The following is a 57,671-nucleotide window of genomic DNA, read 5'->3' as shown; positions in this document are numbered from 1 at the left end:
CTCCTCGACCGGGAGGTCGGCGATGTTCCCCGTCGTGGCGGCCGGCTCCGCGGCATCCGCCTCGACGATGTCGACGTCGGTCGGCTCGACCGGGTCGGCCCACATGACGAGCGGTGCGGGCGTCCAGCTCAGGGCCAGCGACGCATCCTCGGCGGGGACGACGACGGCGACCTGCTCGCGCTCCTCGAGGATGGCGCGGGTGACCTCGGCGGCGATCTGGTGGGTCAGCATCGCCTGGAAGATCCGGTCCGAGTCGTCGGCCGACCGGCGAACGAGGGACCACTGGCCGTCCGGGCCGATGAAGCGGGAGAGGCGCGCGTTCACGAGCTCGAAGATGTGCTCGCCGCGGAGGTCCGCGGCCGTGGCTCGGGGCGACGGTGCGGGGGCGGTGTGGGCTGCGGCCTGTGCGGCGAGCCGCGCGCGGCGCCAGCGGCGGAACATCGGCGTCCTCTCGGTCGGAACTGGTGGCGGACTACGTCGGACGGCGTTTCGTCCAGTGTCCGTCACGCGGCGACCCCCCGGGCCCGGACACGCCGCGGGGGTGCCGAGCCGTCTGACGCGGACGGTGCGGGTCGGTCGGGCTACTCGACCAGTTCGCGACGCTTCTGCTCGTCGGCCACCGTCCCGATCGCGATGGCGAGCGTGGCGGCCCACGAGACCCACATGAGCACGAGTCTCCAGTCGCGCGGCCCCGCCTGCGTCGCCCGGATGACTCCGACCGCGCCGAACAGCGAACTCAGGACCGCTCCACTGAAGAGGTACTTGCGCATTCCGCAACGCTATCGCGTCCACCGCGAACCGCGCGACCGGGTTGACGGAGCGTCGAGGCTGTGAGGACACCCCGAATCTGACCGATCGTGCAGGGTCTGACCGATCGGTCAACTAGCGTCGTTCGCATGCCCATCGATGCGAGGACGACGTCACGTGTGCGCGCCGCCGACGAACTCCGGCACGCCGCGCTCGAGCAGTTCGCGACGGTCGGCTTCGCCGGCACGTCGCTGCAGCACATCGCCGACGAGGCCGGTTATGCGAAGTCGAGCGTGCTCTACCACTTCGCCTCGAAGGAGGCGCTGCTCGAGGCGGCGATCGAGCCCGCCATCGCGGGCTTCGAGGACGTGCTCGAGGAGTACCTCGCGGCCCGCGGCACCGGCCGCAGGCGCGCGCTCGTCGACCGCGTGGTCGACCTGCTCCTCGTCCATCGGGAGGCCGTGCACGTGTTCCTCACGCAGGGGCAGAGCCTCTCCGAGCTCCCGATCATCGCGCGCGCGAACGTCGCCGTCCGGCGCCTCGCCGCCGCCGTCTGCGAGGAGCGCGAGAGCGTCGACGACCAGGTCCGGTTCGGCATCGCCCTCGGGGGCGCGGCCTTCCTGCTCACCGCCGGCCGCAACTTCGCCGACGAGTCCACCCAGCCGTCCGACGACGAGCTCCGCGACGCGCTGCGCCGGATCATCGTCGACATCCTCACCCCCGCCCGCACCACCAGCAACTGAGAGAGAACCGTGGCACTCCTCCTCCACCGCATCGGACGCTTCGCCTATCGCCGCGCCTGGGTCGTCATCGCCGCCTGGGTGCTCGCCCTCGGCGGCCTCGTCGGCGCCGGGATCGGCCTCGGCGGACAGCTCCAGGAGTCGTACTCCATCCCGGGGACCGAGTCGCAGGACGCGATCGACCAGCTCGCGGCCGTCTTCCCGCAGACGGCCGGCGCATCGGCGAAGGCCGTGGTCGAGGCGCCCGACGGCGACTCGGTCGAGAACGCCCCGTACCGCGACGCCATCGAGGACATGGAGTCCGAGCTCGAGGACGTCGACGGCGTCGCGAGCGTGCTCGGCCCGTTCGACGAGTACGCCGGCGACCAGGTCTCCGGCGACGCCCGCACCGCCTACATCCAGGTGCAGTTCGACGGCCAGGTGACGGATGTCACGGACGCGCAGATCGACGAGGTGCTGGCCACGGGCGAGATCGGCCGCGATGCCGGCCTCGAGGTCGCCTTCGGCGGCGAGGTGTTCCAGGAGACCACCTTCGGCCTCACCATCACCGAGGCGTTCGGCGTGATCTTCGCCGGCGTCGTCCTCCTCATCACCTTCGGCTCCCTGCTCTCCGCCGGGATGCCCCTGCTCACCGCCCTCGTGGGCGTGGGCACCGCATTCGGCGGCATCTCCGTCGTGGCCGCGTTCGCGACGGTCTCGAGCACGGCCCCCATGCTCGCCGTCATGATCGGCCTGGCGGTGGGCATCGACTACGCGCTGTTCATCCTGTCGCGTCACCGCACCCAGCTCGCACGGGGCATGGACCCGGAGGAGAGCGCGGCCGAGGCGGTCGCGACGGCCGGCGGCGCGGTCGTCTTCGCGGGCCTCACCGTCATCATCGCCCTCCTCGGCCTGCTCGTCGTCGGCATCCCGTTCCTCAGCGTCATGGGCGTGGGCGCGGCATTCGCGGTGCTCGTCGCCGTCTTCGGCGCCACCACGCTGCTGCCGGCCCTGCTGGGCCTCGCGAAGGGACGGCTCGCCCCGAAGCCCGGCAGTCGCGCCCACCGGCGCGCCGTCGCCTCCGACGACTCCGGCAAGCGCACCATGGGTCGCCGGTGGGTCGACACCGTGCTCAAGGCGCCGGTCGTGTTCGTGCTGCTCGTCGTCGGACTCCTCGGTGCGGCCGCCATCCCCGCCGCGAGCCTCGACCTCAACCTGCCCGGCGGGCAGGGCGAGGAGGGCACGAGCCAGCGCGAGGCGTACGACATGATCGCCGAGGGCTTCGGCCCGGGCTACAACGGGCCGCTCATCGTCACGGTCGACATCACGCAGACGACCGACATCTTCGACGACCTCGACGCGATCGGCGATCGCCTCGCCGAGGTCGACGGCGTCGCCTACGTCGGCGAGGGCCTGCCGAACGAGACCGTCGACACCGCGATCATCCAGGTCATCCCCGAGTCGGCGCCGACCGACCCCGAGACCAAGCAGGTCGTGCAGGACATCCGCGACCTCGAGGACGACATCGTCGACGAGTTCGGCACCCCGATCGCGGTCACCGGGTACACGGCGGTCTCGATCGACATCTCGCAGCGACTGAACGACGCACTCGTGCCGTTCGCGCTCATCGTCGTCGGACTCTCGATCATCCTGCTGCTCATCGTGTTCCGGTCGGTCTTCGTGCCGATCAAGGCCGCCCTCGGGTTCCTGCTCTCGGCGTTCGGTGCCATCGGCCTGACGGTCGCCGTCTTCCAGTGGGGGTGGCTCGCCGACCTCATGCACATCGAGCCGGGGCCGATCCTGAGCTTCCTGCCGATCCTGCTCATGGCGGTGCTCTTCGGCCTCGCCATGGACTACGAGGTGTTCCTCGTCTCGGGCATGCGCGAGGAGTTCGTCAAGACCCGCGATCCGCGCAGCTCGATCGTCCACGGCTTCCAGCATGCCGCCCGTGTGGTGACCGCCGCCGCGCTGATCATGTTCTTCGTCTTCTTCGCGTTCGTCCCGGAGGGCTCCGGCGTGATCAAGGGCATCGCCTTCGCCCTCGCCGTGGGCGTCGCGTTCGATGCGTTCCTCGTGCGGATGACGCTGGTCCCGGCCGCGATGGCGCTGGCCGGTCGCGGCGCGTGGTGGCTGCCGAAGTGGCTCGCCCGCATCCTGCCCGACGTCGACATCGAGGGGGAGGGGCTCCGTGCCCACCTCGCGGAGTCGGAGTGGGCGGCCGCCCGCGACGCCGACCTGCTCGCCGCCGACCTCCTCGTCGGCGACCCCGAACGCCCGCTCGGCCCGTTCTCGCTCGCGGTGCCCCGCGGCGGCGTGCTCGTGGTGCGCGGCCGCCCGGCCGATCGCCGGCTCCTCGGCGCGACCCTCGCCGGTCGCGTCCTTCCGGCCGACGGACGCCTCGCCGTGCTCGGCCTCCCGCTGCCCACCGATGCGGGTGCGGTCATGCGGCGCGTGGCGATCGCCGACACGGTGACGGATGCCGCGGCCGGCGCCACTGCGGGCGAACTGGTCGCCTCGCGGGTCGACGCGACCCGCGCGTGGTACCGACTCGACTCGACGCGCGCCGCGGTCGCCGCGGCGCTCCGCCGGGTCGCCGAGGCCCGCGCCGCCGCGCCCGACCCGCTCGCGTGGCGCACGCGGGCGCTCGACCCCGACACGCCGTACGCGTCGCTCGACACCCTCGACCGCGTGCTCGTCGCCGTCGCCGCGGCACTCGCCGAGCGACCGCGGGCCGTCGTCGTCGACCTCGACGGCGCGTCCAGCATCCCCGAGCGGTTGTGGCCGGCGCTCGCCTCGCTCGTGCCCGCCGACGTCCTGCTCATCGCGACCACGGCGCCCGACGCCGACCTCGAGCACGCCCCGGCGGCGTTCGGGGGTCGCGACATCCGCACGCTCGACCTCATCGCCCGCCCCCAGGAGGCCCTCCGATGACCCGCTCCGACTCCACCGCGCGCCCCGGCTCGACCGCCGGACGCCGCACACGTCGCGCCGCGCTCCTCGCGGCCGTGATCGCCGTTCCGCTCGCCGTCGCCGGCCTCGTCGCCGGCGCCATCGGCGGCGCCGACGAGCGCATGGACACGATCCCCGCGATCGTCGTGAACAACGACGAGATGGTCACGACGACCACGCCCGACGGCGAGGAGCAGCCCGTGCTCGCCGGTCGCCTGCTGGTGACCGAGCTCACGGGCGACGGCGAGACCGGCTTCGACTGGACGATCTCGAACGACGAGGAGGCTGCGGCCGCCCTCGCCGACGGCGAGGCCTACGCGGTGCTGACCATCCCCGCCGACTTCTCGGCGTCGGTCACCTCGCTCGCAGGCGACGCGCCGACGACGGCGGCGCTCGACATCCGCACCGACGACGCGCACAGCTACCTCGCGGGCACGATCGGCGCGACCGTCGGCGACGCGATCGCGACGACGTTCGGCCAGGAGCTCACCACGCAGTACCTGGAGGGCCTCTACGGCAACCTCGTGCAGGTCGGCGGCTCGCTCGGCGACGCGGCGGACGGCGCGGGGCAGCTCGCGGACGGTGCCGACGAGCTCGCGGGCGGGTTGGACCAGCTCGCGGGCGGCATCGGCTCCGCCGCCGACGGCACCGCGCAGGCGGCGGACGGCGCCGCGGCGTACGCCTCGGGCGTCGACCGGTACACGTCGGGCGTCGAGCAGATCGCAGGCGGACTCGGCACGCTCGACGCCGAGGCCGGCGGGCTCGACGGCATCACGTCGGGCGTCTCCCAGTACGTCGGCGGGGTCGCGCAGGCCGGGGCCGGGATCGACGACGGCATCGCGCAGTACGTCGGCGGGGTCGCGACCGCCGGGTCCGGAGTGGACGCGGGCATCGTCCAGGCCGTCGGCCTCACCCGGGCCGGCGTCGTCGGGGGCATCGAGGACTACGCGGTCGGCGCGCACCAGCTGGCCGACGGCGGCGATGCGCTCGTCGCGTCGCTCCCGCAGCTGCTCGCCGCCGACCCGACCGGGGCACTGGCCACGCAGGCGGTGTCGGAGTACGTGGCGAACGTGCACGGGCTCGCGCAGGGCGCCGACGCGCTGGCGGACGGGACGGACGGCGCGTTCTCGACCCTGCTCGCCGATGACGGCGAGTTGCGCACCGGCATCGCGGGCGCGTTCGACCAGCTCGTTGCCGGCGGCGATGCGCTCCGCGCGGGCACCGCGACCGGGTTCGATGAGCTCGCCGGCGGTGGCGCGGCGCTCGTGGCCGGCACGGGCTCGGGCATCGACGGTCTCCAGTCCGGCATCTCGCAGCTCTCGGGCGGTGCGTCGCAGGCCGCGGCGGGCTCGCCCGCGCTCCGCGACGGCGCCGACGGGCTGGCTTCCGGCGTGAGCGGCATCGCGAGCGGCCTCACCCAGCTGGGCGACGGCGCCGCGGCATCCGCCGACGGCGCCGCACAGCTGGCCGACGGCACCGGGGACCTCGCCGACGGGCTCGCGCAGGGCGCCGAGGGCACCTCCTCGCTCGAGGGGCTCGACCCCGAGGAGACGGCGGGCGTGGTCGCGGAGCCGGTCGTCTCGGAGGCGACGCGCGACAACGAGATCTCGACGTTCGGCGAGGTCGTCGCGATGCTCATCGGCCCCATCGGCCTCTGGCTGGGTGCGATGACGCTGTTCCTGGTGTTCCGTCCGCTCCGACGCGAGGCGCTCGAGTCGACCGCGCCGACCGGCCGGCTCGTCGCGCGCACGCTGTTCCGGGGCTCGCTCATCGGCCTCGCGCAGGCGGCCGCCGTCGTGCTCCTCATGCACACCGTGCTCGGCGTCGACTGGGCGCTGCTTCCGCAGACGCTGTCGTTCTCCGCGCTGCTCGCGGTCGTGTTCACCGCGATCCACGCGTTCCTCAGCGCCTGGCTCGGCCGCATCGGCACCGTGGTGTCGCTCGTGCTCGTGGTGCTCCAGCTCGCGGCATCCGGCGGCATCTACCCGCTCGAGGTCGTGAGCGGCCCCTACCAGGCGATCAGCCCGTTCCTGCCGCTCACCTGGGCGGTGCAGGGCATGCAGCTCATCGTCTCGGGTGCCGGCGGTTCAGGGGTCTGGGCCGCGGCCGGCGCGCTCATGCTGTTCGGCGTGCTCGGCGTCGCGGGCACGGCGATCGTGGTGTCGCGCCGTCGCGGCATCCGCTCGGCACCGCGGCTCGCACCCGCGACCGCCTGACGGGGCGCGTCGCACCCCGAAGCGGCGGCGTCGGGCCTCGGGCCCGGCGTCGCCGCGTCCGTTCGCTCGGGCCGGGCGGACCGATCGGCCGCCCCGACGAAGAGCGCGCGGTCGCCGCGTCTAGGAGTGCCGGCCCGGGATGATCGCGTCGATGACGCGGCGGAGCGGCGACTCGGGAGTCGGCTCCGCGGCATCCGCCACCGGGGCGACCGCGGTGTGCTCGCGTGCGAACGCCACGGTCTCGCGCAACATCGCCAGCCGCTCGGCCTCGGTCTTCGCCTTCCGGGTGTTGACCTCGGCGACGATCGAGCCGTCCCAGCCCTGGTCGGCGAGCATGCGCAGCACCTCGGCCACCGGCTCACGGCCCTTGCCCGGCAGCAGGTGCTCGTCGAAGATCTGGCCCTCGCCGATCGCCCCCGAGCCGTCGCAGAGGTGCACGTGCCGCAGCCGCTCGCCGAGGTCGACGGCGAGCTGCATGCTGTCAGTGCCTGAGAGCGCCGCGTGCGAGAAGTCGAGCGTGACCGCGTCGCAGTCCATCTGGCGCGGGTCCCAGCCGGGCGCGTACGCCTTCATGTTCCGGCCGGCCGCACGCCACGGGAACATGTTCTCCACCGCGATGGCGACCCCGTGCTCCTCGGAGAGGGTGCGCACGATGGGGAGGAACTCGAGCGCGTAGCTCGCCTGCCAGCGGAACGGCGGGTGCACCACGACGCTGTCGGCGCCGACGGCCCTCGCGAGCTCGGCCGTCCGGGCGAGCTTGACCCGCGGATCGCGACCCCACACGAAGTGGGTGAGCAGGAGCACCGGCGCATGGATCGAGAGGATCGGCAGCTCGTAGCGCTCCGACATCTCGAGGAGGGCATCGGGATCCTGCGTGGTCACCTCCTGGGTGACCATGATCTCAACGCCATCGAACCCGGCTTCCTTCGCGATGCGGAAGGCCTGCTCGGGTTCGAGGGGATACACGCAGGTGGTGCTCATACCGATAGGGATCATGAGGCTCGAAGTCTAGCCCCGACTGCTGGGGATCGGGTGGGGACCTTCGACTGTTAGCCTGATCCCCGAGCCGCCAGGAGGATCCGACGACGTGAAGCCCGCCATCGACTCCGAGACCGAACCCGAGGTCCAGCCGATCTACGACATGGTCGTGGTCAGCAACCGTCTGCCCGTCGACTACGTCGGCGGCGAGGGTGCCGACACGAAGTGGAAGGCGTCGCCGGGAGGCCTCGTCACGGCCCTGGAGCCGGTCATGCGGGCGAACGACGGCGCCTGGGTCGGATGGGCCGGCGTCGCCGATCGCGAGTTCGCGCCGTTCGAGCACGACGGCATCTCGATCGTGCCCGTGCCGCTCTCGGCCGGCGAGATCGAGGAGTACTACGAGGGCTTCTCGAACGACACGCTGTGGCCGCTGTACCACGACGTCATCGCGCCGCCCAGCTTCCACCGGGAGTGGTGGGAGGCGTACGTCGCCGTCAACCGACGCTTCGCCGAGGCTGCGGCCGCGGCCGCAGCCGAGGGCGCCGTCGTCTGGGTGCAGGACTACCAGCTGCAGCTCGTGCCGCGCATGCTGCGGGAGGCCCGGCCCGACCTCGTCATCGGCTTCTTCAACCACATCCCGTTCCCCGCGTACGGCATCTACTCCCAGCTGCCCTGGCGGCGCCAGGTCATCGAGGGGCTGCTCGGCGCCGACGTGATCGGCTTCCAGCGGGCGGCGGATGCCGGCAACTTCACCCGGGCGGTCCGGCGGCTGTTCGGCTACAAGACCCGCGGCACCGTGGTCGACGTGCCCGCTGTCGACGGCACGGTCCGCCACGTCGTGGCGCGCCACTTCCCGATCTCGATCGACGCGGCGGCCTTCGAGGAGCTCGCCCGCGATCCGGCGGTGCAGGAGCGCGCCCGCGCCATCCGCCGCAGCCTCGGCGACCCCGACATCGTGATGCTCGGCGTCGACCGGCTCGACTACACCAAGGGCATCCGCCACCGCATCAAGGCGTTCGGCGAGCTGCTCCGCGACGGTCGGCTCACGGTCGAGCAGGCGACGCTCGTGCAGGTCGCGAGCCCCTCGCGCGAGCGCGTCGAGACGTATCGCCAGCTGCGCGACGAGATCGAGCTCGCCGTGGGCCGGCTGAACGGCGACCACTCCACCCTGGGGCACCCCGCGATCACGTACCTCCACCACGGGTACCCGCGGCAGGAGATGGCCGCCCTCTACCTCGCCGCCGACGTCATGCTGGTCACCGCGCTCCGCGACGGCATGAACCTGGTCGCGAAGGAGTACGTCGCGAGCCGCTACGACGACGACGGCGTACTGCTGCTCAGCGAGTTCACCGGCGCCTCCGACGAACTCCGCCAGGCGATCCTCGTGAACCCGCACGACATCGAGGGCCTGAAGGACGCGATGGTCGAGGCCACGCAGATGCCCAAGCGCGAGCGCGCCCGGCGCATGCGCGTGCTCCGCAAGCGCGTCAAGGAGAACGACGTCGCGAACTGGTCCGCGACCTTCCTCGAGACCCTGACCGGGGTCGGCACGATCGAGCCGGGAGTCCCCGACGCGCTGCGCGCGGCGGTCGCCCGACTCGCCGAGGTGCCGCGCCTGCTCGTCGCACTCGACTTCGACGGCACCCTCGCGCCGATCGTCGATCGTCCCGAGGACGCCCGCTCGACCGAGCGTGCGCGCACCGCGATCGAGCGGATGTCGGAGCACGAGGACACGCGCGTCGCGCTGGTCTCCGGGCGCGCGCTCGACAGCCTCAAGGAGGTCGCGTCGCCGCCGGTGGCCGCCCTGCTCAGCGGGTCGCACGGGGTCGAGCTGCAGCTCGACAGCGCGGGCGAGGTGACGATCGACCTGCGCGAGGGCGAGCTCACGCGGCTCGAGCAGCTCATCGAGATCGTCGAGCAGGCGGCGTCCGCCGCCGACGGCGCATGGGTCGAGCGCAAGCCCGCGGGCATCGCGCTGCACACCCGCAAGCTCGGCGCCGGTGCCGGAGCGGCCCTGCAGCGCAGCGCACGTGAACGGGTCGAGGAGGCGCTTCCGGGACTCGCGACCCGCAGCGGGAAGAACGTCCTCGAGTTCGCGGTGCGCGCCAGCGACAAGGGCGAGGCGCTGCTGCGGCTGCGCCAGCACGCCGGCGCCGACGCGGTGCTCTACGTCGGCGACGACGTGACCGACGAGGACGCCTTCGCCGTGCTGGAGGGCGAGGACGTCGGCGTGAAGGTGGGCCAGGGCAAGTCCCTCGCCGCGCACCGGCTCAAGGGCCCCGACGACGTCGCCCAGCTCCTCGAGCTCATCGCCGACGCTCGCGACGCCGCGCGCTGAAGGTCGCGTCGCGACATCCGCCCCGCCCTCGAGCGGCGGTGAGGGATGCCGCGGTGAGCGCCGGACGCGCGACGAAAACGGTCTCCGTCGGCCCGTAGACTCGACCCATGTCGGAGATCGATCCCAAGCCCCGCAGTCGCGTCGTCACGGATGGCATCGAGGCCACCACCAGCCGGGGGATGCTCCGCGCGGTCGGGATGGGCGACGCCGACTGGGACAAGCCGCAGATCGGCATCGCGTCGTCGTGGAACGAGATCACGCCCTGCAACCTGTCGCTCGGGCGCCTCGCGCAGGCCGCGAAGGAGGGCGTGCACGGCGGCGGCGGCTACCCCCTGCAGTTCGGCACCGTCTCGGTCTCCGACGGCATCTCGATGGGTCACGAGGGCATGCACTTCTCGCTCGTCTCACGCGAGGTCATCGCCGACTCGGTCGAGGTCGTCATGCAGGCCGAGCGGCTCGACGGCTCGGTGCTCCTCGCGGGCTGCGACAAGTCGATCCCGGGCATGCTGATGGCGGCAGCCCGGCTCGACCTCGCGTCGGTGTTCCTCTACGCGGGCTCGATCGCGCCCGGCTGGGTGCGCCTGTCCGACGGCACCGAGAAGGACATCACGATCATCGACTCGTTCGAGGCCGTCGGCGCGGTCAAGGCGGGCAAGATGAGCGAGGCCGACGCCAAGCGCATCGAGTGCGCGTTCGCACCCGGCGAGGGTGCCTGCGGCGGCATGTACACCGCGAACACCATGGCCTCCGTCGCGGAGGCGCTCGGCCTCTCGCTGCCGGGCTCGGCATCGCCCGCCTCGGCGGACCGTCGTCGCGACTACTACGCGCACCGCTCGGGCGAGGCCGTGGTGAACCTGCTGAAGCAGGGCATCACGGCGCGTCAGATCCTCACCAAGGAGGCCTTCGAGAACGCCATCGCCGTCGGCATGGCGCTCGGCGGGTCGACGAACATCGTGCTGCACCTGCTCGCCATCGCGCGCGAGGCCGAGGTCGAGCTCACGCTCGACGACTTCAACCGCATCGGCTCGAAGGTGCCGCACATCGGCGACCTCAAGCCCTTCGGCAAGTACGTCATGAACGACGTCGACCGCCGCGGCGGCCTGCCCGTGCTCATGAAGGCGCTGCTCGACGCCGGACTCATGCACGGCGATGCGCTCACGGTCACCGGCAGGACGCTCGCCGAGAACCTCGCCGAGATGGACATCGCGCCGCTCGACGGCGAGGTGCTCCGCACGCTCGACAACCCGATCCACGAGACGGGCGGCCTCACGATCCTGCACGGCTCGCTCGCGCCCGAGGGCGCGGTCGTCAAGACCGCGGGCTTCGACGCGGCGACGTTCGAGGGCCCCGCGCGGGTGTTCGAGCGCGAGCGCGCCGCGATGGACGCGCTGACCGCCGGCGAGATCAGGCACGGCGACGTGGTCGTGATCCGCTACGAGGGCCCCAAGGGTGGTCCCGGCATGCGCGAGATGCTCGCGATCACCGCGGCCATCAAGGGCGCTGGCCTCGGAAAAGATGTACTACTCTTGACGGACGGTCGATTCTCAGGCGGCACAACCGGCCTGTGCATCGGCCATCTGGCACCCGAGGCGGTGGACGCAGGTCCGATCGCCTTCGTGCGCGATGGTGATCTGATTCGGGTCGATATCGCGGCTCGTTCCATCGACCTACTGGTCGACGAATCCGAGCTGGCAGCCCGCCGCGACGGCTGGGCTCCGCTTCCCCCGCGCTACACCCGAGGCGTCCTCGCGAAGTACTCCAAGCTCGTGCGCTCCGCAGCCGAAGGCGCGACCACGGGCTGAGGCTCTCGCCTGTCCCGAACCCACCAGCACCATGAACAGGAATCGAATGTCCACGGAAGCCAATCCCGTGCCATCGCCCGCCACCCTGTCGCAGTCCCAGAACGGGCCCGAGATGCTCACCGGAGCCGAGGCGGTCGTGCGATCGCTCGAGCTCATCGGCATCACCGACGTGTTCGGCCTGCCCGGCGGTGCGATCCTGCCCGTCTACGACCCGCTGCTCGACAGCCGCCGCCTGCGGCACATCCTGGTCCGTCACGAGCAGGGCGCCGGCCACGCCGCCGAGGGGTACGCGTCGTCGACCGGCAAGCTCGGCGTCGCCATCGCGACCTCGGGGCCGGGCGCGACGAACCTCGTCACCGCCATCGCCGACGCGCACATGGACTCGGTGCCGCTGCTCGCGATCACCGGCCAGGTGTTCTCGAACCTCATGGGCACCGACGCGTTCCAGGAGGCCGACATCGTCGGCATCACGATGCCGATCACGAAGCACTCCTTCCTGGTCAAGCGCCCCGAGGAGATCCCCGCGACGATCGCCGCCGCGGCGCACATCGCCTCGACGGGCCGCCCCGGCCCGGTGCTCGTCGACATCACGAAGGACGCGCAGCAGGCGACCTTCGCGTTCTCGTGGCCGCCGAAGATGGACCTGCCCGGCTACCGGCCGATCACGAAGGCGCACGGCAAGCAGGTGCTCGCCGCCGCCCAGCTCATCGCCGAGGCCAAGCGACCCGTGCTCTACGTCGGCGGCGGCATCATCCGCGCCGGCGCATCCGACGAGCTGAAGGCCCTCGCCGAGGCGACCAGGGCACCCGTCGTGACGACGCTCATGGCGCGCGGCGCGTTCCCCGACTCGCATCCGCAGCACCTCGGCATGCCCGGCATGCACGGCACCGTGCCCGCGGTGCTCGCGCTGCAGGAGTCCGACCTGCTCATCGCGCTCGGCGCCCGCTTCGACGATCGCGTGACCGGCAAGGCCGCGCTGTTCGCGCCCGACGCCAAGGTCGTGCACGTCGACATCGACCCGGCCGAGATCGGCAAGATCCGTGCGGCCGACGTGCCGATCGTGGGCGACGCGAAGGAGGTCCTCGTCGACCTGCTCTCCGCGTACCGCGAGGTCACGAAGGCCGGTGCGCCCGACATCGAGGAGTGGTGGGCGACGCTGGACGGCCTGCGGTCGGAGTTCCCGCTCGGGTTCTCGCCGACCTCAGACGGGTTGCTCGCGCCGCAGTACGTGATCCAGCGCATCGGCGAGCTGACCGGGCCCGAAGGCGTCTACGCCGCAGGTGTCGGCCAGCACCAGATGTGGGCGGCGCAGTTCATCAAGTACGAGCGTCCGAACTCGTGGCTGAACTCCGGCGGCGCCGGCACCATGGGCTACGCGGTCCCCGCGGCCATGGGCGCCAAGGTCGCCGAGCCGAACCGCACCGTGTGGGCGATCGACGGCGACGGCTGCTTCCAGATGACGAACCAGGAGCTCGCGACATGCACCCTGAACGACATCCCGATCAAGGTCGCCGTGATCAACAACTCCTCGCTCGGCATGGTCCGCCAGTGGCAGACCCTGTTCTACGACGGCCGGTACTCCAACACCGACCTGAACACGGGCCACGACACCGTGCGGGTGCCCGACTTCGTGAAGATGGCCGAGGCCTACGGCGCGCTCGGCATCCGCGTGACGAAGGAGGAGGAGGTCGACGCGGCGATCAAGCTCGCGCTCGAGACCAACGACCGCCCGGTCGTGATCGACTTCGTCGTCTCCGCCGACGCCATGGTGTGGCCGATGGTCCCGCAGGGCGTCTCCAACTCCTACATCCAGTACGCCCGCGACCACTCGCCGGCCTTCAGCCAGGAGGACTGAACATGTCGACCCACGTGCTCTCCCTCCTCGTCGAGGACAAGCCCGGCCTGCTGACCCGCGTCGCGGGCCTGTTCGCCCGGCGCGGCTTCAACATCGAGTCGCTCGCGGTGGGCCATTCCGAGATCGACGGCCTCTCGCGCATCACGGTCGTCGTCGACGTGGAGGACCTTCCGCTCGAGCAGGTCACGAAGCAGCTCAACAAGCTCGTGAACGTGATCAAGATCGTCGAGCTCGACCCGGCGCAGTCGGTGCAGCGCGAGCACCTGCTCATCAAGGTGCGCGTCGACAACACGACGCGCTCGCAGGTGCTCGAGGCGGTCAACCTCTTCCGCGCCCGCGTGGTCGACGTGTCGACCGACGCGCTCGTGATCGAGGTCACCGGCGATTCAGGCAAGACCACCGCACTGCTGAAGGTCCTCGAGCCCTACGGCATCAAGGAGATCGCCCAGTCCGGGCTCCTCGCCATCGGTCGCGGCGGCAAGTCGATCACCGAACGCGTCTTCAAGAACTGACCAGCGGATGCCGCGGCGTCGCGCCGAGGCATCCGTCACCTGAACCCCACCCAAGGAGAAAGAACAGCAATGGCTGAGATCTACTACGACAAGGACGCCGACCTCTCGCTCATCCAGGGCAAGAAGGTCGCCGTCATCGGCTACGGCTCGCAGGGCCACGCGCACGCGCAGAACCTCCGCGACTCGGGCGTCGAGGTCGTCATCGGCCTCAAGGAGGGGTCGAAGTCGACCCAGAAGGCCGAGGAGGCCGGCTTCGAGGTCAAGAGCGTCGCGGACGCCTCGGCGTGGGCCGACGTCGTCGTCATCCTCGCTCCCGACCAGTTCCAGCGCCACATCTACGCCGACTCGGTGAAGGACAACCTGAAGGAAGGCGACACCCTCGTCTTCGGCCACGGCTTCAACGTGCGCTTCGGCTACATCCAGGCGCCCGAGGGTGTCGACGTGATCCTCGTCGCGCCGAAGGCGCCCGGCCACACGGTGCGCCGCGAGTTCGTCGCCGGCCGCGGCATCCCCGACATCATCGCGGTCGAGCAGGACGCCTCGGGCACCGCGTGGGACCTCGCGAAGTCGTACGCCAAGGCCATCGGCGGCACCCGCGCCGGCGTCATCAAGACGACCTTCACGGAAGAGACCGAGACCGACCTGTTCGGCGAGCAGGCCGTGCTCTGCGGCGGCGTCTCGCAGCTCGTCCAGTACGGCTTCGAGACCCTCACCGAAGCCGGCTACCAGCCCGAGATCGCCTACTTCGAGGTGCTCCACGAGCTCAAGCTCATCGTCGACCTCATGTGGGAGGGCGGCATCTCCAAGCAGCGCTGGTCGGTCTCCGACACCGCCGAGTACGGCGACTACGTCTCGGGCCCCCGCGTCATCGACCCGCACGTCAAGGAGAACATGCAGGCCGTGCTCGCCGACATCCAGTCGGGCGCGTTCGCCAAGCGCTTCATCGACGACCAGGACAACGGCGCCAAGGAGTTCCTCGAGCTCCGCGCCAAGGGCGAGGGGCACCCGATCGAGACCACCGGCCGCGAGCTGCGCAAGCTCTTCGCCTGGACCCAGGTCAGCGAGGACGACTACGTCGACGGCGAGGTCGCTCGCTGACGCTCGCGTCCGCGCGCGTCGTCGTAGTCGGCGACGCTGTGCCGGTGGCGCCTTCGGCGCAGGGTGACGGCGAGGTCGCCCGCTGACGCTCGCGTCCTCGCGCGTCGTCGTGGTCGGCGACGCTGTGCCGATGGCGCCTTCGGCGCAGGGCGACGGCGAGGTCGCTCGCTGAGACCTACCTCCGCTGGTCGAGTAGGCGCGCCAGCGCCGTATCGAGACCTGGAACGGCCTGCTCGGGATGCCCGAGCAGGCCGTTCCTCGTCTGCGCTGTGCGCACATGAGCAAATCGGTCCACGCCCCTTGTCACGGCGGATCACGCTGTGATCCCATCTGATCCCATGACCCGACACACGGACCCTCACCCTCACCCCGAACCCGCCCCGCGCTGGTGCTCCTGCGCCGTCCCCGACGAGGAGGTCGCGCCCGCGGCATCCGGTCTCAGCCGACGCCACGTGCTGATCGGCGCGTCCGCCGCGAGCGTGCTGGCCGCTGCCGGCTGGCCCGCCGCCGCACAGGCCGCACCTCGCGACGGCAACGTGAAGATCACGATCATGGGCACGTCCGACCTGCACAGCAACGCCGTCAACTGGGACTACTACAAGGACGCGACCTACAGCGACAGCGCCGGCAACGCCATCGGCCTCGCGCGGGTCTCGAGCGTGGTGAACCAGGTCCGCGCCGATCGCGGTCGCGAGCACACGCTCCTCTTCGATGCGGGCGACACCATCCAGGGCTCGCCGCTCGGCTTCTACTACGCGCTCGTCGACCCGGTGACCGAGTCGGGCGCCGTGCACCCGATCGCCGCCCAGATGAACGCGATCGGGTACGACGCCGTCGCGCTCGGCAACCACGAGTTCAACTACGGCCTCGAGTTCCTCGACCACTGGATCGGCCAGATGGACGCCGACGTGCTCGCCGCGAACGCGGTGCACGCAGGAACCAGGGTGCCCGCCTTCACGCCGTACACGATCAAGACCATGAAGGTGAAGGGCCGCCCGCCGGTCCGCGTCGGGGTCCTCGGCCTCACCAACCCCGGCGTCGTCATCTGGGACAAGGCGAACGTGAGCGGCAGGATCGAGGTCCAGGGCCTCGTCGAGGTGGCCGCGCGCTGGGTGCCGGTGATGAAGCAGGCGGGCGCCGACATCGTGGTCGTCAGCGCCCACTCGGGCGACAGCGGCACCTCGTCGTACGGCGACGACCTGCCCGTCGAGAACGCCGCCGCACTCGTCGCCGAGCAGGTGCCCGACGTCGACGTCATCCTGTTCGGGCACGCGCATCGCGACGTCCCGGAGCGGTTCGTCACGAACGCCGCGACCGGCCGTCGCGTGATCATGAGCGAGCCGAAGAACTGGGGCCAGCGGGTCAGCGTCTTCGACCTCGAGCTCGAGTTCGCGCGCGGCAGGTGGAGCGTCGCCGACGCCGCGGCGCTCACGGTGAACACGAACACCGTCGTCGACGACCCGGCGCTCGTCTCGGTCATCCGGGCCCAGCACGACGCGGTCGTGACGTACGTCAACACGCCGGTCGCGACGTCCACCGAGGCGCTCTCGGCGGCCGAGGCCTGCTGGAAGGACACCCCGATCCTCGACTACGTGAACGCGGTGCAGACCGCGACCGTGGCCGCGGCCGTGGCGGGCTCGCCCGAGGCGTCCCTGCCGATCGTGTCGATCGCGGCGCCGTTCAACCGGGGGGCGACCTTCCCGGCGGGCCAGGTGACGATCAAGGATGTCGCGGGGCTGTACATCTACGACAACACCCTGCTTGCCTCCGTGCTCACCGGCTCGCAGATCATCGACTACCTCGAGTACTCGGCGAAGTACTTCGCCGAGGTCGACCCGGCCGCGCCGGTCGCCCCCGCATCGTGGACGAACAATCTCGGCACGCCCGACTACAACTACGACCAGTTCTCGGGGATCGACTACGACGTCGACATCTCGCAGCCGGTGGGTTCGCGGATCACGAACGTCACGTACGCGGGTGCGCCGGTGACGCCCGACCAGCAGTTCCTCGTCGCGGTGAACAACTACCGCCAGTCGGGCGGCGGCGGCTTCCCGCACATCGCGACGGCGCCGGTGGTCTACAACGCGCAGGTCGCCATCCGCGAGGCCATCGTCTCGTACGCCTCGGACTCGGGGGTCATCGACCCGGCCGACTTCCACGTCGAGAACTGGCGCCTCGTCAGGAACGGGACGCCCGTGTTCTGATCGACTTCCGGCGCGCATCCGCGCGGCGGAGTCGGCTTCGGCCGGCCCCGACGTCGTCGCGATTCTGCCCGCTTCACCGTGTCGGCGTCGCCGACGTGCAGGTCAGCGCTCGCCGAATCCACAGGTCGAGCGGTACGGCCCGAGATCGGCGAGGTAGGTGAGCCATTCATCCTCGGTGAGGTCGCGACCAGCCATCCTGCACGCGGCATCCGCGTGTGATGACGGGCGCAGGTCCCACAGTGCGATCCCGGCCGGGACGTTCACCGCGAGTTCCGTCCCATCGGCGCGAATCACTCCCGAGTACACGCCGCCGAGGGGGTAGTTCCATTCTCCGGACACGGGGATGGGACCGCCGAGCTGAACGCCGCCCACGAGGTCGTAGAGGGTGACGGTGTTGTCCAGGGAGTACGCGCTCAGGAGGCGGCCATCAGCGCTGACGTTCACGGCGTCGAGGCCGCCCGTCGAGCCCGGGAGAGCGCCGATCTTGGCGAACGTGCCGGCATCGTGGCGGACGATGGATTGGTAGCGGATCGTGCCGACGATCTCGTCCCGCGCGGTCATCGCCGTCAATCCGATTCTCACCAGACCGGCCCGAATCCGCTCGCCCGTCTCCGCATCGAGAAGGACCGAGCTGGGTATGTACTCGTCGTTCCAGCTCGTCACGAGTACGCGGGTGCCATCGGGATTCGTCGTGATCAGGACCGGATACTCGCCGCCGGTCTGCATCGTCGGTTCGGTGCGGCGGCCCGTTGCGGAATCGATCGTCCAGATCTCCCCTCCTGGCCTGCCGACGTACAGCCGGTCGCCCGGGGCGTTCATCCAGACGCTCTCGAGGTCCTCGGGGAGTGGATCACCCGAGTAGCGCTCCCCGGTCCGGATGTCGAGGTAGCCGGTTCGGTGCGGGCCCTCGCCGCCGAAGTCGCCGAGTAGGATCGATTCGCCCGCCCACATGACGCCGAACGAAGGCGTGGGAACGCGGAAGAGCAGCTCCTCCGTGCGTGTGTCGAGCACGGCGAACTCGCGATAGTCCCCCCACCACTCCAGGCCGTCGGTTCGGCGTGCGACGAGCAGGCTCGAGCCGGTGCGTGAGTACCGATCGCGGATCGCCCAACCGGGCGCGATGACCCGCGTGACGGCCCCGGAACCGTCAAGCTTCCACCGCGTGATCGCCGCGGTCCGGCCGATGACCACGAGCTCGCGACGATCCTCCACGACCGACATCGTGCCGACGAACCCGAGCTGTGGGTCGAACGAACGCTCGGTCGGCGCTCCGGTGTCGAGGCTTCGCTCCTCGATGTGACCGAACAGGTCACCGCAGTACACGGTCCGGAGTCCGACGGATGCAGTCACCCACGGGCACGGATCGTCGGTCGTCGTCACCAACTGCTGCGACCAGTCGATCCGAGCCGCGGTGAGGTCGACGGAGGAGATCCACCGGTCTCCGGTGGTGATGATGCGGGTGTCGGACACGACGGCCATGGCGACGTTCGTCGAGTCCGGTGGCATGGGCACTGTGGCGACGACGGCGGCTGCGTCCGGGTCCACCAGATACAGCGGGCCCTCGACGGTGCCGTACACCAGCGATCCGCTGGGTGTGAATCGCACCGCGCCGGCTCGATCGGTGCTTTCCTGCGCGTCATGGACGGGTGTCCCGGCGACCTCTCGGATCGAGCCGGTGTTCGCATCGATGACCCGCAGGCTGCCGTTCTCGTCGATCGCTGCGATCAGGTCGCCCTCATGGTTTATGGCGATGGAACTGAGTGGGAAGTCCAGTGCGATCGTCGGCCGGATCAGCGAGCCGGTCGAGAGGTCGGCGGTGGACAGATGTATCGCCACCTGCGTGTCGTCCTCATCGAAGATCCGCTCCGCGTAGGCGGCCCGGGCCCCGTTTCCGCTGACCGTCGGACCGAATCGGGTGTCGAAGTCCCGCGCCACGTTGGGCAGGTCGACGTCGTACAACCGCCTGCCGGAGTCGATGTCGTACACCGCCGCCCAGTCCGGGGTCATCGCGACGGCGCGCCGCGTGCCCGGAATGTGCGCGCCCGACATGCGGTCGAGGTCGTCGAGATGCGTCGTCGCGAGCAGACCGTGGGAACTCGTCATCGCGCCCATGAGGGCGGAGTTCGCACGAGCGTCGTCGGGCCACCGTCGATGGGCTTCCACGGCCAGGAGCGCCGCGACATCTCGGTCGGTCGCCTGGAGAGATCGTGCCGTGCTCGTGAGGGCCTCGACCTGCGCGGTGCGCCGCTGCTCGGCAGTCTCCGCCGACCCGGCTGCCACGAACCCGCCGGCGGTCACCGCGACGGCGAACAGCGCCACGGAGCCCCCGAGCGCCACGCGGAGACGACGATTCTGACGCCGGTCGTGCTCTGCGCGGTGCTCGATCTCCTCCACCGCAGCCCGCTCCCGAACTGCGGAGGCATCGAGGAACGCGGATTCGGCGGGCGTGAGTTCGGGGGAGGCCGAGTCCCGCCACATGAGGGCGTTGCCGAGCCGGGCTCCGCGGTACAGGTCTTCGTCGGGGCGTCCGTCCGCCTCCCACGATTCGGCGGCCGTCGCGAGTGCCTGCATCGTGCGCACGCCTTCTGCGTCGTCCTCCAACCAGCCGCGGAGTCGCGGCCACGCCGTGGCGAGCGACTCGTGCGCGACGACGAGCGAATCCTCCTCGGTGCTCACCAGTCGCGCGCGGGCGAGGCTGGTGAGGACCCGATCATGCGCGAGGTCCGAGCGCATCGGTCGGATCGGGATCCGCCGACGCATCGGAGCACCATCCGCACCGATCACGACGAGGCGGAGGAACGTGGATCGACAGGTGGCCCGGGCCTCAGGATCGAGTGACAGGTAGAGGTGATCGGCGGACTTGGCGATCGCGCCCGAGATCCCACCCGAATCCTCGTACCCCGAGACCGTGAGCGTCGATCCCTCCCGACGCGCCCACGTCTCGACGAGCGCATGCGAGACGTGCGGCAGCACGCCAGGCGCCCCGGCCGCGTCTCGGAGGATGAGTTCCACCAAGCCGGGTTCCAGGCGAAGACCCGCGAGCGCGGCCGGTTCCTCGATGGCGCTGCGCAGACCTTCCGGCGTCAACGGCCCCACGAGGTACACCCCCTCCGCGAAGAGCGGCCCGATGCCGTGCGCAGCGGCGCAGGCGCTGAGGAAGTCGGCTCGGACGGCGACGATGACCCGTCGGCCGGCGGCGACGGCCGCGGCGATCGCCGAGCCCACCGCCTCGACGTGCGATTCCGGCAGCCCGGAATGGAAGAGCTCCTCGAACTGGTCGATGGCGACGACGGTTCCCTCGCGCTCCACGAGCGCCTCACGGATCCGGTCGATCGGGGCGGCCCCCGTGCCGAGGACCACGACCTGATCCCCGCGCGCACGAAGCGCGGGCACGATCCCGGCGAGCAGCAGCGAGGACTTGCCGCTGCCGGAAGCCCCTGAGATCGCCAGGAACGCGGAACCGGCGAGGCGCACGAGGACGGCCCTCACGTCGGCGTCTCGGCCGAAGAACTCGTCGGCATCCTTGGTGCCGAACGCCTGGAGCCCGCGGTACGGACAGGCGGCGTCGGCGGTCGGAGCGGCCGACGGTACGTCCAGCGCGGCATCCTGATTGAGGATCGCGTTCTCCAAGGAGGTGAGTTCCACGCCGGGGGAGATCCCCAGTTCGTCGGCCAGTCGTGCGCGCGCGGCGCGCAGGGCCGCGAGGGCGTCCGCCTGCCGACCGGACCTGTACAGTGCGGTCGCGAGGATCGCCCAGCCGCGCTCGCGGAGCGGATCGGTCCGCACGCGACGCTCGGCATCCGGGACGACGGCCCGGTGCTCGCCGCTCTCGAGGCGCGCCATCAGCAGGTCCTCTTCGGCGATCACCCGGATCTCCTCGAGTCGATCCGCCTCGATGACTGCCGGCGGCCATTCGCCGAGGTCCGAGTAGGGCCTGCCGTTCCAGAGGGCGAGCGCGCGCTCGATCAGGTCGACGGCACGCGAGGGATCGCCGTTCGTGCGATGCCCCGCCGCCGCGTCGAGGAGCCCTTCGAATCGGACGGCGTCGATGGCGTCGCCGGCGACATGGAGGCGGTAGCCTGCTCGCGTCGTGCCGATCGCCGCGGAGCCGAGCGCCCGACGGACGTGCCCCACGAACGCCTGCAACTGCTTGCGCCAGGTGCTGGGCAGGTCATCGCCCCACACCGCATCCGCGAGTTCGGACGGCGAGACGACATTCCCGGCTCGGAGGACGAGGACGGCGAGCAGCGAACGCTCCTTGGGGCTGAGCCGATCGCCGTCGATCGTGAGGTCACCGAGTACTCGGATCTCCACACCTGCAGTGTGTTCCCCCGGCGTTCGGTGTGTCAACGAACGTCGAGCGCGAGCCATACCCGTTCCATACCGACGCGTCACTGGTCCATACCGGTGTGGCGGAACCTGCGGTCATGAACACCATGAAGCGCACACGGAAGACCGCCATCGGCGTCGCCCTGGCCGCGATGCTGACCACCGGACTCGGCGCCTGCGCCGGGACCGCCCACACCTTCACGTCCGCCGAGCGGCGGGCGAGCGACCTCAGCCACGAGGTGGAGCGCGCCCAGAACCGCGTCGACGCCTTCGCGCCGCGGCAGGAATACCGCGACCAGGCCGAGCGCCGGCTCGGGGCGGGACATTCAAAGGAGGTCGTGTCGCACTACCTCGACCTGGCTGAACGCCGACTCGGGCTGGCCGGCCGTTGACCCCCGGTGAGCCGCTCGGCGGGGCCGGTTCGGGTCGGCCCCGCAGAGCGGGTTCCCAGGCGGCGGGGTCAGCCCTTGCCGCCCTTGCCCTTCCCGGTGCCGCCCTTGACCACGATGGTCGTGGCGTTCACGTTGTTGCCCTGGTCCGGGTCGGGCGTGGCGCTCGTCACGTCGGCGTCGTTCTGGATCGTGCCGACACTGCCGTTCGCCTGCGCCTCGATGACGAACTGTACCGTGGCGCCTGCCGGCACGGTGTCGGCGGTGCAGGTCACCTCGTGGGCCGCCGAGTCATAGGTGCACTGCGGCGACACGTACTGCACCACCAGCTTCTTCGCGGTCAGCGGCAGGTCGTCGAACACCACCACGTCCTGCGCATCCGACGGACCGCCGGTGCCGCAGTTCGGCGACGGCGTCGACTGCGCGTCCTGCTCGCAGCCGGTGTCGTTGTGCACCGTGAGCGTGAAGACGATCACGGGCGCCGGGTTGCCCGACCGCATCTCGGCGGTCTTGTCGAGCCACAGGTCCGCCGCGGTGTCGACTTCGGTCGTCTCCGTCACCTCGTTGTCCGAGGCGTCCGGGTCCGGCGTGTCGGAGGACACCGTGGCGGTGTTGGACAGGACCGCGTCCGGCGGCAGCGACGGATCGACCGTGACCGTCACGTAGACCGTCATGCTCTCACCGGGTTCGAGGTCGCCCAGGTCGCAGACGACCGTGCCGACCTGCACGAGCGCGCACACCGTGGTGCCGTTGCCGTCGACACCCTCGACGAACGTGGTGCCGTCGGGGAGCTCGTCGGTGAGGAGCACCGAGGTCGCGGTGGACGGACCGTCATTCGTCACGGTGATCGTGTAGGTGAGGTCGTCACCTGCGAGCACCGGGTCGGGCGAATCGGTCTTCGTGACCGACAGGTCCGCGGACGCGTCGACGTCGGTGACGACCGTGTCGAGGTTGTCCGAGAGGTCGCTGTCGAAGGTGTCGCTGCCGACGCGCGCATCATCGTGCAGTTCGCCCGTGAAGTCGGGCAGGATCCGCACGACGACCGTCATGGTGCGCGTCGCTCCCGGCGCGAGGTTGCCGAACGAGCATTCGCTCGGTCGTGCGGCATCGCCGGGGACACCGGCGTTGCACGACGCGCCGCCCGATGCCGACACCGAGACGATCTCCACGCCGATCGAGACGGAATCCGTCAGCACGACGCCCGAGGCGGTGGACGGCCCGTGGTTCTCGATCGAGAGCGTGTAGGTGATCTCGGTCCCGGCGACCGCGGTCGGGGGTCCGGTCTTGTCGACCGAGAGGTCGGCGACGGCCATCACGCTGATCGACTCCTGCGCCTCGTTGTTCGACTGATCCGGATCCGGCGTCGGCGACGTCACCCGGACGACGTCGTTGATATCGACGTCCTCGGTAGCGGAGACCTCGACGACGATGGTCGCCCTGCCGCCCGCGGACGGCGAGGCCGCCGCAAGGTCGCCGATCTGGCACGTCACCACACCGCCGCTCACGGCGCACGAGCCCTGGCTCGGGGTGATCGCCCCGAACGTGAAGGCGCCGTCGCTGAGGTTGGTGTCGGTCACGACGATGTCGCGCGCCGACGAGGGCCCGAGGTTGTCGACGAAGATCGTGCACGTGCCCGTCTCGCCCGCGGGGAGCTCGTCGTCGGGCTTGCAGACCTTCGTGACGGCGAGGTCGCTGCGCTCCTGGACGAACGTGTACTCCGTCGAGGAGTTGTTCGTCAGGTCGTCGTCGACGCTCGCACCGGAGACGGTCACGACGTTCTCGATGCGGAGCGTCCCGTCGTCCTCGTCCACGACCGCGTCGGCGTGCACGCGGGTCTTCACGACGATCTCGCGCGACTCCCCGACGGGGATGTCTCCGACGGAGCACGTGAGCCGATGCTCGACGGCGTCGTACGTGCAGTCGCCGTCGTCGGACAGGTAGTCGAGGTCGTCGGGTAGTTCGTCGACGACGACGACCCCGGCCGAGGCATCCGGCCCGTCGTTCGTCACGGTGATCGTGTAGAACAGCTCCTCCCCGGCGATCACGGGGTCGGGGGAGTCCGACTTCTCCACGCGCAGATCGGCGATCGGGATGAGGTCGGAGATACCCTCGACCAGCCAGCTGCCGCGACCCATCGTGCCGACGAGCAGCACGTCGTCGCCCGCGTCGAACGTCAGGTCGAACGAGACCACGTTCGGCAGGCCCGCGCCGAGTTCGGCCCAGACGCCGAGGTTCTGCGTCTGGCTCATGAAGACACCGGTGTCGGTGCCGGCGAACAGCGCGAGCACCTCCGTGCCGGGCACCGGGACGATCTCGAGCGAGCGGATCGTGGCGCCGGGTGCGACCGTTCCGAGGTTGCCCGTGGCATCGGTGAAGGACCCACCGGCATCGGTGGTGCGCATCACCTGCGTGGCCGTCGAGACGAACGCGTCGGCCCAGTTCTCGGGGTTGAGCACGATGTCGGTGGTCACGCCGCTCGTCCACCCCGGCAGCGCCGCGGGCGTGCCGGCGCCGCTGCTCCGGAGGAACAGTGCGCCGTTCGAGTCGCCGTACCAGAGGACGCCCGCGTTGTCGGCTCCACCGGCGCGGCCGCCGTATGCGATGGCACGCGTGGTGCCGACGCCGGCGCCGAGGCTGTTGACGATGATCGAGAGGTTGTCGAGCGAGTCGGTCGACTCGTACACGCGGTTCGACGTCACGATGAACCGCGTCTGATCGACGTCGTTCATCACGAGGGGCGTGTACAGGGGCAGCGTGGAGTTGCCTGCGGCGTTCGTCTCGAACTGCTGCAGCGTCTGCCCCTGCCCGGCCACGTTGAATCCCGGCGCGGAGTTCACGCAGAGGTTCGCCGCGGTGCAAGCGCGGCGCAGGAAGGATCCGGCGCCGAGGTTGTTCGAGCTGCTGAAGCGAACGGATGCCGCTCCGCTGTCGTTCACCGCGACGAATCCGCCGTCGCCGGCGCTCAGCGTCTCCCAGCTGGTCGAGCCGGACGAGGACTGCTCCGGAGCGCCGGTGTCCTGGTCGCCGCACAGGATGAGGTCGCCCACGTTGTCGTAGTCGCACGAGTGGTGCTCGCTGATCTGCAGGTCGCCGTTGAGCGACTGCCATTCGCCGTTGCCGGTCGACGGGTCGGTCTGCCGGTAGATGCCTCCGTCGTCACCCTCGAGGATGTCGCCGTTGGCGTCGAAGACCATCTCGCGCGAATCGGCGTGCGGTGAGCTGTCGTCGCTCGTCCCGCTGTGGGTCAGGGGCACGCACTGACTCCCGGCTGCGAGCCCGGCGTCGCATCGGAAGAGCCGGCCGCTGAAGTCGTCGGCACCGATGGAGTTCGGGAAGGATCCGGCGTTCGGTCCGGCGTCGAGCGGTTGCCGGTCCCCGCCGAGGTAGACGACGTCCGGATCGGAAGCGTCCGCCAGGATCGAGAAGTGGACGCCGCCCTGCCCGCCGGGCTTCTCCCGCGGCTGCAGGCCGACGATCACGCCGCCCTCGTTGGTCGTCGGGGTGTCGAGCTGGGTCCAGTTCGCACCCTGGTCGGGCGAGCGCCACAGGCCGTTCAGCTGGCCGCCGTTCACGACGCCCGCGTAGACGATGTTGTCGGTGCCGTCGGCGTGCACCGCGAGTTCGAGGTTGTTCGTGGTCGCGTTGTTGATGCCGGTCACCTGATTCGTGACATTCGTCCACGTCGAGCCCGTGTTCGTGCTGCGGAAGATGCCCTGCTGCGAGCCCGCGTACAGCACTGTCGGATCCGACGGGTCGCCGACGAGGTCGAAGACGCCGATGTTCGGCAGTCCGCTGGTGCCGTCGCCCGAGAGGCGGGTGAAGTTGGCGCCGCCGTCGGTGCTGCGGAAGATGCCGCCCTGGCCCGCACCGAACACGTTGCTGTTGGCATTGGACGCCACGACGATCGTCGCGCCGCGGGGCGCGACGCCCGAGATGCTCTCGCCGGCGAGTTGGGCCGCGCCGAGCGGCGTCCAGGTCGTTCCGGCGTCCGCGGTGCGGAGCAGCCCGTTCAGCGGCCCGGAGGTCCGGCCGAAGGAGCTGACCCGGGCGATGCCGGCGAGGAGGACGGTGTCGCTCGCGACCGTCGGGTCGAGTTCGAGCGCACCGATCGAGAGGCTGGACTGCTGGTCGGTCAGCGGCGTCCAGTGGGGCGAGGTCGACGTGGCGTCGTTGGTGCGCCACACGCCGCCGTTGACCGTTCCGATCCACGCGATGTCGGGATCGTCGGGGTGTGCGACGACCGTGTGCACCGCGCCGGCGACCTCGTCGTCCGGCGACACCGATTCGACCTGGCCTCCGGTGATCGGGCTCGGACCCTGCGCGACGTAGTCGGCCTCGATCGTCGCCGCACCCGCCCCCGCGCCCGGCGCGAGGATCTGGGTACTGAGGAAGACGGCCGCTGCGAGTGCAGCCAGGAACCCCTTCTTCGATGAATCTGCGGTCTGTTCGGCGACGCGCTCGGTCATCACAACCCCCTCGGTGCGTCCCGGGGCACCCCCATGTCCCAGGTGGGACGCACTCGACGGCGCCGAGTATGGCCCTGCCCGACGGCGGCGTCCAGTCTCGGTCGGACGATCGGCGACCCCCAGTTCGAGGGTGGATTCACGCGACCGGGTCGCTGCGTCCGATGACGGCGAACCAGACCTTGCCCCGCCGCTCCTGTCCGTCGAGCATCTGCCGTTCGAGCGTTCCGTCGACGTCGTAGGTCGCCTCGCGCACCCAGTCGCCGCAGGCGCCTGCACCGTTGCCGGGTTCCGTGCACGTCACGAGCGCGCCGTCCTCGGCGAGCGGGAGCGCCTCGTCGACGTCCGCGGCGATGAGCGTGCCGCGCTCGGGATCGGCGAGGTACCCGACGAGCACGCATGGCGTGGCCTCGGCGCCAGGCGGCGGGCACTGCGCGAGGAAGAACACCTTCCCCTCGACCTCCACCCGTCGGTCGAGCCAGGCCTCGGGATCGGCGACGAGGTCGGCGACGGATGCCTCGGTCGTTTCGGGCTCCGTGGGTGACGCGGATGCCTCGGGGCTCGGGGACCCCGTCGGCGAACCGGCCCCGCTCGAAGTGGCGCACGCGGAGAGTGCGAGGATGACGGCGAGGCCGAGACCGACGGCGGTTCGTCTCCGGGCCGCACCCATCCGTACCGGGGTCGCAGCGCCGCCCCCGGCTGATCGGGAGCCGTGCCCTGCGACGCCCATACGTCCATGGTGCGCGCGTCGGGCGGACCAGGTCAACGTCGGCCGCTCGATAGGGTGATTCCATGGGCCGTAACGGCGACGATGAGGAGGCCCTCCGCTGGGAGGGCGATGACGATGCGACGCTCGCACCCGGGTGGAAGAAGGTCGGCGAACCGACGACCGCGGGGCAGGGGGCGAGCGAAGGCGGCGACGAGCAGACGGATGCCGCGGCATCCGCTCGCATCGATCACGACGCCGCCGGCACCGAAGCCGACGCCGGCCCGCAGGTCGGCTCGGCCGAGCTCGTGCTGCTCGGCGTCTTCGGCGGCGCGTTCCTGCTCTACACGCTCGGCTGGATCCTCACCGTGCTGCGCGTCACGAACACCGCGACCGATCCGGTCGGGCAGTTCATGTTCGCGCTGGGACTGTGGCTCGCGGTGCTCGCGCCCGCGCTGTGGTTCGGCGTGACGTTCGCGCTCACGCGCGGGCGGGTGCCGCTCCGGTTCACGTGGCTCGCGATCGGCGCGGTCGTGCTGCTGCCCATCCCCTTCGTGGCGGGAGTGACCGCATGAGCGCCGATGACACGACCCACTCCGACGACGTGACGGATGCCGCGACCCCTGAGCCCGCACCGGCCCGACGCACGCCCTTCTGGCTCGAGCTCGTGCTCGCCATCGCGTTCGGCCTCTTCTTCGCGTACGACGCGTGGGAGGCGGTCGGCAACCTCGTCGGCATGGCGGGCGTCGCGTCGGCGCTCGGCACGACGATCAGCCCGACCGGCTGGGTCGTGCTCATCGTCGCGATCCTCCTGCCCGTGGTGCTGTTCGCCGTGGCGTTCCTCATCGGGCGACGCCGCAGCGCGGTGATCCAGGCGGCGCTCTACCTGGCAGGGCTCGCGGTCTCGGCGGCGCTCTACCTCGACATCCTGCTCATGTTCGGGCCGGGAGCGCTGCTCGGCTGAGCGTGAGCGCACTGCTCGCCTGAGCAGTCCGATGTCGCGTGCACGCTCGTCTGCGCGCGTCACACGATTCGGGCGGGGCGATACGCCTGAAGTAGGCTGGCCGCGTCATCCGCGCCCCGACGACGCCGGCGCGACGTTCAGCGGCGCATTCGCACCGCATCTCCAACCGCAGTGAGGAACCGTCCGTGACCAAGCCGGTCGTGCTGATCGCCGAAGAACTCTCGCCCGCCACCGTCGACGCCCTCGGGCCCGACTTCGAGGTCCGCAACGTCGACGGCACCGATCGCCCGGCGCTGCTGGCCGCGCTCGCCGACGCGAACGCGATCCTCGTCCGCTCGGCCACCAAGGTCGACGCCGAGGCGATCGCCGCGGCACCGAAGCTCCAGGTCATCGCCCGTGCGGGCGTCGGCCTCGACAACGTCGACATCAAGGCGGCGACGACCGCGGGCGTCATGGTCGTGAACGCGCCGACGTCGAACATCATCTCGGCCGCGGAGCTCACGGTCGGCCACATCCTGAGCCTCGCACGCCACATCCCCGCCGCGCACTCGGCACTCGCCGACGGCCAGTGGAAGCGATCGGCCTACACCGGCACCGAGCTCTACGAGAAGACCGTCGGCATCATCGGCCTCGGCCGCATCGGAGCGCTCATCACGGCCCGCCTCCAGGCGTTCGGCGTCGAGGTCATCGCCTACGATCCGTACATCACGGCCGCGCGCGCCCAGCAGCTCGGCGTGCAGACCGTCTCGCTCGACGAGCTGCTCGAGCAGAGCGACTTCATCACGATCCACATGCCGAAGACGCCCGAGACCACGGGCATGATCGGCGCCGAGCAGCTCGCGAAGATGAAGCCGACCGCCTACGTCGTGAACGTCGCCCGCGGCGGGCTCATCGACGAGGACGCGCTGCACGATGCGCTCGTCGCGAAGACGATCGCCGGCGCGGGCCTCGACGTCTTCGTGCAGGAGCCGCCGAAGGAGTCGCCGCTCCTCGCCCTGCCGAACGTCGTCGTCACGCCGCACCTCGGCGCCTCGACCGACGAGGCCCAGGAGAAGGCGGGCATCTCGGTCGCGAAGTCGGTGCGCCTCGCGCTCGCCGGCGAGCTCGTGCCCGACGCGGTGAACGTCGCCGGCGGCGTCATCGACCCGTACGTGCGCCCCGGCATCCCGCTCGTCGAGAAGCTCGGCCAGCTGTTCGCGGGCCTCGCGCAGGGGCCGCTGGAGAGCCTCGACGTCGAGGTGCACGGCGAGCTCGTCGACTACGACGTGAGCGTGCTGAAGCTCGCGGCGCTGAAGGGCGTCTTCACGAACGTCGTCAGCGAGTCGGTGTCCTACGTCAACGCCCCGCTCCTCGCCGAGCAGCGCGGGGTGGCCGTGCGCCTGATCGCGGATGCCGAGAGCCCCGAGTACCGCAACGTGATCACGCTGCGCGGTGCGCTCGCCGACGGCACGCAGGTGTCGGTGTCCGGTACGCTCACGGGCACCAAGCAGACCGAGAAGCTCGTCGGCATCAACGGCTACGACGTCGAGGTGCCGATCGCCGATCACCACATCGTGATGCTGTACACCGACCGACCCGGCATCGTCGCGGTCTACGGCAGCGAGTTCGGCGACGCGGGCATCAACATCGCGGGCATGCAGATCGCGCGCCGCGAGGCGGGCGGCCAGGCGCTGTCGGTGCTCACGGTCGACTCGCCGGTCCCCACCGACGTGCTCGAGCGCGTCCGCGAGGCGATCGCCGCCGACGTGCTCGTCGAGGTCGACATCACCGAGTCCTAGTCCGAGACGGACGCCGCGGGGCGGCGGATGGCGCGTTCGCCCCGCCGCCGCGCGTCATCCGTTCTGCGCTTCGCCGTGCGCGAGGCGCTCGAGGAGCGCAACGAGCGCGTCCATGTCGGCGCCGTGCGGTGCGTCGACGCCGATCTCGGGGTCGACGCCGTGCAGTGCCGAGTCGTAGTAGAGCCCGTCGCCGATCAGGGTGACCGCGAGTGCGATCGTGGGGTCGGGCACGTGCCGGCGGATGGCGTGGAGCCACCGGTCGCGAACGTCGCGGATCATCCGCACGGCGGGGTCGCTTCCGGCCTGCGCGAGTCGCGCCGCGGCGACGCCGGCGGTCTCGAGGGGCGTGTCCTGCGAGACGGACGAGCGCACGTAGTAGGCGATGGCACCCTCGGGGGCGCGCTCGAGCACGGCGATGTCGTCGTCGACGAGCCGTGAGAACCGGTCGAGCACGCCGTCGACGAGTGCGTCGCGGCTGGCGAAGTGGTAGAGCAGGCCGCCCTTGGATACCCCCGCGGCGCGGGCGGTCGCGTCGAGCGTCGCGGCGCGCACACCGCCGTCGATCAGCAGTCGCTCGAAGGCGTCGAGGACGGCGTCGCGGGCGGCGGGGGGTCGGCTCATGGCTCCGATGGTAGCGAGGTGAACGGTCGGCGGCATCTGATACTCTACCGTCCAGCCGGTACAGTAATAGGACCACGACATGATCAACGAACGCAGCACCACGATCGACACGACCGCGAACGGGCGCGCCGCCGAGGCGGCGACGCCGGCGACGGCGGATGCCGCGGCATCCGCCCGGCACACCGACCCCGGCCGGATCGCATCGGGCGAGCACCTTCGATCGGGCGCTCGCGCGGCGACCCGCCGCTGGGTCGCCCTCGCCGTGCTCATGTTGCCGGTCATCCTCATCGCGGTCGACAACACCGTCCTGAGCTTCGCGCTGCCCGAGATCGCCCGCGACCTCGGGCCGACCGCCGCGCAGCAGCTCTGGATCATCGACGCCTACCCGCTCGTGCTCGCTGCGCTCCTCGTGGCCATGGGGAGCGCGGGCGACCGGTTCGGTCGTCGCCGGATGCTGCTCATCGGCTCCGTCGGCTTCGCGATCGTGTCGATCGCCGCGGCCTTCGCGCCGACCTCCGAGGCGCTCATCGGCGCGCGCGCCGCGCTCGGCTTCTTCGGCGCGATGCTCATGCCCTCGACGCTCTCGCTGCTCCGCTCGGTGTTCACCGAGCGCGAGGAGCGCCGGCTCGCGATCGCGATCTGGGCGTCCGGCTTCGCCGCCGGCGCCGCGCTCGGCCCGATCGTCGGCGGCGTGCTCCTCGAGCACTTCGCCTGGGGCTCGGTGTTCCTCCTCGCGGTGCCCGTGCTCGTCCCGCTCATCGTGCTGCTGCCGATCCTCATCCCCGAGAGTCGCGACCCGGCGCCGGGTCGCATCGACGCGGCGAGCATCCTGCTCTCCCTCACCGCGATGGGTGCGACCGTCTCCGGCATCAAGCACCTCGCGACCGAGGGCGTCGACGCGATGTCGATCGGCACCATCCTCGGGGGGCTCGCGCTCGGCGCGTGGTTCGTTCGGCGCCAGCTGCGGGCGCGCACCCCGATGCTCGACATGCGCCTGTTCCGCAACGGCGCGTTCGGCGGGGGCGTGCTCGTGAACCTGCTCAGCGTCATCGCGCTCGTCGGGTTCCTCTTCTTCGTCTCCCAGCACCTGCAGCTCGTCGTCGGGCTCTCGCCGGTGCAGGCCCGGCTCGCGCTCGCGCCGGGTCTCGTCACGATGATCGTCGCGGGCCTCGCGGTGGTGCCGCTCGCCCGGCGCATCCGCCCCCGCCTGCTGGTGCCGGCGGCGCTCATGGTGTCCGCGGGGGGCTACCTCGTGGTCGCGCTCACCGCGGGGGAGGGCATCGCCGGCGTCGTCGTGGCGTTCATGCTGCTCGGCCTCGGCATCGGCATGGCCGAGACCGTGTCGAACGAGCTCATCCTCTCCGCGGCACCGCCTGCGAAGGCGGGTGCGGCCTCCGCGGTATCCGAGACGGCGTACGAGCTCGGCGCCGTGCTCGGCACCGCCCTGCTCGGCAGCATCCTCGCGGCCTGGTATCGGGCCTCGCTCGAGCTTCCTGCAGGCCTGACGGCCGCGCAGTCCCACACCGCGCGGGAGACGCTCGCAGGCGCCGTCACGGTCGCCGAGACGCTGCCGTCGGCGGCATCCGAGGAACTGCTGGCGTCGGCGGCGCACGCCTTCGACGGCGGCGTGGTCGTCACCTCCCTCATCGGGGTGCTGCTCATGATCGGTGCGGGCGTCGCCGCCGCACTCACGCTGCACGACGCGAAGGGCGCCGCCTCGGAGTGAGGCGGCGCCCTTCGGGGTCGGGCCCGGAGGCCCGGGTCGGATCAGGTCAGAGCGTGGTGGTGTCGTCCGGACGCGACGTCTCGGCGCGCGTGACGCGCTCGCCCGTCGCCGGGTCGACCGCCGTCCGCTGCGTGGAGACCGAGCTCCGACGACGCGCGAGGAGGACGATGCCGAGGATGATCACGACGGCTCCCGCCGCCATGAGGATGTAGCCGACCATCTGCAGGTTGATCCACTCCACCGACAGGTTGAGGGCGAACGCCAGGACGGCGCCGATGGCGAAGAGGACGATTCCGAGGCCGAGACTCATTGTGGGGTGCCTGCTTTCACTCGGGCGGCGCGGGGCCGCGCGGCAGGGGCGGGATGCCGCCCCGATGCGCCCGAGTGTAGTGATCGGTGCACTCGGCGGACAGTACGCTGGGAGGGCTGGCGGACGAAGGAGTGTTCATGGTAACGACGGTCAGGCTCGCGGTCATCCCGGGCGACGGCATCGGTCCCGAGGTGGTGGGCGAGGCGCTGAAGTCGCTCGAGGCCGCCACGACCGGAACCGACGTGGTGTTCGAGCAGACGCGCTTCTCGCTCGGGGCCGAGCGCTACCTCGAGACGGGCGACACCCTGACCGACGACGACCTCGAGGCCATCAAGGGCCACGACGCGATCCTCCTCGGCGCGGTCGGCGGCGTGCCCGGCGACCCGCGGCTCGCGGGTGCCAACATCGAGCGGGGGCTGCTGTTGAAGCTGCGGTTCGAACTCGACCACTACGTCAACCTCCGGCCGAGTGTCCTCTACCCGGGCGTCGCGAGCCCGCTCGCCGAGCCGGGCGATGTCGACTTCGTCGTGGTCCGCGAGGGCACCGAGGGGCCGTACGTCGGCAACGGCGGCGCGATCCGGGTCGGCACGCCCGCCGAGGTCGCGAACGAGGTGTCCGTGAACACCTCCTACGGCATCGAACGCGTCGTCCGCTACGCGTTCGCCGCGGCATCCGCTCGCCCTCGCAGGAAGCTCACGCTCGTGCACAAGACCAACGTGCTGGTCTTCGCCGGTTCGCTCTGGAAGCGCACGGTCGACGCGGTCGCGGCCGAGTACCCGGGGGTCGCCGTCGACTACCTGCACGTCGACGCCGCGACCATCTTCCTCGTCACGGATCCTGCTAGATTCGACGTCATCGTCACGGACAACCTCTTCGGCGACATCCTCACCGATCTGGCCGGCGCGATCAGCGGCGGCATCGGACTCGCGGCCTCGGGCAACATCAACCCCGACGGCCGGTTCCCGAGCATGTTCGAGCCCGTGCACGGTTCGGCTCCGGACATCGCCGGGACGGGCATCGCCGACCCGACCGCCGCCATCCTCTCCGTGGCGCTGCTCCTCGACCACCTCGGTCACGGAGCCGCCGCCGACCGGGTGCGCGACGCGGTCGCCGCCGACATCGCCGAACGCGGCGAGGCGCGGCGCTCGACCTCCGAGATCGGCGACGCCATCGCCGCCCGCATCGGCGCCACCGTCGGCGCCCACTGACTCGCACCACTTCCGAAGGAGGATCCCTTGACCACGTCGAACCTCACCCTGAAGGCCCCGTCGCCCGCCGGCCTGATCTGGCAGGTCACGAACAACGAGGCCGCGAAGTCGGCCGAGGAGCGCGAAGCCGTCCTCGCCGACCCCGGCTTCGGCAACCACTTCACCGACCACATGGTCGACATCTGCTGGTCCGAGAAGGGCGGATGGCACCGTCCGCGCGTCTCCCCGTACGGCCCGATCCAGCTCGACCCGGCCGCCGCGGTGCTGCACTACGCCCAGGAGATCTTCGAGGGCCTGAAGGCCTACCGGCACGGCGACGGGTCGATCCGAACGTTCCGCCCGTACGAGAACGCCTCGCGCATGCAGCGTTCGGCGAGGCGGATGGCGCTGCCCGAACTGCCCGTCGAGATCTTCATCGACTCGCTGAAGCAGCTCATCGCGGTCGACGCCGACTGGGTGCCGAGCGCTCCCGAGACGAGCCTGTACCTGCGGCCGTTCATGTTCGCCAAGGAGGCGTTCCTCGGCGTGCGCCCGGCGAAGAAGGTGAACTACTACCTGATCGCGAGCCCCGCCGCGGCGTACTTCCCCGGTGGGGTGCAGCCCGTGAACATCTGGCTGTCGACGAAGTACGCGCGCGCCGGCAAGGGCGGCACGGGTGCGGCGAAGACCGGCGGCAACTACGCCTCCAGCCTCCTGCCCCAGGCCGAGGCGCACGAGAAGGGCTGCCAGCAGGTGCTCTTCCTCGACGAGGGGACGTACCTCGAGGAGCTCGGCGGCATGAACGTCGTCCTCGTGAAGAAGGACGGCACGCTCCTCACCCCCGAGTCCGACTCCATCCTCGAGGGCATCACTCGCGACTCGATCCTCCAGCTCGCGGCCGACCGCGGCCACCGGATCGAGCAGCGCCCGATCACGCTCGACGAATGGCGCGAGGGTGCGGCATCCGGTGACATCGTCGGCGCGTTCGCGTGCGGCACGGCCGCGGTCGTGGTGCCCATCGGTCGCCTGCTCGCCGAGGACTTCGAGATCGTGCACTCGGGCCCGCAGTCGGAGGAGCTCGCCCTCTCGCTGCGGCAGGAGCTCACCGACATCCAGTACGGCCGTCGTGAGGACCGCCACGGCTGGATGGTGCGACTCGACGCGTGACGTTCGCGGCGCCATCCGACGGCGTCGACGTCCGGATCCGGCCGTTCGAGCTCGCCGACACCGAGCCCGTCGTCGCGCTGTGGCGCGCGGCGGGCCTCGTCGTGCCGTGGAACGACCCGTACCGCGACATCGAGCGGAAGCTGACGGTGCAGCCCGAGCTGTTCCTGGTCGCGGAGGCGACCGGAGCGGATGGCGCCGGGGTGGACGGGGCCGAGTCGGATGGCGCGGACGGACGCGTCGTGGGCACGGCCATGGTCGGCTACGACGGGCATCGCGGCTGGGTGAACTACCTCGCCGTCGATGGCGCGCACCGCGGCGGAGGACTCGGCGCCCGGCTCATGGCCGAGGCCGAGCGGCTGCTGCTCGAACGCGGATGCCCCAAGCTCAACCTGCAGGTGCGGTCGACGAACACGGCGGTGATCGAGTGGTACCGGCGGCTCGGCTACGAGCTCGACGGGGCCGTCGGACTCGGCAAGCGGCTCATCCCCGATGGTCCCGTCCCGGCGGCGATCGCCCACGGCCGGGCACCCGGGCCGCGGAATAGGCTGGGGCCATGAAGATCGCGCGCTTCTCCCACGGTGAGACCATCTCGTTCGGCATCGTCGACGAGGAGGAGCACGAACTCGTCGTGCTGAAGGCCGACCCGATGTTCGCCGGCTACGAGCCGACGGGGGAGCGCGTCGCGCTCGCCGACGCGAAGCTGCTCGCGCCCGTGATCCCGCGGTCGAAGGTCGTCGCGGTCGGCAGGAACTACCACGAGCACGCGGAGGAGATGGGCGGCGATGCGCCGGCCGAGCCGCTGCTGTTCCTGAAGCCCAACACGTCGGTGATCGGGCCCGGCGACGCGATCGTGCTGCCGCCCGAGAGCGAGCAGGTCGAGTTCGAGGGCGAGCTGGCCGTGGTCATCGGGCGCGTCGCGCGCCGGGTCGCCGAAGCGGACGCGGATTCCGTCGTCTTCGGCTACACGATCGCGAACGACGTGACCGCGCGCGACCTGCAGCGCCGCGACGGGCAGTGGACCCGGGCCAAGGGCTTCGACACGTTCTGCCCGCTCGGGCCCCTCATCGAGACCGACGTCGACCTCGCCACGGGCGAGCTCACGACGAGCGTCAACGGCACGCGGCACCAGCACGGGCGGTTCGCCGACATGGTGCACTCGGTCGCGAAGATCGTGTCGTACGCGTCCGACGTGTTCACGCTGCTGCCCGGCGACGTGATCCTGACGGGCACGCCCGCCGGGGTCGGGCAGCTTGTCGACGGCGATTCGGTCGAGGTGTCGGTCTCGGGGCTCGGGTCGCTCGTGAACCCGGTGCGCGAGGCGCCCGGCCGCTGATGTCGGCGCCGTGCGTCAGCGACCGACGGCCGTCGCGGCGCGCTCCACGTCCTCCTCGTCGTTCCAGACGTGGAACGCGACCCGCGCCCGGCCGGCCCGCCCCGAGGCCACGAGCCCCGCAGCGGTGAGCGCGGCGAGGTCGCACCCCTCCGCGTCGGGCCAGGTCACGATCGCGCTGTCGGATGCCTCGAGCCCGAGCCGCGCACGGAACGCGTTCGCGAGCCCGAGGTCGTGCGCGAGCACCGCGGCGGGGTCGAGACCTGCCGCGAGCTCGAGCGCCGCCTCGGCGCCCGCCCAGGCGTGCCACGCGGGAGAGACGTCGAACCGCCGCGCACCGGCGGCGAGGTACAGCTCGGGGCCGTAGCACGACGCCCACGGGTCCTCGCCCGAGTACCAGCCCGCCGTGAGCGGCGTGATCTCGTCGAGTGCTCGGTCGCTCGTCGACATGAAGGCCGCGCCGCGCGGCGCGGACAGCCACTTGTACGCGTGGCAGACGACGAGGTCCGCTCCGAGGTCGGCGGTGGGGAGCCATCCGGTCGCCTGCGTGGTGTCGACGAGGGTGAGCGCACCGGTCGCGCGGGCGGCGGCGATGACGGATGCCGCGTCCGCGACCTCGCCCGTCGCGGACTGCACGAGCGAGAACGCGACGAGCCACGTGCCCGGGCGCACCTCGTCGGCCAGGCGCTCGAGCGGCACGTGTCGGACGCGCAGGTCCCCCCGCGCGAGGAACGGCCCGACGACCGAGCTGAAGTCGCCGTCGACGCAGAGCACCTCGGCTCCCGTCGGTGCCGAGCCGGCGACGAGGCCGGTGAACACCGAGACCTGCGAGCCGACGGCGACGCGGTCGGCGTCGGCGCCGAGGAGCCGTGCGGCGTGGCCGCGGGCACGCTCGACCGTGCCGGTGTACTCGGCCGCCGAGGCGAGCCCGTCGCGCCAGCGCCCGAGGTCGCGCGAGACGGCTGCGACGGTCGATGTGGCGGGGATGCCGAGCGTGCAGGCGGCGAGGTAGCCGCGGCCGGCGGTGAAGCGCGGGTCGGGGAGGACGGTGGCGGCGGAGGCCGCCGCTGCGGGCGAGGCGATCGGGGTCGCGTTCATGCCTCCAGACTGCGCCGCCGGATCCGATCCGTCGAGAGCAGGTCCGCGATCCTTTGCATAAGGCGAGCTTATGATCGGTGCATGGACGCCTCGACCGTCGAGATGGTCGGCCTCGCCGACCTCGACGCCACCAGCCTGCTCGTGCTCCGCGAGATCGGGGAGCGCGGGTCGATCACGGCCGCCGCGAGCGCCATGGGCTACAGCCAGCCGGCGCTCAGCCAGCAGGTGAGACGGGCCGAGGCGCGCGCCGGCGTCGCACTCGTGGAACGGACCGGCCGCGGCATCCGTCTCACGCCTGCCGGCCGCGTGCTCGCGCGGCACGGCGGCGCGGTCGCGACCGCCCTCGAAGCGGCCCGCGGCGAACTCGCCGAGCTTCGCGGTCTCCGGGCCGGTCGGGTCCGGCTCATGGCGTTCCCGTCGGCGTCGCCGACGATCGTGCCCGAGCTCCTGGCCGAGCTGGCACGCCGGCATCCGGGGGTGCAGGTGAGCTTCATCGAGGCCGAGCCGCCCGAGGCCGTCGCCGCGGTGCGCGAGGACCGCGCCGACCTCGCGCTGACGTTCAGCTACCCGGGCGATCGCGGCGACCCGCACCGTGAGAGCGCCCGCGGGCTCGAGGTCGCGACGATCGGCAGCGACCCCATGCACGTCGTGCTGCCCGAATCGCATCCCCTCGCCGGCGGCGACACGGTCGACCTCGCCGGCCTCGCCGGCGAGCCCTGGATCGCCGGCTGCCCACGCTGCCGCGGGCACCTGCTCGAGCTCTGCGACACCGCCGGGTTCGCGCCGCACATCGCCGTCGAGACCGACAACTTCGTCGCCGTCGAGCAGCTCGTCGCGAGCGGGCTCGGCGTCGCGGTGCTGCCCGCGCTCGCGATCGAGTCGGCGGGGGAGCGGGCCGGCGTCGCGGTGCGCGGCACGACGAACGGCGACCGTCGCACGATGCACCTCGTGACCGCGCGCGGCGGGCGGGGCGTGCCCGCCGTCGCGGTGGCCGCCGAGGCGCTCACGCGGCTCGTCGCCCGACGCGACGGCACCCGCCCCGAGGCGGCCCCGGGCCGTAGCATTGAGGGCGATGTCTGACACGACCCATCCCACGACGACCGCCACCGGATCCGACATCCGCGTGCGGTTCTGCCCCTCGCCCACCGGTACCCCGCACGTCGGCCTGGTGCGCACCGCCCTCTTCAACTGGGCCTACGCGCGCCACACCGGAGGCACGTTCGTCTTCCGCATCGAGGACACCGACGCCGCCCGCGACAGCGAGGAGAGCTACGGGCAGATCATCGACGCCCTGACCTGGCTGGGCCTGCAGTGGGACGAGGGCATCGACGTCGGCGGCCCCCACGGCCCGTACCGGCAGTCGCAGCGCGGCGAGATCTACGCCGACGTCATCGAGCGGCTGAAGTCCGCCGGCCACGTCTACGAGAGCTACTCGACGGCCGACGAGATCGACGCGCGCAACGAGGCCGCCGGCCGCCCCAAGCAGTTCGGCTACGACAACTACGACCGCGACCTCACCGACGAGCAGAGGGCCGCGTTCCGCGCCGAGGGCCGCCAGCCGGCGCTGCGCCTGCGCGTGCCCGACGTCGATCTCGGCTTCGACGACCTCGTGCGCGGCCGCATCGACTTCGCGGCAGGCTCGACGACCGACTTCGTCGTGGTGCGCCCGAACGGCGCCCCGCTCTACACGCTCGTGAACCCCGTCGACGACGCGCTCATGGGCATCACGCACGTGCTCCGCGGCGAGGACCTGCTCTCGTCGACGCCCCGGCAGATCGCGCTGTACCACGCGCTCATCGAGATCGGCGTGACGAGCTTCGTGCCGCGCTTCGGTCACCTGCCCTACGTCATGGGCGAGGGCAACAAGAAGCTCTCCAAGCGCGACCCCGAGTCGAACCTCTTCCACCACCGCGACCGCGGGTTCATCCCCGAGGGCCTCGTCAACTACCTGGCGCTCCTCGGGTGGGGCTTCTCGGCCGACCGCGACGTCTTCAGCCGCGACGAGCTCGTCGAGGCGTTCGACGTCGAGGACGTGAACCCCAACCCGGCCCGCTTCGACCAGAAGAAGGCCGACGCGATCAACGGCGACCACATCCGCCTGCTCGAGCTCGCGGACTTCACGGCCCGCACCGTGCCCTACCTGCAGTCCGCCGGCGTCGTCTCGACGCCGATCACGCCCGGCGAGGAGGCGCTCCTCGTCGAGGCCGCGCCGCTCGTGCAGGAGCGCATCACCGTCCTCGGCGAGGTGCCCGGCCTTCTCGGCTTCCTCTTCACGGATGCCGCGGGGCTCGAGTTCGACGAGGCCGCCGTCGGGTCGCTCCCGGCCGACGCGCCCGGCGTGCTCGCGGCCGCCCGCGAGGCGCTCGAGCGCATCCCCGGCGAGGCATGGACGCACGCCGAGATCGAGGAGGCCCTCCGCTCCGCGATCATCGACGGCCTCGGCCTCAAGCCCCGCGTCGCGTTCGGCCCGATCCGCGTCGCGGTCTCCGGCCGCCGCGTCTCGCCGCCCCTCTTCGAGTCCATGCAGATCCTCGGCCGGGTGGAGTCGCTCGAGCGCCTGGACCGCCTCGCACAGCTCGTCGGCTGACCCGTTCGGATGCCGCGGCCGGCGCCCGATCGGGCCCGCCGCGGCATCCGCTCACCGGGCCGTCTCGATTTGGACCGCACCCCGCGATCGGCTACAGTTACATGTCGGCCCGGGAACCTCGGTTCAGGGCCATTGGGGTATGGTGTAATTGGCAACACGGCTGATTCTGGTTCAGTTGTTCTTGGTTCGAGTCCAGGTACCCCAGCTCTAAAAAACCCCCGGTTGACCGGGGGTTTTCTCAATCCTGTTGCCGATCGCGATGAGTATGAGCCGAATGCGATCCCCTCGTAAACCCCTCTAAGTGTGTTCCACGGTGTGGTCGCTCGAACTGCCCGCGCGCCTTCCGTCGCCAACACCGCCGCGTGCTAGACACGCACTCGTGAAGAGCTTTCTGCTGGGCGCGGGCGCATCGATGGATGCGGGATTGCCGGGAAGCTTTGGACTAACCCGAGCGGTCGCGGACTTCATCGATGGACCCACGTCGTGGCGCCACGACGTGGGTCAACTACTTCATGCCGTCGTCGGAGCAATGGTGCAACACGACACGGGTCGCGGGGGCAGCGCGTTCGATGGCGTCGACGTCGAACGGGTGTTCGCTGCGGTCAAGGCGCTGAAGGATCGTGACTCAATCGACTTGTCGGCGTTTGTCGAAAGGTGGAATCGCAACCTCGACGCGCCGAGCGCTCAAGTGTCGTTTCCGAGCTTCTGGGCCAAGAACTTCAGGAAGGCAATGTTCGATTCCTGGGACCACAAGCTTGAGAGCGAGTTCGAGAGCGGCGTTCGAGCTATCGCCGAGGCGACAAGCGGGGAGCTGTTTGGGCGACTTGAGTCAAGAATGCTCGACGCGCTGATCCACATTCTTCGCGCGGATGAGAATCGCGTGCATTACCTCGACCCGATGATCCATTCTGAGCCACTGGCTGGGATCGCAACGCTGAACTACGATCTGGCCGTCGAGAAGGCGTGCATCAACGCGGGTCTCACAGTCGACACTGGGCTCGACAGGTGGAGGGGCGGCTATGAATGGGAGTGGGCAAGTCCTCGCGCCGACGTCAGGCTGCTCAAACTGCACGGGTCGCTCGACTACGTGTTGGGTCACAAGGGCGAGGATGGGTCACGCATTCCCGGGGACCACCTAAGCAACTTCGGTGAGGATCGAAAGGGCCAGCTCGTCGGCGGATCACCGGCTATGGTTTTCGGCCAAGGGTCGAAGCTGCGATCTGACGGTCCATTTCTTGCAATGCTTGTGGAATTCGACAGGTTGCTTGCCGAGACGGAATGGCTCACTATCGTCGGCTATTCCTTTCGGGACGACCACATCAACGCCGCGCTAACTCGGTGGCTCAACAGCGATCGAGTCCAGCGCATCTCGATCATCGATCCATCGATCGGAAATTGGATTGCGGGCGATGACAGAACGCCGGACTACTGGCACAACATCCAGCGCGCATCCCGTCCGCCCCAGAAGTACGATCGAGGCGTATGGACTCCGGTACAGGCTGATCTCATCGCGGCCACGGCAACAGAGGGGCTAGCTCGACTCCATGGAAGCTAGCGCGCCAGTATGATCAGCCTGGTCGCAGGGCGTGCTGCAACGGCGGCAAGCAGGTTCATATCGTCGGTTTGGCTGCCATCGAACAGGTGCAGGTAGTGCTTGTACATGGTCGCGATGTCGGCGTGGCCCATGTATGCCGCCGCGCGCTCGATGGGGATGCCCCCGGCAGCGCAGGCGCTCGCGTAGAAGTGCCGCAGGTCGTGCCACCGGACGGCGGGGATACCCAGCTCTGCGAGCGCCGGGAGGAAGTGCTTCCGGTACAGGTTGTCGTGGTTGAACTGGAGCGAATAGTCCAGCGCTCCGCGTGACTGGCCGTGTCCGCCTCGACGTCGTCCGGGCCAGAGCATCGCGTCCCGGTCGTGCCGGTGCGGGTGATGCTCCAGGTAGTCGCGGAGCCGGTCGGCGAGCGCGGGTTCCAGTGGCACGTTGCGGATCGACTTGTTGGACTTAGGCGTGATGCACTCCCAGCCCACCTTTGGCGTGTACTGCGCCTGCCGCTGGACTCGAACGTGGGGCTGCCGCGCGAACAGGTTCACGTCCCCGATCCGCAGACCTTCCAGCTCCCCGGCGCGGAGGCCGGTGTAGGCGGCGAACTGCACGATGAGCCCGTCCGGGGCAGAGTCGTCCAACCGCTCCACGATCGCCGCAACCTGCTCAGGCGCGAGGAACGTCAGTTCGTACGTCGCCGCATTGTCGCGCCGGGTCTTCGGCTTGAGCGTGTGGGCGTGTGCCGCCTGCATCAGCTCCGCGACCTCGCGGAATGTCTTGGAGTTCTTCACGAGGGCGTCGGTGCTCTGGCCGTCGGCGATATCGTTCTCCACCTTCAGGGCGAACCGCTCGGCCTCGCGCTTGACGGTGAAGGTGCGCTGCTGGAACTTGCCGGTGCTGCCGCGCCAGCGGACCTCGTAGGCGATGCCGGACTTCCGGGGGACTTCTCGAACGTGTGCCATCAGTACTCTCCTGGTCGTGCGCGGTCGAAGGGGTGGGTTGGGGCGTAGCGGCCCATGAGCCAGCTCGGCTCGTGCGCGGCCTGGGTCGACGCGACCCGGACGCCACGGTCACCGCGGGCAACTCGAGCGGGCAGAACGATGCGGCGGCCGCGTGCATCGTCACGACGCCCGAGCGGGCCGCCGAGCTCGGGCTCATCCCCATGCTTCGGTTCGTCTCGTGGGCGGTCGCGGGCAACGACCCGCTGCGCTTCGGCGTCGCGCCGGTGCCTGCGGCGAACCTCGCGCTGCAGCGCGCGGGCATCCGCTTCGACGACCTCGACGTGATCGAGCTCAACGAGGCCTTCGCCGTCCAGGTGCTCGCGTGCCTCGCCGACTGGGGTCTCGACGCCGAGGACCCGCGCCTCAACCCGCGCGGGAGCGGCATCTCGCTCGGGCACCCGATCGGCGCCACCGGCGTTCGCATGCTCGCGACGCTCGCGCACGAGTTGCCGGATCTCGACGGCGAGCTCGCGCTCGAGACCATGTGCATCGGCGGCGGCCAGGCGCTCGCCGCGGTGTGGGCCCGGGCCTGACGCCGACCGTCAGCGGGACCGCTCGGGTCCGCCGGTGGGGTCGATGCCCGTGACGGTGGTGAGCAGGAAGACCGAGTCCTCGAGGGCGAGCACCGCATGGCGGGAATGCGTGAGCACGTCGAGCCGCCCCGCGGCGACCTCGGTGGGCTCCTGCCCGGTCACCCGTACGCGCCCCGAGAGCACCTGGATGCTCGCGGCGGAGGGCGAGTTGTGCTCGGCGAGCTCGACGCCCGACCGCAGCGCGATGATCGTCTGGCGCATCGGCCCGTCGCGGAGGATCAGCTCCGCGCTCCGGCCGTGCTCGTCGGCGAGGGCGGCCGTGAGATGGCGGCGGGCGAGATCGGTGAGGTCGGCCACGGTGCCCTCCATCGGATGTCGTCCGTCCAGTATGCCCATCCGGGCCATCGCCATCCATGATTCCGCGCATCACGTCCGTCCGAGGCGGGATGCCGTGTTCGTCGCCGGCGCCGAGCTCGCCGTGGACGGCGGCCTGAGCGGGCACGGCGGTGGCCCGCCGATCGTGCGGGCCAGGGGGTTGGTCCATCGATAGGAGTGATGAGGTCCATCATCGATCGGCCCTTCACTGATACCCGCGCACGGAGTTCACCGGTTCCACGCCGCCCACCGCTGCGCGTGTGATCGGAGACCCACCCGTGACATGATGGGCGCGCTCGTCGCGGGCGTCGGCAGCCTCCCCGCGGCTGTCGGACTCGTCGGCATCGCCTGCGCCGGCATGGCGCTGATCCTGTCGTTCGTCGCGGCCGGTCGGACCGCCGCTGACCCTGTCGGAGCCGCGAACGGATAGGGGTACGGACGAAGTGCGACTCGAGCGACCCGGTCCCGGCATCGCGTGATGTCAACCATCCGGACGATTCGAGGGCGAGGGCTTCGCCTCTACGGTGGCCGGATGAGGTCTGGAATCGAGCCGTCGGAACTGCGGAGCTTCATCGCCCTCGCGGAGGAGCGCATCTCGCCGAAGGGCGTCGCGAGCCTCCACGGGCGCGCCGAGATGCTCGCGAAGCTGCCGCTCGGTCTCCAACGTCGCATCGTGTCCCTGGCGCGCCAGGACGACGACATGGGCTTCGTCGTGGAGCCGTACTGCACGTTCCTCGCCTACGAGATCCGCGACGAGGCCGCAGCCCGGCGACTGCTGCCGACCGGCTACCGGCTCGCGCCGACGGCCATGTTCGCCGACGAGACGCCGCGCCCGTGCGCCATCCTGGGGGCGTTCAACGTCCACGCCTCGGTGTTCTGGGGTGCTCGCGTGGAGCTCTACCTCATCGCGGAGCACGAGAGCACGGGAATGTTGACGTGGGTCATCTGCGACTACGAATCCAACACGATCAACTACGACCCGGGACAGGGGTTCTCCGCCTCGACCACGAGCCGGGCCGTGGTGACCACCTCGCACGCCGGTGAGGTGATCGTCGACGTGCGAAGCCGCCGACGCACGAACGCGCTCGTGCTGACCGCTTCGCTGGAGGCGGGCGAGATGCGTGCGCTCGATCAGCGACTCTGGGTCGACGGGAACCTCTCCGTCGACTACGGCGGACGGCTCGAGCACGCCGACTCCGTTCCGTTCGGGCTCGTCTTCGACCCGGCGGAGATGACCCGCGCCCTGCGGCTCCCAGTGGAGGCGGTGGTGGTCGACCGCAACACCTTCGGCGCCGACTTCCGGGCCGAGCGCCCGTTCTCGGTCGCGTGCTTCCCCTACGCCCAGCACTTCCTCACGACGAGCTACCCTCGCTCGAGCCCGATCCGCGACCGGCAGGCGCTGGAGGACGCCGTCCGGGCGCAGGCTGCCGGGAGGCGGCCCGTCCTCGGGCGCGCGGGAGCCGGCGGTCGGTGAACGCCGTGGGAACGGGCGCCGGCGACCAGTCGGCGTGTCGGTGAGGGTGCGTCAGCCGGCGAGGCCGTCCACGAACACGAGAGCGGCATCCGAGATCTGCGCTCGCGCGTCGTCCGCGTCGATCGTCGGCGTGCCGTCGCCGGCCTGCGGTCCGTACGAGCCGAACTGCGCGTGCGAGGCACCCTCGATCTCCACGAACTCGGTGGCGGCCGGCAGGTTCGCGCGCGACGCGTCGATCTTCGCGGGCGTGGAGAGGCCGTCCTGCGAGCCCGAGATCGACCGGACCGGGATCGTCAGCGACTCGCTGAGATCGTCGGCCGGGTAGGACGCGAAGAAGAGCAGGCCCACGGATGGCGCGGTGCGGGCGTCGTCCGCGGCATCGGCCTGCATCGCGGCGACCGTGCCGCCGAGCGAGTGCCCGCCGACGACCCAGCCCGTCACGTCGGCGTGGCGAGACCGCGCGTCGTCGAACGTGCCGAGTGCGAGGAAGGCGATGCCGAGCGGCTGCTTCGGGACGACGACGGTGTGACCCGCCTCTGCGAGGGGCCGCAGCACGGCCGCATAGGCGCGGGGGTCGACGAGCGCGCCGGGCTGGAAGAGCACCCCCGTGCCATCCGCCCCACCGGTCGGCGCGAGGACGATCTCGGTGGCGGTCTCGGTCACGGTCACGACGTCGTCGGACGCCATCGCGGCGAGCGCCGGCTCGACGGCCGGGTACGGGCGCAGCCAGGCGATGAGGGCGAGCCAGCCCGCGCCGAGGACGACGACCGCGATGCCGAGCGTCAGGCGCCACGGACCGCGGGGCGCCGCGCCGCGCACCCGACCGCGCAGGCCGACGAGCGTCGTCAGGACCGAGGCGACGAGCGTCACCGCGAGCAGCACCGCGTAGGCCGGGTGCCCGTGCACTACGCCGCCCCACCCGGTGAGACAGGCCCACGCGACGACGACCACCCCGGCGACCCCGAGGCCGAAGGTCGTCCAGTCGAGCCAGTCCTTGCGCGCGGGGCGGGATCCGTCGGTCATGGCGCTCCTGAGGTGTCGTCCGTGGCATCGCGTCACCCCGGGGGGTGCCGCTGCTCCGCGGGCGATGCTATCCGATGTCGTCCGGGCAGGATGCGGCCGGGCGAGCGCGCGATCCCGTACCGGTCGCGATCCGGCATCGATGCGGGCGGCACGCCCCTGGTGGCTTGCCAAGCGCGTGGCGCTGAGGTTCGATGGAATTCGACGTCGAGGAGGCCGGCGCCCTACTTCCGGCCTCGTGGGGGCGGCGCGAGAAGGTCGGGGTTGGTTTCGATGATGTACGGCGACACGCACGATCGCGCGGTGACCCGACCACGCACGTTCGGCGGTGTCCTCGGGGGCCTCCTGGGGCTCGTCTCGGTCAGCGCGGCCGCGGCGCTGCTCGTCGCCGCGGCGGTGACGCCCGCCATCGCCACGGCGGGAGTCGCGGCGTCCGGCACCATCTCGCTCTTCGAGAACCTGCCGAGCTACCTCCAGATCGGAGAGCTCTCGGTCAAGAGCAACATCTATGCCAGGCAGTCCGACGGCAAGCAGAAGCTGCTGGCCTCGTTCTACGACCAGAATCGCGTCGAGGTCGACTGGGACGAGGTGAGCCAGTACGTCAAGGACGCGGCCATCGCGGGGGAGGACCCGCGGTTCTACGACCACAACGGCGTCGACCTGCAGGGCACCATGCGCGCCGCCGTCACGACGGCCAGCGGCCGCGAGACGCAGGGCGGTTCCTCGATCGCGCAGCAGTACGTCAAGAACGTGCGCGTGCAGGAATGCGAGCGCGAGGCGGCCGACGAGGCGGAGCGCGACGGGTGCTACGACGCGGTCACCGAGACCACGATCGACCGCAAGCTCAAGGAGATGCGCCTCGCGATCGGCGTCGAGAAGCGCTACACGAAGAGCGAGATCCTGCTCGGGTATCTGAACATCGCGGGCTTCGGAGGCACCGTCTACGGCATCGAGGCCGCCGCGAACTACTACTACGGCACGACCGCGGCGAACGTGACGCTCGCGCAGGCGGCCTCGCTCGTGGCGATCGTGAACAACCCGTCGAAGTTCCGCCTCGACCAGCCCGGGAACGAGACCAACGGCGCTGCCGACGGCTACGCCGCGAACCACGGGCGGCGCGACTACATCCTGCAGAGCATGCTCGACGAGCGGAAGATCACGCAGGCGGAGTTCGACGAGGCCATCGCGACGCCCGTGGAGCCGAAGATCACCGAGCCGAGCACCGGATGCCAGACCGCCGGCGGAAGCGCCTGGTTCTGCGACTACGTCAAGCACATCCTGCAGAACGACCCCGTGTTCGGGGAGGACGAGGCGTCGCGGCTCCTGAACTTCCGCCGCGGGGGCTACAACGTCTACACGACCCTCGACCTCGACCTGCAGGGCGCGGCGGAGCGGGCGGTCACGACGCACGTGCCGCCGACCTACCCGGGATGGGACGTCGGCGGCGTCATCTCCTCGGTCGAGGTGGGAACGGGCCGGGTGCTCGCGATGGCCCAGAACCGCGCATACAGCCAGGACCCGAAGGTCCTCGAGCAGGGACCGCAGTACACGAGCATCAACTACAACACCGACTTCGACTACGGCGGCTCGCGCGGATTCCAGCCCGGATCGTCGTACAAGGTCTTCACCCTCGCGGAATGGCTGAAGCAGGGGCACGGCCTCGCCGAGCGCGTGGACTCGCGGCCGAAGAGCAACTGGGGCGTCTTCCAGGACAGCTGCCTCGGACCGCACTTCGCCGGGGACTGGAACCCGCGCAACGACGCGAACGAGTCCGGCGCCAACTACAGCGCACTCGAGTCGACCATCGGCTCGATCAACACCGGATTCATCGGCATGGCCAAGAGACTGGACCTCTGCGGGATCCGGAAGACGGCCGAGGCCTTCGGCGTGCATCGTGCCGACGGGAACACGCTCGTGCAGGGGCCCTCCTCCGTCATCGGCACGAACGAGGTCGCGCCGCTGTCGATGGCCGTCGCCTTCGCCGGCATCGCGAACAACGGCAAGACCTGCACGCCGATCGCCATCGACCGCATCACGGGCCGCGACGGCGAGGAGATCCCGCCGCCGAAGTCGACCTGCACGCAGTCGGTGCCCGAGCCGGTGGCCGCGGCCATGCACACCGCGATGAACCGGGTCATGACCGGTGGCACCGCGACGGTCTCCAACGGCAACACCGTTCCTCCCGTCCCGCTCATCGGCAAGACCGGTACGACGGATGGCGCGAAGGACACCTGGATGGTCGGTGCGAGCACGGAGGTCGCGACGGCCGTCGCGGTCGTGAGCGTCAACGGCGACGCGAACCAGCGCGGCATCTCCTTCGCGACCGGCCAGGCGGCCACGGCACGACACCGGATGTGGCCCGAGGTCATGTCGGTCGCCTCGGCGAAGTACGGGGGCGGCCAGTTCACGATGGCGGGCCTCGGACCGGTCGCGGGGCCGGGCTCCTTCCCCGACGGACGGGTCGTCGAGCCCGATCCGCCGGCCTCCGACGGGCCGTCGCCCGAACCCGGCACGCCCGCCCAGCCTCCGGGAGGCGGCGACGGCGATGGTGACGGCGGCGGCGGTGACGGCGGTGCTGACGGCGGTCCCGGTGGCGGCAACGGCAACGGCGGTGGCAACGGCGGGCCCGGCGGATGACGCGACTCGGGTCGCGCTGACGGTCGCGGGACGCCGGCATCGGTCCGGGCGACCACCGTCCCCACTTCGCCTGCCTGACGTCCGCCCGGCATCCCGGCCGCCCGCGGCGCGCGGGAGGGCGGGCGTGCGACACGCCGCGCCCTCCGCGCCGCTCGCCTCAGGCCGTCGCCGGTGCGACCCGCCCGTGACGGACGCGGTGCACGAGCCAGACGGCGAGTGCGGTGAGCGTCAGCGCGCCGAAGGTCAGCATCCACGGCATCAGCGCCCCCGGTGAGACGCCCTGCGTCCCCGCCGCGAGCTCCGCGGACCCCGCAGCCAGCCGGCCGTTGCCGTCGCGGAGTTCGGCCGCGCCGGCCGCGAGCGCGTCGGCCCCGGTGGCGAGCTCGATCGTGCCGTCCGACAGCGTCCGGGTCCCCGCTGCCAGCTCGGCCGATCCCGCGGCGAGCTCGTCCAGTCCGGTGGACAGGTCCGTCGCGCCCTGGGCCAGCGACCCGTTGCCGACGGCGAGCCCGCTCGCGCCGGTCGAGAGTCGCTGCGCGCCCGCGGCGAGTTCGGCGGTGCCTGCCGCGAGTCGGCTCGTGCCGTCGACGAGCTCGTCGACCTTCGCATCGAGCGTCGAGGTGCCGCCGCGCAGCGTCGCCGCGCCCGATTCGAGCCGGGCGGCGCCCGCGGCGAGTTCCGACGACTTGGCGCTCAGGGTTCCCGCGCTCGACGCGGCGAGGTCGAGCTTCGCGTCGAGGGCGGCCGCTCCCGCCGCGAGCTCGCCGGACTTCGCGGCGGCGACGCCCAGCTTGGCGGCGAGCGCCTGCGTGCCGGCCGAGGTCGCCTGTGCGCCGGCGGAGACCGTCGCGGCTCCGGTCGAGACCGCCCCGGCGGAGCCGGCGAGCTGCTGGGCCGCCTGCGAGAGGGCGAGCGCGTTCGCGATCGTCGTCTCGTCCGCACCGGCGTCGACGAGCGCGCCGTGCCAGGCGGCGAGCTGCCCTGCGAGGGCGGCGCTGCCGGTCGCGACCGCGGTCGTGCCATGGGCGACGCCCTCTGCGCCCGCGGCGACGTCGCCCGTCCCGGTGACGAGGAGCGGGACGCCCTCCGGGCCGACGGCGTCGCCGAGCCCGGCGGTGAGCGCCGCGGCGCCGGCCTCCACGAGGTCGCCCCCGTCCGCGAGGGCGGCGACGCCGCCCGCGAGCTGCGACGCGCCGTCGGCGAGGCGCGAGGCACCGGCCGCGGCGGAGCCCGCCCCGGCGGCGAGCTCGGCGGCGCCGGCGTTCGCCCGGCTGATGCCGTCGGAGAGCGCGGCCGAACCGTTCGCGGCGCGCGCGGCGCCCGAGGCGGCGTCGACTGAGCCGGTCGCGCTGCGCGCCGCGCCGTCGGCGAGCTCGACCGCGCCGGCCTGCGCCGATGCCGCGCCGGCCTCGAGCTTCGCGGCTCCCGTCGCCGCGGACTCGGCGCCCGCGCCGGCCGTCGCGGCGCCGTCCGCGGCTGCGGCCGCACCGTCGCGCACCTCGCCTGCTCCGGACGCGAGCGTCTCCGCGCCGTCGGCGAGTTCTGCGGAGCCCGCGTCGGCCTGCCCGGCGCCGTCGGACAGGCGGCTCGCTCCCGCGGAGATGGTGTCCGTGGTGAGCAGGAAGAACGCCGCGAGGGCGATCAGGGCGATGGTCGTCGCTGCGGCGGCGATCCGCACGCCGAGGCCGTGTCGGTGCACGGCGGGGTCGGTTCTCGTCATCGAGTCTCCTGGGTTTCCGGCGCGCCGGAGGCGCCCGTGTGCGTGGGGTGCAGGACCGACGGCACCGGGGTGCACCGAGCGCCGTCACTCGCGTCCGGCGGAGGCACTCGGCCGAGACATCCGACCCGCGGTCGCTCCGTCACGGCCGAAAGTGGCTCGAATCTGGCAGAGTCGTCGTGAGTTCGTCAACGAACGGTCGTGAAGTTCGGTGGAACCCGCCAATCGGACGTGGTGACGTGTGCGACGCGTTGTGTCGGACCGACAGCGGATGCCGCGGCATCCGTCGTCTCAGAGGTCGAACGAGTCGCCGGGCTCGAGGGGCAGGTACTCGCCGCCGCCCTGCTCGGTGGCCCAGGCCAGCCGCGCGTTCGAGAGGTCCTTCCCGGCGCGCGAGAGGACCATCTCGTGCGTGGGGAACGCCCGCCTCGGGCGGACCGCCATGACGTAGTCCATCGAGTCGGCGATCTTCATCCAGGGCGCCCCGGCGGGCGCGGCGAGCGCGTCGACCGCGACGCCCTCGGGCACCGCGAACGAGTCGCCGGCGTAGTAGAGCGCGTCGTTCACGAGGACGCCGACGTTGTCGATGACGGGGATCGACGGGTGGATCACCGCGTGGCGACCGCCGAAGAACCGCAGCCGGAAGGGCCCGACCTCGACCTCGTCGCCGGGCGCGACCTGCTCGACCTCGATTCCGGACTCGGCGGCCTTCGCGACGACGCCCTCCGGCCCGAAGAACCGCACGCCGGGACTGCGATCGCTGATCCGCGCGAGCTGCTCGGGGGTCCAGTGGTCGTCGTGCAGGTGCGTGATGACGACCGCGAGCGCGCCGGCGGCCTCGGTGATCGGGGTCGTGAACTTGCCCGGGTCGACGAACAGGCGATCCCCGGAGTGGTCGACGACGAGGGCGGCGTGCTCGAGCTTGGTGACGCGCATGTTCCGAGCCAACACCGTGGCGCGCCGTGCGCGCAACCGGGTTGCCCTGCCATGATCGCAGCATGTCGCGTGGCCCTCGTCGCCTCCTGCTCGCGGTGAACCCGAGCGCGTCGTTCGGTCGCAACCGGACGATCGGGCCGGCGGCCGCGCGTCGACTCGAGGCCGAGGGGTACGACGTGACCGTGCTCCGCGCCGACAACTTCGAACTCCTCCGACTCGAGGTCCAGGCGGCCTTCGAGGCCGGGACCGACGGGCTGGTGGTGGTGGGCGGCGACGGCATGGTCTCACTCGGCGTCAACGTGCTCGCCGGCACCCAGGTGCCCATGGGCCTCGTCGCGGCCGGGACCGGCAACGACCTCGCGCGCGCGCTCGGCCTGCCGCACGACGACCCGGAGGCCGCGATCGAGGCGCTCCTCGAGGCCCTCCGCAGGCCGCCGCAGACGATCGACCTCGGACTGCTGCGTCACGGCGAGCTGCGCACCTGGTTCGCCTGCGTGCTCTCGGCCGGTTTCGACGCGGTGGTCAATGAACGGGCGAACCGGATGACGCGGCCGCGCGGTCCGAGCCGGTACACCATCGCGCTCCTGCGCGAACTGGTCACCTTCCGCCCGCGGCGGTACGCGATCACGGTCGACGGCGCCCGGCGTGATCAGACGGCGATGCTCGTCTCCGTCGCCAACACGCCCTCGCTCGGCGGCGGGATGCGGATCGTGCCGCACGCCGACCTCTCCGACGGCGTGCTCGACGTGTTCATCGTGCATCCCCTGTCGCGCATCGGCCTGCTCGGCGTCTTCCCGCGCGTGTTCGCGGGCGAGCATGTCGACCATCCCGCCGTGGAGTTCCTCCGCGCGAGCCGGGTGCGACTGGAGGCCGAGGACATCGTCGCGTACGCCGACGGCGAGCGGGTCGGGCCGCTGCCGATCGACGTCGAGGTCGTTCCCGGAGCGCTCCGGATCTTCGCCTGACGGGACGCTGGCGCCTGGCCGAGGCGCTCGATTTGGAATGCGCCGGAGACGTATGCCATACTCGTTCACGTCGCAGCGAGGCCCCATCGTTTAGCGGCCTAGGACGCCGCCCTCTCACGGCGGTAGCGCGGGTTCAAATCCCGCTGGGGTCACCAATGACAGGCGAACGCCCTCGTATCATCATGATGCGAGGGCGTTCGTCGTTTCGCGGACGTGTCGCTAGACTCGTCCGAGCGAAGGGGAGTATCCCGCCGGGGTCGTTCGACCGCGGGCCACGATCGTCAGTACGAGCGCCGTCGATGCCGCTCCGGGCGTGGCGGTGCACCGAGTGCGCCGGGAGAGACTTTCGGTCCTGAACGCACGCTCCCGAAAGGCCCTCCGTGACCGCACTGCCCGCCTGGTTCGAAGTCGGTTCGCTCGTCGTCCTGACGCTGATCCTCGTCGCCGACCTGCTGCTCGTGATCAAGCGCCCGCACGTCCCGTCCTTCCGCGAGTCGACGCTCTGGGTCGTCTTCTACATCGCGCTCGCGCTCGTCTTCGCGGGACTCATGTTCGTCATCGGAGACGCCGAGCACGGCGCCCAGTTCCTGGCGGGCTGGCTCACCGAGTACAGCCTCTCGATCGACAACCTCTTCGTGTTCGTGATCATCATGGCGAGGTTCGCGGTGCCCAGGAAGTACCAGCAGGAGGTGCTGATGGTCGGCATCATCCTCGCGCTCATCCTGCGCGGCATCTTCATCCTGCTCGGTGCGCAGCTCATCGCGAACTTCAGCTGGATCTTCTACATCTTCGGCGCATTCCTGCTCTACACGGCGGCACAGCAGGCGTTCGGCAACCACGAGGACGAGGGCGCCGACTCCGCGCTCATCCGTGCGCTCCGACGCCGGCTGCCGATCACGAACGACTACGACGGCATCAAGCTGCGCACCGTGATCGACGGCCGCCGGTTCTTCACGCCGATGCTCATCGTCTTCGTCGCGATCGGGACGACCGACCTCATCTTCGCGCTCGACTCGATCCCGGCGATCTTCGGGATCACCGAGAGCCCGTTCATCGTCTTCACGGCGAACGTGTTCGCGCTGATGGGCCTGCGCCAGCTGTACTTCCTCCTCGGCGGCCTCCTGGAGCGGCTGGAGTACCTGAAGTACGGCATCGCATTCATCCTCGCCTTCATCGGGGTGAAGCTCGTGCTCCACGCGATGCACGAGAACGAGCTGCCGTTCATCAACGGCGGCGAGCACATCGAGTGGGCGCCGGACATCTCCACGTGGACCTCGCTCGCCGTGATCATCGCCGCGATGGCGGTCGCGACCGTGGCGAGCCTCGTCAAGGCGAACCTCGACGCGCGCCGTCGCGGCCACACGCTCGGCGAGGAGATCCCGCACTTCACCGAGGACGGCGACCGCGAACGCGACGCCGACAGCTCGCCCGTCGAGCGCTGAGGGTCGTCCCCAGCTCCGCCGGGGGTGACGTGGGCGCGGCGAACGCTTGCTAGCGTGGAGCGACTGCGCCCCCTTGCGGCGAGTACTCCTGCCCTGCCCAGAGAGGACCCGATCTCGTGACGTCTGACGGCAGCGGTGTCGTGCCCACCCCATCGGGATCGGCGCGGATCGCGCACAGTGCCCGAACCCACGTCGGCAACGTCCGCACGGTGAACGAGGATGCACTGCTCGCGCAGCCGCCCGTCTACCTCGTCGCCGACGGCATGGGCGGCCACGCGCGCGGCGACGCCGCCAGCCGCGCGGTCGTCGACACGTTCCGGCGCCACCTCGACGAGGGTGCGCCGTCGACGCCCGAGCGCGTGCTCGACGCCATCCACAGCTCCAACGACGTCGTCCGAACGCTCTCCGACGAGGGCGATGAGGGAACGGCGGTCGCGGGGACGACGGTGACCGGCGTGGCACTGGTCGACGCCGGCGACGGGCGCGGCGTGCACTGGATGGTCTTCAACGTCGGCGACTCGCGCGTCTACGTCTGGGACGGCCGGCGGCTGGAGCAGGTCACCGTCGACCACTCGGCGGTGCAGGAGATGGTCGACGCGGGACTCATCAGCGCGGAGGACGCGGAGCGGCATCCGGATCGCAACGTCATCACCCGCGCCGTCGGCGCCGACGCGCACGTCGAGCCGGATGTCTGGCTCATCCCGGCGATCGGGCGCCAGGTGTTCCTCATCTGCTCGGACGGCCTGTCCAAGGAGGTCGGCGACGCCGAGATCGGGCGGATCCTGGCCGGGCACTCCATGCACGCGGCCGGGCTCGCCGGCGAGTTGGTGGATGCCGCGTTGGCGGCGGGTGCGCGAGACAACGTGAGCGCGATCGTCGTGGAGTCCGACCTCGGCGGCGCCGGCGACGAGGACGGCACGACGCAGGACCGCGGCGACGACGTCGGGGCGGTCGTCGAGGAGACCACGCCGCGCGGAGACGGGGGATGACGGTGGCGGAGTACCTGCCCGACCGCGGCGGTCGCTGGTTGGCGGCGATGCGCGACGATGCGCTGCTCGTCCTGCCCGCCGACCGCGCCGCCGACCTGCTGGCGATGTGGCCGCGGCTCGACGGCGACGCCGCCGCGCACGTCATCGACCGGCTCGCCGGCTCCGGCATCACCGCGGCGCCGGCGTTCGCGCTGGTGGTGCGCGAACCCGCGACGGGTGCGACGCGGGCACTCGTCCGCGGCGAGCTCACGGTGACGCTCGGCGGGACCGAGGTCTCCGGCGCCGGCGTCTCGACGTGGCTGGAGCGCGCCGTCGAAGGCGGGGCGGACGTGCGCGTCGCGGTCGGCCGGGCTCCGGCGGGCGACGGACCGGGGCTGCCGATCGTGGAGGGCGTGATCGCGGCATCGGTCGTCGACTGGCCCGCCGACCCGCCGCGAGGCCGGGGCCCGGTCGGGGCGTCGGAGTCGGCCCAGGCGGCGGCGCCCGCGTCGGAGCGCGAGCCGACGCACGACGCGGCCGCCGACGTCGACGTCGAGGCCGCGGCCCGCCTGGCCGACGCCGAGCGCACCATGGTCCCGGAGGACACCGTCGTCGGCGTCTCCCGGACCGAGCGCCCGCGCATCGGGCGCCCCGTCGGCGAGCGATCCGCGCCGATCGCGCCGCCGGCGCCCGCGCCCGAGGCGCCTTCGGCGCCGAGCCCGGCGCCCGTGATCGTGCCGCCCGACTTCGGATCGACCCCGCCCGCGCTGCTCGACCCCGACGCGGCCGCGCCCGCACTCGCACCGCCGCCGTCGGCGCCCGCCCGCGGCGGCTCCGCCGCGCAGGCGCCGGGAGCGCCCGCACCCGCCGCCTCCGCCCTCGGGGACCACGACGGCCTCACCGTCGCTCGCGCCGACCTCCGGCGCCTGCGCGAGCAGGGCGGCGACGCCGGCGCGCGGTCCGGCACCGACGCGACGCGCGAGCCCGCGGCATCCGCCCCCCAGGCGCCGCCGCTCGCGCTGCGCCTGCCCGACGGATCGATCGAGCCCATCGTCGGCGAGCTCGTGCTCGGCCGCGCGCCGTCGATCGGCCGCGTGACCGGCACGCGCATCCCGCGGCCCGTGGTCATCGGCGCGGGCGACCCCGACATCTCGCGCACCCACCTGCGGGTTGCCGTGGAGGGGGGCACGGCCGTCGTCACCGACCTCGACTCGCGCAACGGCACGCAGGTCGTCGCCCCCGGGCAGCCGCCGATGCGGTTGCGCCCGTCAGAGGCGACCCCCGTGCTGCCCGACACCGTCATCGACCTCGGCGGCGGCTGGAGCATCCAGGTGGTGGTGCGCTGATGCGACGGACGCCCGCCGCCCCGCCCGAGCTTCCCGGCTACACCCACCTCGGCCTGCTCGGGTCCGGCGGCTTCGCCGACGTCTACCTCTACGAGCAGCGCCTGCCGCGCCGCAAGGTCGCGGTGAAGGTGCTGCTCGCCGACGACATCGACGCGTCGACGCGCGCGCAGTTCGTCGTCGAGGCGAACCTCATGGCGCGCCTGTCGGCGCATCCGTTCATCGTCACGATCTTCCACGCCGACGTCTCGGGCGACGGGCGGCCCTACTTCGTCATGGAGTACTGCTCGGGGCCGAGCCTGTCCGAGCGCTACAAGCGGCAGCCGCTCTCGGTCGAGGACGCGCTGCGCACCGGCATCCGCCTCGCGGGCGCGGTGGCGACCGCGCATGCGGCCGGCATCCTGCACCGCGACATCAAGCCCGCGAACGTCCTGACGAACGACTACGGGTGGCCCGCGCTCAGCGACTTCGGCATCTCCTCGGACCTCGAGGGCGACCTGCCGGTCCACACCATGAGCTTCACCGGGGATGCCGCGGCGACAGGCTCGGGCACGGGTTCCGATCGTGCGGCGGTCGGCATGAGCGTGCCGTGGTCGCCGCCCGAGATGTTCGAGGACGACCCGCGCCCCGACACGCGCAGCGACGTGTTCGCGCTCGCCGCGACCGTGCACACGCTGCTGGCGGGCCGCACCCCGTTCGAGGTCCCGGGCCGGTCGAACGGCCCGCTCGACCTGATCGGGCGCATCGAGCGCGGCCGGGTCACGCCGATCGGTCGCGACGACGTCCCGGCGAGCCTCGAGACGGTGCTCGCGAACGGCATGGCCGTCCGTCGCGAGGACCGCTTCCAGAGCGCCGTCGAGCTCGGCCGCGCGCTGCAGCGCATCGAACTGGAGCTCGGGTACTCGGTGACCGGGATCGAGGTGCCGAACCTCGCCGATCCGGGCGGCCGCGACGAGCCCCCGGCGGCCGCGGGCACGGACGACGAGCCCGCGACGCGGGCCCGGTCGGTGCGGGTCGTCGAGGCCGGCATCCCCGGGCCGGATCGCTGGGCCGCGCCGGCGGCGGGGGCGCAGGCACCTGCGACGTCCGCACCTCTCCCGTCGTCCCGCATCGAGCCGCCGGCGGTCGTGGGCGCCGGTCCGGACGCCACGCAGGTGCGAGGCGTGCGCGAGGTCGCCGCCCAGCCGCCTCCCGCCGTCGGCTCCGCGCCGGTGGAGGACGGCACGGTGATCCGGCCGGCGCGCGGCGGCGCGGCCGCGAGCGATCCCGTCGAGGGCGCCACCGTCATGGCACCGGCTCGGCGGGCGGGGGAAGCGGACGCGACGGCATCGCGCACTGCGGAGGCGCCCGACGCCGCTCCGACGAGCGGACGTCGCGCGGTCGGCGGGATCGTCGCCGCGATCGCGGGCATCGTGGTCATCGTGGCGGTGAGCGCGGCGCTCCTGCTCGGCGGCACCCTCGGCGGCCCGCAGTCCGACCCCGACGACGGTCGGACGGTCCCGGAGGACGCCGTGGTCGCCGCGAGCGTGCCCGCGCCCGAGGTGCAGCCGGGCACCGTCGCCGATGGTCGCGCGGTCTTCACCGTGAGCCACGAGGGCGCCGAGGAGGGCGACCGGTACCGCTGGCAGCGTGCCGACGGCTCCG

Annotated in this window: 43 protein-coding genes and 2 tRNA genes (2 of these 45 cut by a window edge); 31 read left to right on the top strand and 14 right to left on the bottom strand. The window is 71.4% G+C overall.

All coding sequences use genetic code 11. The features are described 5' to 3' along the window. Both ACULK2_RS11215 and ACULK2_RS11210 read right to left on the bottom strand, forming a co-directional pair. Positions 1–441, bottom strand: the 5' portion of a protein-coding gene (locus ACULK2_RS11215) for a hypothetical protein (RefSeq protein ID WP_445967321.1). The gene continues 18 nt to the left of window position 1, outside the view; the window shows 441 of its 459 coding nt (coding positions 1–441); it begins with the start codon at positions 439–441; the stop codon falls past the left edge of the window. A 140-nt stretch (positions 442–581) separates the two neighbouring features. After that, positions 582–770: a hypothetical protein gene (locus tag ACULK2_RS11210; protein ID WP_445967320.1), complete on the bottom strand. Its 189-nt coding sequence runs from the start codon at positions 768–770 to the stop codon at positions 582–584. A 126-nt stretch (positions 771–896) separates the two neighbouring features. Between ACULK2_RS11210 and ACULK2_RS11205 the strand changes: the two genes are divergently transcribed. The 3 genes from ACULK2_RS11205 to ACULK2_RS11195 are packed head-to-tail and all read left to right on the top strand — an operon-like array spanning position 897 to position 6,631. After that, positions 897–1,490, top strand: a complete 594-nt coding sequence (locus ACULK2_RS11205; RefSeq protein ID WP_445967319.1) for a TetR/AcrR family transcriptional regulator — start codon at positions 897–899, stop codon at positions 1,488–1,490. Between the two features lie 9 nt (positions 1,491–1,499). Then, positions 1,500–4,397 (top strand): MMPL family transporter, encoded by a 2,898-nt coding sequence (locus ACULK2_RS11200; protein ID WP_445967318.1) that lies wholly within the window; start codon positions 1,500–1,502, stop codon positions 4,395–4,397. Next, on the top strand, positions 4,394–6,631 hold the full coding sequence (locus ACULK2_RS11195; RefSeq protein ID WP_445967317.1) for a YhgE/Pip family protein: 2,238 nt from the start codon (positions 4,394–4,396) through the stop codon (positions 6,629–6,631). The genes ACULK2_RS11200 and ACULK2_RS11195 overlap by 4 nt, the downstream gene beginning before the upstream one ends. Before the next feature lie 120 nt (positions 6,632–6,751). Here ACULK2_RS11195 and ACULK2_RS11190 read toward each other — a convergent pair whose 3' ends face one another. Then, positions 6,752–7,612 (bottom strand): sugar phosphate isomerase/epimerase family protein, encoded by an 861-nt coding sequence (locus ACULK2_RS11190; protein WP_445967316.1) that lies wholly within the window; start codon positions 7,610–7,612, stop codon positions 6,752–6,754. A gap of 160 nt (positions 7,613–7,772) precedes the next feature. Between ACULK2_RS11190 and ACULK2_RS11185 the strand changes: the two genes are divergently transcribed. The 6 genes from ACULK2_RS11185 to ACULK2_RS11160 all read left to right on the top strand — a co-directional run bounded on the left by ACULK2_RS11185 (position 7,773) and on the right by ACULK2_RS11160 (position 17,418). Beyond that, positions 7,773–9,947 (top strand): bifunctional alpha,alpha-trehalose-phosphate synthase (UDP-forming)/trehalose-phosphatase, encoded by a 2,175-nt coding sequence (locus ACULK2_RS11185; RefSeq protein ID WP_445967590.1) that lies wholly within the window; start codon positions 7,773–7,775, stop codon positions 9,945–9,947. Positions 9,948–10,054: 107 nt separating this feature from the next. Then, positions 10,055–11,749, top strand: a complete 1,695-nt coding sequence (gene ilvD / locus ACULK2_RS11180; RefSeq protein WP_445967315.1) for a dihydroxy-acid dehydratase — start codon at positions 10,055–10,057, stop codon at positions 11,747–11,749. 46 nt (positions 11,750–11,795) lie between these two features. Further along, positions 11,796–13,604, top strand: coding sequence for an acetolactate synthase large subunit (locus ACULK2_RS11175; protein ID WP_501044918.1), 1,809 nt, complete (start codon positions 11,796–11,798; stop codon positions 13,602–13,604). Positions 13,605–13,606: 2 nt separating this feature from the next. Further along, positions 13,607–14,116 carry an acetolactate synthase small subunit gene (gene ilvN, locus ACULK2_RS11170; RefSeq protein WP_129233991.1) on the top strand — a complete coding sequence of 170 codons (510 nt, stop codon included), beginning with the start codon at positions 13,607–13,609 and terminating at the stop codon, positions 14,114–14,116. Positions 14,117–14,185: 69 nt separating this feature from the next. Beyond that, positions 14,186–15,214, top strand: a complete 1,029-nt coding sequence (gene ilvC / locus ACULK2_RS11165; protein WP_445967314.1) for a ketol-acid reductoisomerase — start codon at positions 14,186–14,188, stop codon at positions 15,212–15,214. A gap of 338 nt (positions 15,215–15,552) precedes the next feature. Then, on the top strand, positions 15,553–17,418 hold the full coding sequence (locus tag ACULK2_RS11160) for a bifunctional metallophosphatase/5'-nucleotidase (RefSeq protein WP_445967313.1): 1,866 nt from the start codon (positions 15,553–15,555) through the stop codon (positions 17,416–17,418). 102 nt (positions 17,419–17,520) lie between these two features. Here ACULK2_RS11160 and ACULK2_RS11155 read toward each other — a convergent pair whose 3' ends face one another. Next, entirely contained in the window at positions 17,521–21,732 is a 4,212-nt protein-coding gene (locus tag ACULK2_RS11155) for an nSTAND1 domain-containing NTPase (protein ID WP_445967312.1), read from the bottom strand. Between the two features lie 113 nt (positions 21,733–21,845). Here ACULK2_RS11155 and ACULK2_RS11150 point away from each other — a divergent pair, with 113 nt between their 5' ends. Beyond that, positions 21,846–22,139, top strand: a complete 294-nt coding sequence (locus ACULK2_RS11150; RefSeq protein ID WP_445967311.1) for a hypothetical protein — start codon at positions 21,846–21,848, stop codon at positions 22,137–22,139. A gap of 68 nt (positions 22,140–22,207) precedes the next feature. On the opposite strand, the gene ACULK2_RS11145 is transcribed toward ACULK2_RS11150, so the two are convergent. Both ACULK2_RS11145 and ACULK2_RS11140 read right to left on the bottom strand, forming a co-directional pair. Next, positions 22,208–26,602, bottom strand: a complete 4,395-nt coding sequence (locus ACULK2_RS11145; RefSeq protein WP_445967310.1) for a DUF7927 domain-containing protein — start codon at positions 26,600–26,602, stop codon at positions 22,208–22,210. A 136-nt stretch (positions 26,603–26,738) separates the two neighbouring features. Further along, positions 26,739–27,269: a hypothetical protein gene (locus ACULK2_RS11140; protein ID WP_445967309.1), complete on the bottom strand. Its 531-nt coding sequence runs from the start codon at positions 27,267–27,269 to the stop codon at positions 26,739–26,741. 122 nt (positions 27,270–27,391) lie between these two features. On the opposite strand from ACULK2_RS11140, the gene ACULK2_RS11135 reads away from it, so the two are divergent. The 3 genes from ACULK2_RS11135 (at position 27,392) to serA (ending at position 30,047) form a co-directional block, all read left to right on the top strand. Next, a complete protein-coding gene (locus ACULK2_RS11135; RefSeq protein WP_445967308.1) occupies positions 27,392–27,880 on the top strand; it encodes a DNA polymerase III subunit gamma/tau in 489 nt (162 codons plus the stop codon). Further along, positions 27,877–28,269 (top strand): hypothetical protein, encoded by a 393-nt coding sequence (locus ACULK2_RS11130; protein ID WP_445967307.1) that lies wholly within the window; start codon positions 27,877–27,879, stop codon positions 28,267–28,269. The genes ACULK2_RS11135 and ACULK2_RS11130 overlap by 4 nt, the downstream gene beginning before the upstream one ends. A gap of 185 nt (positions 28,270–28,454) precedes the next feature. Further along, positions 28,455–30,047, top strand: a complete 1,593-nt coding sequence (serA, locus tag ACULK2_RS11125) for a phosphoglycerate dehydrogenase (protein ID WP_445967306.1) — start codon at positions 28,455–28,457, stop codon at positions 30,045–30,047. A gap of 54 nt (positions 30,048–30,101) precedes the next feature. On the opposite strand, the gene ACULK2_RS11120 is transcribed toward serA, so the two are convergent. Continuing rightward, positions 30,102–30,668, bottom strand: a complete 567-nt coding sequence (locus ACULK2_RS11120; RefSeq protein ID WP_445967305.1) for a TetR/AcrR family transcriptional regulator — start codon at positions 30,666–30,668, stop codon at positions 30,102–30,104. A gap of 79 nt (positions 30,669–30,747) precedes the next feature. On the opposite strand from ACULK2_RS11120, the gene ACULK2_RS11115 reads away from it, so the two are divergent. Next, positions 30,748–32,394, top strand: coding sequence for an MFS transporter (locus ACULK2_RS11115; RefSeq protein ID WP_445967304.1), 1,647 nt, complete (start codon positions 30,748–30,750; stop codon positions 32,392–32,394). Positions 32,395–32,440: 46 nt separating this feature from the next. Here ACULK2_RS11115 and ACULK2_RS11110 read toward each other — a convergent pair whose 3' ends face one another. Next, positions 32,441–32,704 carry a DUF6458 family protein gene (locus ACULK2_RS11110; RefSeq protein WP_445967303.1) on the bottom strand — a complete coding sequence of 88 codons (264 nt, stop codon included), beginning with the start codon at positions 32,702–32,704 and terminating at the stop codon, positions 32,441–32,443. Positions 32,705–32,841: 137 nt separating this feature from the next. On the opposite strand from ACULK2_RS11110, the gene ACULK2_RS11105 reads away from it, so the two are divergent. From ACULK2_RS11105 to ACULK2_RS11090, 4 genes are read left to right on the top strand one after another with little or no spacing between them, the layout of a single operon-like run. Continuing rightward, entirely contained in the window at positions 32,842–33,912 is a 1,071-nt protein-coding gene (locus tag ACULK2_RS11105; protein WP_445967302.1) for a 3-isopropylmalate dehydrogenase, read from the top strand. 48 nt (positions 33,913–33,960) lie between these two features. Then, complete coding sequence (locus ACULK2_RS11100; protein WP_445967589.1) at positions 33,961–35,058, top strand: branched-chain amino acid aminotransferase; 1,098 nt, start codon at positions 33,961–33,963, stop codon at positions 35,056–35,058. Then, a complete protein-coding gene (locus ACULK2_RS11095; protein WP_445967301.1) occupies positions 35,055–35,615 on the top strand; it encodes a GNAT family acetyltransferase in 561 nt (186 codons plus the stop codon). The genes ACULK2_RS11100 and ACULK2_RS11095 overlap by 4 nt, the downstream gene beginning before the upstream one ends. Next, the gene (locus ACULK2_RS11090) at positions 35,612–36,391 is read left to right on the top strand and encodes a fumarylacetoacetate hydrolase family protein (RefSeq protein ID WP_445967300.1); all 780 of its coding nucleotides are present in this window, start codon (positions 35,612–35,614) and stop codon (positions 36,389–36,391) included. Before ACULK2_RS11095 ends, ACULK2_RS11090 begins: the two co-directional genes overlap by 4 nt. Positions 36,392–36,406: 15 nt before the next feature. Here the strand turns inward: ACULK2_RS11090 and ACULK2_RS11085 are convergent, their stop codons facing one another. Then, a complete protein-coding gene (locus tag ACULK2_RS11085) occupies positions 36,407–37,486 on the bottom strand; it encodes an aminotransferase class V-fold PLP-dependent enzyme (protein WP_445967299.1) in 1,080 nt (359 codons plus the stop codon). A gap of 81 nt (positions 37,487–37,567) precedes the next feature. Here ACULK2_RS11085 and ACULK2_RS11080 point away from each other — a divergent pair, with 81 nt between their 5' ends. From ACULK2_RS11080 to ACULK2_RS11065, 4 genes are all read left to right on the top strand, one after another. Further along, on the top strand, positions 37,568–38,566 hold the full coding sequence (locus ACULK2_RS11080) for a LysR family transcriptional regulator (RefSeq protein ID WP_445967298.1): 999 nt from the start codon (positions 37,568–37,570) through the stop codon (positions 38,564–38,566). Further along, positions 38,559–40,073 carry a glutamate--tRNA ligase gene (gltX, locus tag ACULK2_RS11075; protein ID WP_445967297.1) on the top strand — a complete coding sequence of 505 codons (1,515 nt, stop codon included), beginning with the start codon at positions 38,559–38,561 and terminating at the stop codon, positions 40,071–40,073. Before ACULK2_RS11080 ends, gltX begins: the two co-directional genes overlap by 8 nt. Before the next feature lie 133 nt (positions 40,074–40,206). Next, positions 40,207–40,278: transfer RNA gene (locus ACULK2_RS11070), tRNA-Gln, on the top strand. A gap of 174 nt (positions 40,279–40,452) precedes the next feature. Next, positions 40,453–41,628, top strand: coding sequence for an SIR2 family protein (locus tag ACULK2_RS11065; protein ID WP_445967296.1), 1,176 nt, complete (start codon positions 40,453–40,455; stop codon positions 41,626–41,628). Here ACULK2_RS11065 and ACULK2_RS11060 read toward each other — a convergent pair. Continuing rightward, a complete protein-coding gene (locus ACULK2_RS11060; protein ID WP_445967295.1) occupies positions 41,625–42,578 on the bottom strand; it encodes a site-specific integrase in 954 nt (317 codons plus the stop codon). The genes ACULK2_RS11065 and ACULK2_RS11060 overlap by 4 nt on opposite strands. Before the next feature lie 71 nt (positions 42,579–42,649). Here ACULK2_RS11060 and ACULK2_RS11055 point away from each other — a divergent pair, with 71 nt between their 5' ends. After that, positions 42,650–43,150 carry an acetyl-CoA C-acetyltransferase gene (locus ACULK2_RS11055; protein ID WP_445967294.1) on the top strand — a complete coding sequence of 167 codons (501 nt, stop codon included), beginning with the start codon at positions 42,650–42,652 and terminating at the stop codon, positions 43,148–43,150. 9 nt (positions 43,151–43,159) lie between these two features. On the opposite strand, the gene ACULK2_RS11050 is transcribed toward ACULK2_RS11055, so the two are convergent. Next, positions 43,160–43,507, bottom strand: coding sequence for a cupin domain-containing protein (locus ACULK2_RS11050; RefSeq protein ID WP_445967293.1), 348 nt, complete (start codon positions 43,505–43,507; stop codon positions 43,160–43,162). Between the two features lie 550 nt (positions 43,508–44,057). On the opposite strand from ACULK2_RS11050, the gene ACULK2_RS11045 reads away from it, so the two are divergent. Then, complete coding sequence (locus ACULK2_RS11045) at positions 44,058–44,999, top strand: hypothetical protein (RefSeq protein WP_445967292.1); 942 nt, start codon at positions 44,058–44,060, stop codon at positions 44,997–44,999. A gap of 51 nt (positions 45,000–45,050) precedes the next feature. Here ACULK2_RS11045 and ACULK2_RS11040 read toward each other — a convergent pair whose 3' ends face one another. Next, on the bottom strand, positions 45,051–46,022 hold the full coding sequence (locus ACULK2_RS11040) for an alpha/beta hydrolase (protein WP_445967291.1): 972 nt from the start codon (positions 46,020–46,022) through the stop codon (positions 45,051–45,053). 300 nt (positions 46,023–46,322) lie between these two features. Here ACULK2_RS11040 and ACULK2_RS11035 point away from each other — a divergent pair, with 300 nt between their 5' ends. After that, positions 46,323–48,656, top strand: a complete 2,334-nt coding sequence (locus tag ACULK2_RS11035; RefSeq protein WP_445967290.1) for a transglycosylase domain-containing protein — start codon at positions 46,323–46,325, stop codon at positions 48,654–48,656. 157 nt (positions 48,657–48,813) lie between these two features. Here the strand turns inward: ACULK2_RS11035 and ACULK2_RS11030 are convergent, their stop codons facing one another. Further along, positions 48,814–50,376, bottom strand: coding sequence for a hypothetical protein (locus tag ACULK2_RS11030; RefSeq protein WP_445967289.1), 1,563 nt, complete (start codon positions 50,374–50,376; stop codon positions 48,814–48,816). A 288-nt stretch (positions 50,377–50,664) separates the two neighbouring features. Continuing rightward, positions 50,665–51,309, bottom strand: coding sequence for an MBL fold metallo-hydrolase (locus ACULK2_RS11025; RefSeq protein WP_445967288.1), 645 nt, complete (start codon positions 51,307–51,309; stop codon positions 50,665–50,667). A gap of 62 nt (positions 51,310–51,371) precedes the next feature. On the opposite strand from ACULK2_RS11025, the gene ACULK2_RS11020 reads away from it, so the two are divergent. The 6 genes from ACULK2_RS11020 to ACULK2_RS10995 form a co-directional block, all read left to right on the top strand. Beyond that, on the top strand, positions 51,372–52,274 hold the full coding sequence (locus ACULK2_RS11020; protein WP_445967287.1) for a diacylglycerol/lipid kinase family protein: 903 nt from the start codon (positions 51,372–51,374) through the stop codon (positions 52,272–52,274). A gap of 79 nt (positions 52,275–52,353) precedes the next feature. Then, a tRNA-Glu gene (locus tag ACULK2_RS11015) sits at positions 52,354–52,429 on the top strand. A gap of 225 nt (positions 52,430–52,654) precedes the next feature. Beyond that, positions 52,655–53,716 (top strand): TerC family protein, encoded by a 1,062-nt coding sequence (locus tag ACULK2_RS11010; RefSeq protein WP_445967286.1) that lies wholly within the window; start codon positions 52,655–52,657, stop codon positions 53,714–53,716. 209 nt (positions 53,717–53,925) lie between these two features. Next, the gene (locus ACULK2_RS11005) at positions 53,926–54,705 is read left to right on the top strand and encodes a PP2C family protein-serine/threonine phosphatase (RefSeq protein WP_445967285.1); all 780 of its coding nucleotides are present in this window, start codon (positions 53,926–53,928) and stop codon (positions 54,703–54,705) included. After that, on the top strand, positions 54,702–56,030 hold the full coding sequence (locus ACULK2_RS11000; protein ID WP_445967284.1) for an FHA domain-containing protein: 1,329 nt from the start codon (positions 54,702–54,704) through the stop codon (positions 56,028–56,030). Before ACULK2_RS11005 ends, ACULK2_RS11000 begins: the two co-directional genes overlap by 4 nt. Further along, positions 56,030–57,671, top strand: partial view of a serine/threonine-protein kinase gene (locus ACULK2_RS10995; RefSeq protein ID WP_445967283.1) — the 5' portion only. The gene runs 131 nt beyond the window's last position; only the first 1,642 of its 1,773 coding nucleotides appear in the window; it begins with the start codon at positions 56,030–56,032; its stop codon lies off the right edge, out of view. The genes ACULK2_RS11000 and ACULK2_RS10995 overlap by 1 nt, the downstream gene beginning before the upstream one ends.

This window comes from Agromyces molybdatiresistens (genome assembly GCF_052748445.2).
Note: the sequence above shows the minus strand (reverse complement) of the source record. Positions and strands in the feature narration are given on the sequence as shown.

What these genes read in the sequence shown, in the direction of transcription:
- ACULK2_RS11210 (WP_445967320.1), bottom strand. Translation starts at nt 770, where the DNA reads ATGCGCAAGTACCTCTTCAGTGGAGCGGTCCTGAGTTCGCTGTTCGGC.
- ACULK2_RS11205 (WP_445967319.1), top strand. Translation starts at nt 897, where the DNA reads ATGCCCATCGATGCGAGGACGACGTCACGTGTGCGCGCCGCCGACGAA.
- ACULK2_RS11195 (WP_445967317.1), top strand. Translation starts at nt 4,394, where the DNA reads ATGACCCGCTCCGACTCCACCGCGCGCCCCGGCTCGACCGCCGGACGC.
- ACULK2_RS11190 (WP_445967316.1), bottom strand. Translation starts at nt 7,612, where the DNA reads ATGAGCACCACCTGCGTGTATCCCCTCGAACCCGAGCAGGCCTTCCGC.
- ACULK2_RS11185 (WP_445967590.1), top strand. Translation starts at nt 7,773, where the DNA reads ATGGTCGTGGTCAGCAACCGTCTGCCCGTCGACTACGTCGGCGGCGAG.
- ilvD (WP_445967315.1), top strand. Translation starts at nt 10,055, where the DNA reads ATGTCGGAGATCGATCCCAAGCCCCGCAGTCGCGTCGTCACGGATGGC.
- ACULK2_RS11175 (WP_501044918.1), top strand. Translation starts at nt 11,796, where the DNA reads ATGTCCACGGAAGCCAATCCCGTGCCATCGCCCGCCACCCTGTCGCAG.
- ilvN (WP_129233991.1), top strand. Translation starts at nt 13,607, where the DNA reads ATGTCGACCCACGTGCTCTCCCTCCTCGTCGAGGACAAGCCCGGCCTG.
- ilvC (WP_445967314.1), top strand. Translation starts at nt 14,186, where the DNA reads ATGGCTGAGATCTACTACGACAAGGACGCCGACCTCTCGCTCATCCAG.
- ACULK2_RS11160 (WP_445967313.1), top strand. Translation starts at nt 15,553, where the DNA reads ATGACCCGACACACGGACCCTCACCCTCACCCCGAACCCGCCCCGCGC.
- ACULK2_RS11150 (WP_445967311.1), top strand. Translation starts at nt 21,846, where the DNA reads ATGAACACCATGAAGCGCACACGGAAGACCGCCATCGGCGTCGCCCTG.
- ACULK2_RS11145 (WP_445967310.1), bottom strand. Translation starts at nt 26,602, where the DNA reads ATGACCGAGCGCGTCGCCGAACAGACCGCAGATTCATCGAAGAAGGGG.
- ACULK2_RS11140 (WP_445967309.1), bottom strand. Translation starts at nt 27,269, where the DNA reads ATGGGTGCGGCCCGGAGACGAACCGCCGTCGGTCTCGGCCTCGCCGTC.
- ACULK2_RS11135 (WP_445967308.1), top strand. Translation starts at nt 27,392, where the DNA reads ATGGGCCGTAACGGCGACGATGAGGAGGCCCTCCGCTGGGAGGGCGAT.
- ACULK2_RS11130 (WP_445967307.1), top strand. Translation starts at nt 27,877, where the DNA reads ATGAGCGCCGATGACACGACCCACTCCGACGACGTGACGGATGCCGCG.
- ACULK2_RS11120 (WP_445967305.1), bottom strand. Translation starts at nt 30,668, where the DNA reads ATGAGCCGACCCCCCGCCGCCCGCGACGCCGTCCTCGACGCCTTCGAG.
- ACULK2_RS11115 (WP_445967304.1), top strand. Translation starts at nt 30,748, where the DNA reads ATGATCAACGAACGCAGCACCACGATCGACACGACCGCGAACGGGCGC.
- ACULK2_RS11110 (WP_445967303.1), bottom strand. Translation starts at nt 32,704, where the DNA reads ATGAGTCTCGGCCTCGGAATCGTCCTCTTCGCCATCGGCGCCGTCCTG.
- ACULK2_RS11105 (WP_445967302.1), top strand. Translation starts at nt 32,842, where the DNA reads ATGGTAACGACGGTCAGGCTCGCGGTCATCCCGGGCGACGGCATCGGT.
- ACULK2_RS11090 (WP_445967300.1), top strand. Translation starts at nt 35,612, where the DNA reads ATGAAGATCGCGCGCTTCTCCCACGGTGAGACCATCTCGTTCGGCATC.
- ACULK2_RS11085 (WP_445967299.1), bottom strand. Translation starts at nt 37,486, where the DNA reads ATGAACGCGACCCCGATCGCCTCGCCCGCAGCGGCGGCCTCCGCCGCC.
- ACULK2_RS11080 (WP_445967298.1), top strand. Translation starts at nt 37,568, where the DNA reads ATGGACGCCTCGACCGTCGAGATGGTCGGCCTCGCCGACCTCGACGCC.
- gltX (WP_445967297.1), top strand. Translation starts at nt 38,559, where the DNA reads ATGTCTGACACGACCCATCCCACGACGACCGCCACCGGATCCGACATC.
- ACULK2_RS11060 (WP_445967295.1), bottom strand. Translation starts at nt 42,578, where the DNA reads ATGGCACACGTTCGAGAAGTCCCCCGGAAGTCCGGCATCGCCTACGAG.
- ACULK2_RS11045 (WP_445967292.1), top strand. Translation starts at nt 44,058, where the DNA reads ATGAGGTCTGGAATCGAGCCGTCGGAACTGCGGAGCTTCATCGCCCTC.
- ACULK2_RS11040 (WP_445967291.1), bottom strand. Translation starts at nt 46,022, where the DNA reads ATGACCGACGGATCCCGCCCCGCGCGCAAGGACTGGCTCGACTGGACG.
- ACULK2_RS11030 (WP_445967289.1), bottom strand. Translation starts at nt 50,376, where the DNA reads ATGACGAGAACCGACCCCGCCGTGCACCGACACGGCCTCGGCGTGCGG.
- ACULK2_RS11025 (WP_445967288.1), bottom strand. Translation starts at nt 51,309, where the DNA reads ATGCGCGTCACCAAGCTCGAGCACGCCGCCCTCGTCGTCGACCACTCC.
- ACULK2_RS11020 (WP_445967287.1), top strand. Translation starts at nt 51,372, where the DNA reads ATGTCGCGTGGCCCTCGTCGCCTCCTGCTCGCGGTGAACCCGAGCGCG.
- ACULK2_RS11000 (WP_445967284.1), top strand. Translation starts at nt 54,702, where the DNA reads ATGACGGTGGCGGAGTACCTGCCCGACCGCGGCGGTCGCTGGTTGGCG.